The sequence below is a fragment of the Halanaerobium polyolivorans genome (assembly GCF_020711195.1).
In the GTDB taxonomy this organism is placed as follows: Bacteria; Bacillota; Halanaerobiia; order Halanaerobiales; family Halanaerobiaceae; genus Halanaerobium; species Halanaerobium polyolivorans.
This window is the reverse complement of record NZ_JAJFAT010000002.1, coordinates 115,344-173,014: the sequence shown is the minus strand read 5'-3', so window position 1 is coordinate 173,014 and position 57,671 is coordinate 115,344. Positions and strand designations below refer to the sequence as shown.

Annotated in this window: 58 protein-coding genes (2 of these 58 cut by a window edge); 5 read left to right on the top strand and 53 right to left on the bottom strand. The window is 32.1% G+C overall.

Annotated elements, in window-relative coordinates:
- Positions 1-1,257 carry the 3' portion of an alpha-amylase family glycosyl hydrolase gene (locus tag LJ207_RS02450; RefSeq protein ID WP_229343765.1) on the top strand. Its footprint begins 540 nt before the window's first position, so 1,257 of the gene's 1,797 nt are visible here — the last part of the coding sequence; its start codon lies beyond the left edge, outside the window; its stop codon occupies positions 1,255-1,257.
- A 123-nt stretch (positions 1,258-1,380) separates the two neighbouring features.
- On the opposite strand, the gene LJ207_RS02445 is transcribed toward LJ207_RS02450, so the two are convergent.
- From LJ207_RS02445 to LJ207_RS02370, 16 genes are all read right to left on the bottom strand, one after another.
- Positions 1,381-3,087 (bottom strand): glycoside hydrolase family 3 protein, encoded by a 1,707-nt coding sequence (locus tag LJ207_RS02445; RefSeq protein WP_229343764.1) that lies wholly within the window; start codon positions 3,085-3,087, stop codon positions 1,381-1,383.
- A 29-nt stretch (positions 3,088-3,116) separates the two neighbouring features.
- Positions 3,117-3,959, bottom strand: coding sequence for an HAD family hydrolase (locus tag LJ207_RS02440; RefSeq protein ID WP_229343762.1), 843 nt, complete (start codon positions 3,957-3,959; stop codon positions 3,117-3,119).
- Positions 3,960-4,015: 56 nt separating this feature from the next.
- Positions 4,016-5,827 carry a beta-glucuronidase gene (gene uidA / locus LJ207_RS02435; RefSeq protein ID WP_229343760.1) on the bottom strand — a complete coding sequence of 604 codons (1,812 nt, stop codon included), beginning with the start codon at positions 5,825-5,827 and terminating at the stop codon, positions 4,016-4,018.
- A 34-nt stretch (positions 5,828-5,861) separates the two neighbouring features.
- Positions 5,862-7,349 (bottom strand): MFS transporter, encoded by a 1,488-nt coding sequence (locus LJ207_RS02430; protein WP_229343759.1) that lies wholly within the window; start codon positions 7,347-7,349, stop codon positions 5,862-5,864.
- A gap of 284 nt (positions 7,350-7,633) precedes the next feature.
- Positions 7,634-10,114, bottom strand: a complete 2,481-nt coding sequence (locus tag LJ207_RS02425) for a GH39 family glycosyl hydrolase (protein WP_229343757.1) — start codon at positions 10,112-10,114, stop codon at positions 7,634-7,636.
- Positions 10,115-10,194: 80 nt separating this feature from the next.
- A complete protein-coding gene (locus LJ207_RS02420) occupies positions 10,195-11,259 on the bottom strand; it encodes a 1-aminocyclopropane-1-carboxylate deaminase/D-cysteine desulfhydrase (RefSeq protein ID WP_229343755.1) in 1,065 nt (354 codons plus the stop codon).
- A 28-nt stretch (positions 11,260-11,287) separates the two neighbouring features.
- A complete protein-coding gene (locus tag LJ207_RS02415) occupies positions 11,288-11,671 on the bottom strand; it encodes a hypothetical protein (RefSeq protein WP_229343753.1) in 384 nt (127 codons plus the stop codon).
- A 37-nt stretch (positions 11,672-11,708) separates the two neighbouring features.
- Complete coding sequence (locus LJ207_RS02410) at positions 11,709-12,233, bottom strand: permease (protein WP_229343751.1); 525 nt, start codon at positions 12,231-12,233, stop codon at positions 11,709-11,711.
- Positions 12,233-12,715 (bottom strand): hypothetical protein, encoded by a 483-nt coding sequence (locus LJ207_RS02405; RefSeq protein ID WP_229343749.1) that lies wholly within the window; start codon positions 12,713-12,715, stop codon positions 12,233-12,235. The genes LJ207_RS02410 and LJ207_RS02405 overlap by 1 nt, the downstream gene beginning before the upstream one ends.
- A gap of 66 nt (positions 12,716-12,781) precedes the next feature.
- Positions 12,782-14,575, bottom strand: coding sequence for an SLC13 family permease (locus LJ207_RS02400; RefSeq protein WP_229343748.1), 1,794 nt, complete (start codon positions 14,573-14,575; stop codon positions 12,782-12,784).
- 1 nt (position 14,576) lies between these two features.
- Positions 14,577-15,113, bottom strand: a complete 537-nt coding sequence (locus LJ207_RS02395) for a DUF6691 family protein (RefSeq protein ID WP_229343746.1) — start codon at positions 15,111-15,113, stop codon at positions 14,577-14,579.
- Positions 15,114-15,132: 19 nt separating this feature from the next.
- On the bottom strand, positions 15,133-15,645 hold the full coding sequence (locus LJ207_RS02390) for a YeeE/YedE thiosulfate transporter family protein (protein ID WP_229343744.1): 513 nt from the start codon (positions 15,643-15,645) through the stop codon (positions 15,133-15,135).
- A 183-nt stretch (positions 15,646-15,828) separates the two neighbouring features.
- Complete coding sequence (locus LJ207_RS02385) at positions 15,829-16,143, bottom strand: DUF2325 domain-containing protein (protein ID WP_229343743.1); 315 nt, start codon at positions 16,141-16,143, stop codon at positions 15,829-15,831.
- 98 nt (positions 16,144-16,241) lie between these two features.
- A complete protein-coding gene (locus tag LJ207_RS02380; protein ID WP_229343741.1) occupies positions 16,242-16,994 on the bottom strand; it encodes a hypothetical protein in 753 nt (250 codons plus the stop codon).
- A gap of 310 nt (positions 16,995-17,304) precedes the next feature.
- Positions 17,305-17,829, bottom strand: coding sequence for a hypothetical protein (locus LJ207_RS02375; RefSeq protein WP_229343740.1), 525 nt, complete (start codon positions 17,827-17,829; stop codon positions 17,305-17,307).
- Between the two features lie 213 nt (positions 17,830-18,042).
- Positions 18,043-18,612: a Spy/CpxP family protein refolding chaperone gene (locus LJ207_RS02370; RefSeq protein WP_229343738.1), complete on the bottom strand. Its 570-nt coding sequence runs from the start codon at positions 18,610-18,612 to the stop codon at positions 18,043-18,045.
- A gap of 150 nt (positions 18,613-18,762) precedes the next feature.
- Here LJ207_RS02370 and LJ207_RS02365 point away from each other — a divergent pair, with 150 nt between their 5' ends.
- Positions 18,763-19,518 (top strand): hypothetical protein, encoded by a 756-nt coding sequence (locus LJ207_RS02365; protein WP_229343736.1) that lies wholly within the window; start codon positions 18,763-18,765, stop codon positions 19,516-19,518.
- A 61-nt stretch (positions 19,519-19,579) separates the two neighbouring features.
- Here LJ207_RS02365 and LJ207_RS02360 read toward each other — a convergent pair whose 3' ends face one another.
- The 37 genes from LJ207_RS02360 to LJ207_RS02180 form a co-directional block, all read right to left on the bottom strand.
- Positions 19,580-19,981, bottom strand: a complete 402-nt coding sequence (locus LJ207_RS02360; protein WP_229343734.1) for a DUF2177 family protein — start codon at positions 19,979-19,981, stop codon at positions 19,580-19,582.
- Between the two features lie 161 nt (positions 19,982-20,142).
- Positions 20,143-20,790, bottom strand: a complete 648-nt coding sequence (gene pduL, locus LJ207_RS02355; protein WP_229343732.1) for a phosphate propanoyltransferase — start codon at positions 20,788-20,790, stop codon at positions 20,143-20,145.
- Between the two features lie 39 nt (positions 20,791-20,829).
- The gene (locus LJ207_RS02350; protein WP_229343730.1) at positions 20,830-22,098 is read right to left on the bottom strand and encodes a phosphotransferase; all 1,269 of its coding nucleotides are present in this window, start codon (positions 22,096-22,098) and stop codon (positions 20,830-20,832) included.
- A 27-nt stretch (positions 22,099-22,125) separates the two neighbouring features.
- Positions 22,126-22,560 carry a EutP/PduV family microcompartment system protein gene (locus LJ207_RS02345; protein WP_229343728.1) on the bottom strand — a complete coding sequence of 145 codons (435 nt, stop codon included), beginning with the start codon at positions 22,558-22,560 and terminating at the stop codon, positions 22,126-22,128.
- Position 22,561: 1 nt separating this feature from the next.
- Complete coding sequence (gene eutS, locus LJ207_RS02340; protein WP_229343726.1) at positions 22,562-22,906, bottom strand: ethanolamine utilization microcompartment protein EutS; 345 nt, start codon at positions 22,904-22,906, stop codon at positions 22,562-22,564.
- A 25-nt stretch (positions 22,907-22,931) separates the two neighbouring features.
- On the bottom strand, positions 22,932-24,161 hold the full coding sequence (locus LJ207_RS02335; protein WP_229343725.1) for an acetate/propionate family kinase: 1,230 nt from the start codon (positions 24,159-24,161) through the stop codon (positions 22,932-22,934).
- Positions 24,162-24,193: 32 nt separating this feature from the next.
- Positions 24,194-25,330: an iron-containing alcohol dehydrogenase gene (locus LJ207_RS02330; protein ID WP_229343723.1), complete on the bottom strand. Its 1,137-nt coding sequence runs from the start codon at positions 25,328-25,330 to the stop codon at positions 24,194-24,196.
- An 18-nt stretch (positions 25,331-25,348) separates the two neighbouring features.
- Positions 25,349-25,897: a BMC domain-containing protein gene (locus LJ207_RS02325; protein WP_229343721.1), complete on the bottom strand. Its 549-nt coding sequence runs from the start codon at positions 25,895-25,897 to the stop codon at positions 25,349-25,351.
- Entirely contained in the window at positions 25,894-27,243 is a 1,350-nt protein-coding gene (locus LJ207_RS02320) for a 4Fe-4S dicluster domain-containing protein (protein ID WP_229343719.1), read from the bottom strand. The genes LJ207_RS02325 and LJ207_RS02320 overlap by 4 nt, the downstream gene beginning before the upstream one ends.
- Positions 27,244-27,277: 34 nt before the next feature.
- Positions 27,278-28,681 (bottom strand): aldehyde dehydrogenase family protein, encoded by a 1,404-nt coding sequence (locus tag LJ207_RS02315; protein ID WP_229343717.1) that lies wholly within the window; start codon positions 28,679-28,681, stop codon positions 27,278-27,280.
- 22 nt (positions 28,682-28,703) lie between these two features.
- Positions 28,704-29,120, bottom strand: coding sequence for a GlcG/HbpS family heme-binding protein (locus LJ207_RS02310; RefSeq protein WP_229343714.1), 417 nt, complete (start codon positions 29,118-29,120; stop codon positions 28,704-28,706).
- A 1-nt stretch (position 29,121) separates the two neighbouring features.
- Positions 29,122-29,688 carry a cob(I)yrinic acid a,c-diamide adenosyltransferase gene (locus LJ207_RS02305; protein WP_229343712.1) on the bottom strand — a complete coding sequence of 189 codons (567 nt, stop codon included), beginning with the start codon at positions 29,686-29,688 and terminating at the stop codon, positions 29,122-29,124.
- A gap of 12 nt (positions 29,689-29,700) precedes the next feature.
- The gene (locus tag LJ207_RS02300) at positions 29,701-29,976 is read right to left on the bottom strand and encodes a EutN/CcmL family microcompartment protein (protein ID WP_229343710.1); all 276 of its coding nucleotides are present in this window, start codon (positions 29,974-29,976) and stop codon (positions 29,701-29,703) included.
- Positions 29,958-30,782 carry a flavoprotein gene (locus tag LJ207_RS02295; protein ID WP_229343708.1) on the bottom strand — a complete coding sequence of 275 codons (825 nt, stop codon included), beginning with the start codon at positions 30,780-30,782 and terminating at the stop codon, positions 29,958-29,960. Before LJ207_RS02295 ends, LJ207_RS02300 begins: the two co-directional genes overlap by 19 nt.
- Before the next feature lie 20 nt (positions 30,783-30,802).
- Positions 30,803-31,630, bottom strand: coding sequence for an ethanolamine utilization protein EutJ (gene eutJ, locus LJ207_RS02290; RefSeq protein WP_229343706.1), 828 nt, complete (start codon positions 31,628-31,630; stop codon positions 30,803-30,805).
- An 84-nt stretch (positions 31,631-31,714) separates the two neighbouring features.
- Positions 31,715-32,020, bottom strand: a complete 306-nt coding sequence (locus LJ207_RS02285) for a BMC domain-containing protein (RefSeq protein WP_229343704.1) — start codon at positions 32,018-32,020, stop codon at positions 31,715-31,717.
- Between the two features lie 19 nt (positions 32,021-32,039).
- Positions 32,040-32,597 carry a BMC domain-containing protein gene (locus LJ207_RS12440; protein WP_305038480.1) on the bottom strand — a complete coding sequence of 186 codons (558 nt, stop codon included), beginning with the start codon at positions 32,595-32,597 and terminating at the stop codon, positions 32,040-32,042.
- Positions 32,598-32,630: 33 nt separating this feature from the next.
- Positions 32,631-33,203: a glycerol dehydratase reactivase beta/small subunit family protein gene (locus LJ207_RS02275; protein ID WP_229343702.1), complete on the bottom strand. Its 573-nt coding sequence runs from the start codon at positions 33,201-33,203 to the stop codon at positions 32,631-32,633.
- Complete coding sequence (locus tag LJ207_RS02270) at positions 33,196-35,037, bottom strand: diol dehydratase reactivase subunit alpha (RefSeq protein ID WP_229343700.1); 1,842 nt, start codon at positions 35,035-35,037, stop codon at positions 33,196-33,198. The genes LJ207_RS02275 and LJ207_RS02270 overlap by 8 nt, the downstream gene beginning before the upstream one ends.
- Before the next feature lie 24 nt (positions 35,038-35,061).
- Complete coding sequence (locus LJ207_RS02265; RefSeq protein WP_229343698.1) at positions 35,062-35,580, bottom strand: diol dehydratase small subunit; 519 nt, start codon at positions 35,578-35,580, stop codon at positions 35,062-35,064.
- A gap of 25 nt (positions 35,581-35,605) precedes the next feature.
- Positions 35,606-36,265 (bottom strand): propanediol/glycerol family dehydratase medium subunit, encoded by a 660-nt coding sequence (locus tag LJ207_RS02260; RefSeq protein WP_229343696.1) that lies wholly within the window; start codon positions 36,263-36,265, stop codon positions 35,606-35,608.
- Positions 36,266-36,289: 24 nt separating this feature from the next.
- Entirely contained in the window at positions 36,290-37,960 is a 1,671-nt protein-coding gene (locus LJ207_RS02255) for a propanediol/glycerol family dehydratase large subunit (protein WP_229343694.1), read from the bottom strand.
- Positions 37,961-38,035: 75 nt separating this feature from the next.
- Positions 38,036-38,869: a propanediol utilization microcompartment protein PduB gene (gene pduB, locus LJ207_RS02250; RefSeq protein ID WP_229343692.1), complete on the bottom strand. Its 834-nt coding sequence runs from the start codon at positions 38,867-38,869 to the stop codon at positions 38,036-38,038.
- A 27-nt stretch (positions 38,870-38,896) separates the two neighbouring features.
- The gene (gene pduA / locus LJ207_RS02245) at positions 38,897-39,166 is read right to left on the bottom strand and encodes a propanediol utilization microcompartment protein PduA (protein ID WP_013405516.1); all 270 of its coding nucleotides are present in this window, start codon (positions 39,164-39,166) and stop codon (positions 38,897-38,899) included.
- Positions 39,167-39,402: 236 nt separating this feature from the next.
- Positions 39,403-41,016, bottom strand: a complete 1,614-nt coding sequence (locus LJ207_RS02240) for a response regulator (RefSeq protein WP_229343691.1) — start codon at positions 41,014-41,016, stop codon at positions 39,403-39,405.
- A gap of 59 nt (positions 41,017-41,075) precedes the next feature.
- A complete protein-coding gene (locus LJ207_RS02235; protein WP_229343689.1) occupies positions 41,076-42,299 on the bottom strand; it encodes a sensor histidine kinase in 1,224 nt (407 codons plus the stop codon).
- A gap of 38 nt (positions 42,300-42,337) precedes the next feature.
- A complete protein-coding gene (locus LJ207_RS02230; RefSeq protein ID WP_229343687.1) occupies positions 42,338-43,459 on the bottom strand; it encodes a CBS domain-containing protein in 1,122 nt (373 codons plus the stop codon).
- An 11-nt stretch (positions 43,460-43,470) separates the two neighbouring features.
- Entirely contained in the window at positions 43,471-44,247 is a 777-nt protein-coding gene (locus tag LJ207_RS02225) for an MBL fold metallo-hydrolase (RefSeq protein WP_229343686.1), read from the bottom strand.
- Positions 44,248-44,289: 42 nt separating this feature from the next.
- Entirely contained in the window at positions 44,290-44,553 is a 264-nt protein-coding gene (locus tag LJ207_RS02220) for a YkoF family thiamine/hydroxymethylpyrimidine-binding protein (protein WP_229343684.1), read from the bottom strand.
- A 56-nt stretch (positions 44,554-44,609) separates the two neighbouring features.
- On the bottom strand, positions 44,610-46,262 hold the full coding sequence (locus tag LJ207_RS02215) for a glycoside hydrolase family 10-like protein (protein WP_229343682.1): 1,653 nt from the start codon (positions 46,260-46,262) through the stop codon (positions 44,610-44,612).
- 56 nt (positions 46,263-46,318) lie between these two features.
- Positions 46,319-47,575, bottom strand: coding sequence for an ABC transporter substrate-binding protein (locus tag LJ207_RS02210; RefSeq protein WP_229343680.1), 1,257 nt, complete (start codon positions 47,573-47,575; stop codon positions 46,319-46,321).
- A 162-nt stretch (positions 47,576-47,737) separates the two neighbouring features.
- Positions 47,738-48,631 (bottom strand): YegS/Rv2252/BmrU family lipid kinase, encoded by an 894-nt coding sequence (locus tag LJ207_RS02205; RefSeq protein WP_229343678.1) that lies wholly within the window; start codon positions 48,629-48,631, stop codon positions 47,738-47,740.
- Positions 48,632-48,681: 50 nt separating this feature from the next.
- Positions 48,682-49,815, bottom strand: coding sequence for an aldo/keto reductase (locus LJ207_RS02200; RefSeq protein WP_229343676.1), 1,134 nt, complete (start codon positions 49,813-49,815; stop codon positions 48,682-48,684).
- Positions 49,816-49,968: 153 nt separating this feature from the next.
- Complete coding sequence (locus tag LJ207_RS02195; RefSeq protein WP_229343675.1) at positions 49,969-50,757, bottom strand: nitroreductase family protein; 789 nt, start codon at positions 50,755-50,757, stop codon at positions 49,969-49,971.
- A 42-nt stretch (positions 50,758-50,799) separates the two neighbouring features.
- Positions 50,800-52,140 (bottom strand): phosphomannomutase/phosphoglucomutase, encoded by a 1,341-nt coding sequence (locus LJ207_RS02190; RefSeq protein ID WP_229343673.1) that lies wholly within the window; start codon positions 52,138-52,140, stop codon positions 50,800-50,802.
- Between the two features lie 174 nt (positions 52,141-52,314).
- Positions 52,315-52,662 carry a phenylpyruvate tautomerase MIF-related protein gene (locus tag LJ207_RS02185; protein ID WP_229343672.1) on the bottom strand — a complete coding sequence of 116 codons (348 nt, stop codon included), beginning with the start codon at positions 52,660-52,662 and terminating at the stop codon, positions 52,315-52,317.
- A gap of 33 nt (positions 52,663-52,695) precedes the next feature.
- On the bottom strand, positions 52,696-53,670 hold the full coding sequence (locus tag LJ207_RS02180) for a helix-turn-helix transcriptional regulator (RefSeq protein WP_229343670.1): 975 nt from the start codon (positions 53,668-53,670) through the stop codon (positions 52,696-52,698).
- A 276-nt stretch (positions 53,671-53,946) separates the two neighbouring features.
- Between LJ207_RS02180 and LJ207_RS02175 the strand changes: the two genes are divergently transcribed.
- The 3 genes in view from LJ207_RS02175 to LJ207_RS02165 are tightly spaced (at most 53 nt apart) and all read left to right on the top strand, a layout consistent with a single transcriptional unit that may run on beyond the window.
- Positions 53,947-55,671, top strand: a complete 1,725-nt coding sequence (locus tag LJ207_RS02175) for an ABC transporter substrate-binding protein (RefSeq protein ID WP_229343668.1) — start codon at positions 53,947-53,949, stop codon at positions 55,669-55,671.
- 5 nt (positions 55,672-55,676) lie between these two features.
- Positions 55,677-56,645, top strand: coding sequence for an ABC transporter permease (locus tag LJ207_RS02170; protein WP_229343666.1), 969 nt, complete (start codon positions 55,677-55,679; stop codon positions 56,643-56,645).
- 53 nt (positions 56,646-56,698) lie between these two features.
- Positions 56,699-57,671 carry the 5' portion of an ABC transporter permease gene (locus tag LJ207_RS02165; RefSeq protein ID WP_229343664.1) on the top strand. 134 nt of this gene lie beyond the right edge of the window, so 973 of the gene's 1,107 nt are visible here — the first part of the coding sequence; the start codon lies at positions 56,699-56,701; the stop codon falls past the right edge of the window.

Sequence of the window (57,671 nt, the reverse complement as noted above, 5' to 3'; positions counted from 1 at the left end):
AATGGAGATGGTATAGCTGATATTGATCCTCAAAATCCTGATTATGAGAACAGCTGGCCTGAAGGTGGTGTTTGGCCAGAGGAATTGTTTAAACTATCAACATTTAGTCGTAAAGGCTATATTACCGATTGGGATAATGATCCTGAGTACAGAGAGGGAGACTTTTATTCTTTAAAAAATATAAATACTGGTGAGGGAGATATAAAAAATTATCAACCCTCTGAAGCATTAAAAATACTAACTGAATGCTATAAATACTGGATTGCATATGCAGATTTAGATGGATTTAGGCTTGATACAGTCAAACACATCAACCCTGGAGCGGTGCGTTATTTTGTTCAGGAATTAAAAGAATTTGCCCAGACAATTGGAAAAAAAGATTTTTTCATTGTAGGAGAAATAACAGGAGGTATGGAGTTTGCAAAGCATATTTGTGAAAAAACAGGTCTTAATGCTGCTTTAGGTATCAATAAAATACCTGAAAACTTAGAAAATGTAGCTAAAGGATATTATCCACCAGAAAACTATTTTTCAATCTTTACCAATATTGAAGAATTAAGTGAAGGCAAACATCAGTGGTATCACAAAAAAGTAATTACTATGTTTGATGATCATGATATGGTATATAAACAGCAACATAAAGAAAGATTTTGTGCTGATAAAAAAACTGCTCCATTAATAATAAATGCTGAATTCATAAATTTCTTTACAGCAGGTATGCCCTGTATTTATTATGGAACTGAACAGGCTTTTGATGGCAGTGGTGATAATGATAAATATATTAGAGAATCTATGTTTGGAGGAGCTTTTGGAGCATTTAGAACAAAAAATAGAAGTTTTTTTAATAAAGATAATCCAATTTATCAAGAAATCAAAAATTTTGCTGATATTAGAAATAAATATATTCATCTCAGAATTGGTCGCCAATATTTAAGAAAAATTTCAGACTCATATAATCCAGAATTCCATATTCCAACTGCAGATCAAAATAGATGTAATGAAATTATTGCCTGGTCTAGAGTTTTCAGTCAGGAAGAATTTCTATTGGCAGTAAATTGTAATCTAGAAAATGAACAAAGTGCTAGAATTTTGATCGATGGAACTTTACATGAACCTGGTGATAAATTTAAGTGTATCTATTCTGCCGACAGAGAAGAAATCGGAAAAGAAATTGAAGTTATAAAAACTGATCAATGGAATCAGCATCTTAAAATCAATATTCCTGCTCAGGGAAGAATAATTTATAAATCAATTTAGTTTCTAAGGACTTTCAAATATTTAGATTAATATAATGGTTATATATTGCAAAGACCTTACAGCAGCAAGTTGTAAGGTCTTTTGCATATCTATATTAATTTAATAAGGAGCTTATTCAAAAATTTATCTTTTTGCTTCCCAGGTATTACACCAGACATTTTCATTATAAATACCTTTAAATTCAGATTCTCCCATGATTTTTGCAATGCTCTGTTTTATAATTTCTCTTGTATTAGAATGAGCATTAATAAATGTTTTTATCATTGGTACATCGATGTAATGGTTAGTGAAATTTAAAGATACAAAAACAGTAGGTAATTCAGCAGCATACCAGGGAACTTCATTAGCCATTGGAGCTTTCCACTGTATACGATAATTATTTTGCTGAGCATATCCTCTTACATCTGCAAAAACAAAAGCTGCATCATAATTATCGCGATAATCAATTGTTTTACCTTTTTCTCTTCCATCTCCCTCATTTAAATCTACTTCAAAACCAACTTTTTCTAATTCCTCAATAATTCTATCTCTTGAAGAAATATCACTATTATAGATTCCACCTAATTCCCCATATAGATAATATAATTTAATTCTTGGATGGGTTTCAGGTCTTATTGGCAGTTGGTTTAAACTATCTTTAACTAAAGTAATAGCTTTGTCAGCAGCCTGAGCAGCCATTTCTAAGTGTTCTTCCTGCCCAATTATTTCTAAGCTTTCTTTTTTAGGTACAAGTTCATTTTTCTCTGCTTTTTTGTGAAGATTAATCGCTGCTTTAAGACCTAAAATTCTCTCTAAAGCATCATTTAATCTTTCTTCTGTAATTATGCCTTTTTTATATCCATTTAACATAAATTGAAAGTCTTCTTCAATATCATTAAAGAAAAGAAACATATCACAACCAGCGGCAATAGATTTAGGTACATAATCTTTTCTAGGCATTGCAGCAGTCATCCCCAACATATGAGAAGCATCAGTTAAAATTAATCCATTAAAATTTAATTTATCTCTTAATAGATCATTCAATAACTCTGGAGCTAAGGTAGCAGGCATGATATCTTGATCACTTAGTTCTGGGTTTAATTTTTTTTGGTACTCGGGCATTGCAATATGGCCAGCCATAATACTCATTAAGCCATTGTCAATATGATGTTTATATACTTTACCAAAGGTATTATCCCATTTTTCTGCTTCGAAATCATTTATTCCTAAAACCAAATGCTGATCTCTTTCCTCCACTCCATCACCAGGGAAATGTTTAACACAACTTGCAATATCACTGAGTTCACTGTCTTTTAAACCTTCTAAATAAGCAGAGGTGTATTTAATGACTTTTTCTGGAGTATTTCCATATGCTCTAGTATTAACTATGGTATTCCTCCAATTATATAAAATATCAACACAAGGATCATAGTTCCAATTTACACCAAGTGCTGCTGCTTCACGTCCACTAACCAAGCCAGCATTATAAGCTACTTCTTCAGCTTGAGAAGCTTCTGCCATTGCTCCACTAGCTATAAAAGTTCCATCAGTACAGGCTCCATCTCCTCCATTATCACAATTTGCAGCAGCTAATAATGGTATTTTAGAGTTTTCTTGCATTTCTTTAATAAAATTATATACTTCTTCAGAACTTTTGCTGGCATAACGAATACCACCAACATGATAATTTTTAATTCTTTCTATATTTTCTGGATCATCAAGCTCACCATGAAAACGTGTAATAAATAACTGCCCAATTTTTTCTTCTAAAGTCATTTCTTCAATTGTATCTTTTACCCACTTTATGTCATCATCATTTAAATAAAAAGGTTTTGCTTTTAAATCAACCATCTTTCTCCTCCATTTATGCTAAATTAATCTTAACTTAATACTGATTTAAACTTATCTATTAGTTTTGCTTCATAATCTCCCTTATATTCACCAGCAAAAAACTTATCTGAGGCTTCTTCAAATAACAACTGCCATGATTTCTCCTCTTTGCCAGCTAAAATAGGGTAAAACAAAACATTATTTTCTTCAGCTGCCCTTAAATCACCCAGAGCATCTCCAATCATTAATACTTTATCTTTATCATATCCTTTATCCATTAATTCTTTAATATTTTCAGCTTTTGCACCTGCTTCTTGACCTAAGATGATTTTGACATAATTATCAAGTTCATAACTATGCCATTCATCTAATAATGCCTCATTATTTGCTGAAGATACCACAGCTAAATCTGCTTTTTTATACATTTTTTCTAAAGAAGCTTTAACTCCCATAAACACTTTTGAAATATCCTTTTGCAGTATAGAAATTGCTTTGTTTAGTTCCTGACTCCATTTTAAAGCTAATTTAAGATCAGTATTATCTTCTCTTTTTTCTATTTCTTTTTCTAAAGCTGGATTAGATAATTCTTCACTATTTTTTACCCAGTTCTCAAGATTTTTAATCTCAGGCATCTCTATACCTTCAGCTTTAAGAACTTTAAAGCTTTCGACTAAACCTCTAAACCGATTTATCCCTCTTGTACTCGAATAAAGGTTTATTTTATTCCATTTATTTAAAAATTCTTTTTTGATTTCATTTAAACCCCAGACTTCTACAAGTACAGGACCAAAACACTTTAAATGTTTTTCAGTCATTGTATCTATTGCAGAGCCATCAGAATCTATGCAAACTAGATAATTAGCTTCTTTTTTAAAATTCTTTATCTTATTCATTTTTTCACCTATCTTTTATGATTAATATTTTTTTCAAGTTAATTTAAATTTACTGATTAACCTTTAAAATTATTAGGCAGATTTTCCCATCTTTCTTTTAAGAGGTGAGCTGCCATCTTAGGCTGTCTGTCTCTGGTAAAGGCACCTTTTTTGTTACCATTTACTCTTAAGATTCCTTCTACAGTCTGGAAGTCAGCAAAGTTCCACATCTGTTCTCCGACAATAGAGTCACAGTTATCAAATACTTGATGCTGTAATTCTAAATATTCCTTCTGATATTCTTCTGACCACTGGACTGAAGGTAATTTATGGATGCCAGCCTTGGTATCTGCACCATATTCGGTCATTACTATTGGCTTTCCTTCTTTTTCCCAGCCGACAAGTTCTTCTTCGAAGTCTTTCTGAGCATATTCCAGTTCAGAACCTCCGATTATATACCAGCCGTAGTAGCGGTTTAGAGAAATTACATCAGCAAATTGAGCCACATTACACTTGCCGTAAGGTGCTGTCATTATATTAGTAAAGGTAAGAGGTCTCTCCTGTGGATCATGGCTTCTAGCATAGGAGAAAATTTCTTCGAAGTATTCTTCAGCTCTTTCTTGGGCACTGTCCGGTTCATTGGCTAGACACCACATAACAACAGAAGCATGATTTTTATCTCTCTGCATTAAACGCTTAATTTCTCTTTTATGATTTTTTATTGTCTGCTCGTGGACAATTTCTTTATCAAAAAAATCCGATTCTTTACCTGTTCCTGCAGCTAGGAAATTAAGATTCATATCAAACAAACCTACTGCTGGAGTTTCATCTATTACTACAACTCCGCGGCGGTCACACATCCGGTAAAATTCTTCATCATAAGGGTAGTGAGAAGTACGAACTGAATTGGCTCCGATCCAGTCTAAAAGCTCAGCATCTCTAATCATTACTGCCGGATCAAAACCGCGGCCGTTGATTTCACTGTCCTGATGTTTACCAAAGCCTTTAAAGTAGAAAGGCTCACCATTGATTAAAAAGCGATTCCCTTTTACTTCCACTGTTCTAATTCCTACTGGCAGGCGATAATTATCAATCAGCTCACCTGCACTTAAAAGGCTTACTTCGAGATTATATAAATAACCTTCACCAGGCTGCCAGAGATTAACATTTTTAACTTCTAATTTGCCCTCAGCACCTGAATTTTGAGCGACTACTTTTCCTTCAATATCCTTTAATTCAACTTTTATTTCAGAATGGGAACTGCTTTCAATTTCGTAATCTACAAAGCCTGTATCCCCTTTAAAATCTGTAACTGTTGTTATATCATAAATATATTCTTTTGGTAGAATCTGAAGTTTTACAGCGGAATGAATTCCGGCGTAATTAAAGAAATCAAAGTATGGAAATAATCTTCTTTTACCGTCATCATATTCTTTTATCTGTCCTGTAGGAATAGTTGTTAAATCAAGTTCATTATTGACAACTACAACCAGAGTATTTTTAGCACCAAAATTAGCAGCTTCATTGATAATAGCCCCAAAAGGCATGTAGCCACCTTCGTGTTCAGCAATTTTTTCGCCATTCAGCCAGACTTCCGCCCGATGAGTTGCACTACCAAAACGAAGGTTAATATTTTTGTTCTCCCATTCTTCTGCTAAATAAAATTCAGTTTGATACCAAACATCTCCAACATGTTCGCGTATATCCTTATCTGTAAATAAATCATTAAAACTTGATGGAACAGGAACTTCACAATAATCTGCAAGTCCATTTTGCCAATCTTTTTCTTTACCTTCTGAATTATGATCTACTTTAAATTTCCAAATCCCTGATAAATCTATAACTTGTCTTGTTGGTGATTCAGCAGGATATAAATATTGCTCTTCCATTTTTTATCACTCCACATTTATTTGTATTTAAAGATTAAACAGCATCTGCTGCAGCTTGTTTTTTCTCATCAAGAGCATTTTGAATTTTAGCCATTTCTTTTGCATCTAACTTATAGAACTTCATTGCAATTAAAGAAGCAACATGACCAATTAGAGGTAAGCCTAAGATAATAAACATAATTGCTATCTCAAGACTTGTTGAAACCGCACTATTAGGAGGTATACGAACTCCACCATAACCTGCTAAAGCAATACTTGCACCAATAATTACTGTACCTAATGAAGAAATCATCTTATCTACAAAAGAGAAGATAGTTCCTATAAATCCTGCCATAAACTTTCCAGACCTTAAACTTTCATAGTCAGTACAATCTGCAATCATCGGAATTACAATATTACCAGCTAACTGACTTACTGAATATTGAGCTCCTAAGACAATTAATAAAATCCAAACTCCTGTTGTCATTTCTCCACCATCAATAACTGGAGTTAGAATTAAAAGAGCAATAATCAAAAATGTTCCCAGCCAGGTTAAAGTAACAAAAGCATTTTTCAAACCTACTTTTTCGGCAAATTTAACACCTATATAGGTTACAATAATTGCCGGAAGCATTACAGTCACTTCAAATCTTCCCTGTAAGGCAGTGTTATATAAAATATTTGAGAAAAAGTAAATAAATCCAGCTCTTCTAGCTGTTAAAGCAAGTTTATCAGTTGAAGCAGCAACAATTAACATTTGCAGTGGACGATTATTTTTTATAACATCCCAGGCATCACCAAATTTAACCTCAACATTATTTTTAACATCTGAAAGACCAAAAAACTTTGTCTGATCTTTTGACCAAATTCCAATTATAGCAAGAATAGTCATAACAAAAGAACCAGCCATAAACATTATCGAAACATGAGACCATAATTGGGGATCATTAACATTTTGAGCATAATTAGGCGCCATAACTGTCATAATTAGATATGTTGCTCCAGCAAATAAAACCGTATTATAAATAGAATCAAAGAATGTAAATAAAGGGCGCTGTTCTGGATCATTTGTTAAAGCTGCTTGTGCACCTCTTGTACAGGAAGTTTGAAAAGTGTATCCAATAATTGCTATACCATATAGAGCAGCTGTATAAATATATTTCATATTTGAAGCCCACTCTGGTGGTGTGTTGAAAAGTAGAATTATTGTAATCACTAATATAACATTGCCTGCAAACATAAAGGGTCTAAATTTACCAAACTTTGTATCTGTCTTATCAAGAATAAAACCAATAAATGGATCAGTAAAACCATCAAACATTCTCATTGCTGTTGCAATTCCACCAACAATAGCAGCTGAAAGCCCCAAAACATTTTGAGTAAAAAATGCATAATACATTATTAAAACAAAAGCTGTGTTTGTTGCAGTATTATTGAGAGCAAATAAAGCAATCTGCCATTTTTCTGCATTATGATATTTACCTTTCTCTTTTAACTTCTTTCTTTTCTTTTCAATCTCTTTTTTATCCATGTCTTTTAACATTAATAAGTCCTCCTGTTTTTTTGGGTTTATTAAATTCTCCCGGGGAATTTAATTAAGTAATTATGCTTATTGGACTTATGTTAGTAAAACTAACTCTTATTTTTATCACTATTAACAGTATAAAATAACTTTGATTATTTGTCGCTTCTATTTTTGTCTAAAATTTAATTTTTATTTTTGCTGAGAAAAAATAAATAAATAGAAAATAAAAATAACCCAAGAAAAAGCTAAAATTTTATAGCTTTTCTTTGGGTTGAGTAAATAAACTTTCAAAAAGAAAGGATTTACACCGAAAATTGCTTTCTTAAAATTATAAATTCAAGAGAATGAGCCTCTAAAACAGTATTTATTTCAAGTTCCCCTTTTAAATTCAAATATTTCACTTTTAAATCAGGAAATGATTTGTATTTTAGATATTTTATTTCATGTCTGCTCAGTTCATGGGGAGCTCCCATTTTAAGCCATTCATCAAAAGCAGAACCAGAGTCTCTATTTAAAAAATAACGGCTCTGTTTATATTTACCACTTAAATTAAATAATTTTAAATCAAACTCTAATGGATCTTTTTTTTGAAAAACCTGATATCTTTCAAATTCATCGATTAAACTATAATCTGCATTTTGATAGCTTTTACTTAAATAAGCATAATTATAAACAATAATTTGAATATCTTCTCCCTCTGCAGTTACAATATAATTATCCCCTTGCTCAATAATTTTACTACCAAGTTTAGATAAAATTAGATAAGCATAATAAGCTGATTTTTTAATACCTTCAGTATTTATTAAGCCTCTACCTCCAAAAAATGGGAGCTCATTTATCGGCCATTCAGAGATCAGATCAGACAAATTTAAATAACCTAGACCATCTAATTTATCTTGTAGTTTTAAAGCATTATCTACTATATAATTTGTCATAAAGGCTGTATCATGAATATATTCTTTTGGATTCCAGCTAACATTCCAACGAGTAGTTATTAATTCAGATTTTGGATAATAGTTATTTAAAATAGCTTTAATTTTTTCTGCCATTTTTATAGAATAATTTTTTTCTTTAAACTTAAATTTAATATTTTCTAAAGTACTTTCTTTATAAAAATCTTTTAAATCAAGTTCTTCTTCTATCAAAGGAATAGTATTATGATATAAATTAATACTATAAAAATCTAAAGGCAGATCATTATCTGCTGCATATTTTAAAAACTCTTCACTAATAATTTTTCCTTCTAGAAAACTTTCAGAAGCTGGTCCAACTTGTATTTCTGAAGAAATATTTTTTATTTTCTTTGCTGTAGCAGCATAAAATTCAAAATATTCTCTTTTAGTTCCAGCCCAATGAAAACCTCTATGGGGAAATTCAGTCCAAACTTGAAAATACCACTTTTTTATTTTCTTGATTCCATAACGATTAATAAGATGAATTATAAAAGCATCAATAAGATTAAGCCAATCATCAATGTTTTCTGGTGGAGAAAAATTAGCTTGATAATAAAAAATGGTTTTATCTTTGCTGGCCATTAATTTTGGCATAAAACTCAGCACAATAAAAGGTTTTAAATCATTTTCTAAAATAAAATCAAAAATATTATCTACCAATTTCCAATTATAATTAATACTTTTAGTATCATTACCCTTAATAATTTCTAAATCATCATTAAAAATACCCTCAAAGCGAAGATATTCAAATGAAATTTGCTGCTGTAAATCTCTAATTTGTTTTCTTAAATTGGAATCCATTATACTTTGAGCTGTTCCAGCATTAATTAATTTCTGCCAGATAAGGTTAATTGTTTGGTGTTTTTGCTCTAAATCAATTTTTACATTCTTTTGCAATTTCTCTTTTCTTTTTGACTCTTTTTTTTCATAAGATCTAATGATATGATTAAAATAAATTATAAAGAAGTCTATTTCTCCAAACTCCTCAATCAAAAAATCTTTTTTTAATCTTGGATAATTTTTCTTTACTTTAACAGGGCTAAAATCAAAGTGCTTATTAAAAACTCTATAAAAACTTTTTATATTACTAAAACCACTTTCTAAAGCTATTTGATTAATATTTTTATTTGTATAAAGTAATTCTTGGAGGCTCTTTTCTAAACGCAGTTTATCTAAATAATCGGTAAAATTTATTTGCAGTAAAGACTTAAACTTCTCTGATAAATATGAACTATTATAATGGAATTCATCTGCAATACTATTTAAAGTTAAATTGAGATTATAATCTTCTTCTATTCTTTTCATAACTTTAATTACAATATCATCCTGCTTTTTATTAAAGAAATCGTCCTGTCTTTGATTATAAATACAATATTTTTTATTGACTAAAGTTAAAAGCTCATCTAAAGAAGCTTTTATTTTTCCATAAAGTTGATAATCTTCCTTAAAGTAATTTTTGGCTAATAAAGCAGCTAAATACCTTAATTTGCCCAAATTTTTACTATCATTAATATGAAAAATTTTATCTTCAAATTCAAGTTCAAAATCTTTTAAATATTTATTTTTAAACTCAAAAACAAGGAATTTTGCATCTTCACTTTGATTTATTAATTTAAAGGGAGAGAATGAATTAATTATCTCTATACCTTCTTCACTTAAATTACTAACTTCTTCAGTATCAGAATAAAAATTATGGCTTTCGAAAGTGATTGTCCCTTTTAATACCCATATTAATTTAAAAGAACGATTAAAGTGTTTTTTCCCACTGATTGAATTGAGAGAAATTTTCACAGGAACTCCAAATTCAAAATTTATATTTTCACAGATCATAACTTAAACTCCTTAAAAACTTTTTTTATTAAAATAGTTCTATCCCTAATCTTATCTAGAAAGTTGATTAAAAAGATTATTTAATTATCTAAAAGACTACCTAAAAGCTTTTTCTCGGCAAATAAAGCATTAGTTCCTCCTGTGTGCCAAAACAAAACATCACTCCCTTTTTCAATCTCTCTTTTTTCTAAGTGATCAATCATTGCAGCTGCTGCTTTAGCTGTATAAACAGGATCCAAAAAAATACCTTCCTTTTCAGCAAATAATTTAAGGGTGTTATTTGCCTTTTCAGATGGAATCTCATATCCTGGCCCAACATAGTTGTTCTCAATAATTAACTGACTGCTTTTTACTTGATAATCAATATCAGCAGTTTTTAAAGCTTCTGTAGCGAGTTCTGCCACCTGCTTAATAAAATCATCTTTTCTGTGTGTAACATTAACACCATGTACTTTAGTATCTGCTTCTAGATATGCATTTGCTGCAGATAATCCTGCCAATGTACCTCCAGTACCTACTGCATGATATATATTTTTAAAATTAAGTTTTTGTTTAAATTCTTGTTCTTTTAATTCTAAATACGCATTAATAAAAGCGGCTGTTCCAACAGCAGAAGCTCCACCAGGAGGAATTAAATAATAATCATTTTTCTCTTCAGAAATCTTTTCTGCCTGCTTTTGAGCCATTTCTTTTGCCCTTTCCATAGCATCAAATTCATTTTCGCCTTTTTTTAGCTCAACAACTTTTATTTCAGCTCCTAATATCTGATCAAGTAAAATATTTGCTTTAGGATTTTCCATCCCCTCACCTATAATATCAACTAAATACAAAATCGGATTCAAATTATACTTTCTACAAGCTATTGCAGTTTGAAGAGCATGATTTGATTGCGTAGCACCAAAGGTAAAAATATTTTTTGCACCCTGATTGAAAATATCCCCAAATAAAAATTCTAATTTTCTGATTTTATTACCACCAAAAGTACTAAAACCGCTGAGATCATCTCGTTTTAGATAAAGATTTACTTGATACTTTTTCGATAAATTTTCTAACTTGTAAAGTTTAGTAGGAAAAAAGCCTAACTCTACTCTCTTTAAGGTCTTCAACTTCTTATTTAAGTTTTGATATCTATTTAAATTATACATTTGCATTCTCCTCATAGTTAAAACTCTTTTAAATATCTTCTCCACATTTTGGACAACCTTTATATTTCTTATAATCCCATGTCCAGTAGCTTGCAATTTCCATAGGATAGCCCCAACAGCCACAGTCACAATCTGGTTTTTCTTCAGCTTGACGATCACACCATTCTAAAGTAAAATTATATTCTATTTCAATATATGAGTTTAAGAGCTCTTTAATCTTTTCTTCTTTACTTTCAGGAAGCCAGGACTTTAACATGATTAACTTAGCTTCATTTTTTGCAGCTTCTAAACTTGAAAATTCAGCTTTAATTGTCCCACCTACTTCAAGTATATATTTATCTCTTTTCTTATAACTTACTTTAATAAGTTTGCCTGATTTAGTTCTGCCGATTTCTCCTGCCAATTTAATCAACCTCCTACTTGATAAATAAAGATAAAGTTTTTTTAATTTAAACATCTGAAGGAAGTACATAATCTAATTTAGCAAAGATCTTATTTAAAATAATTGAACTAATTACTACTAAAGGCAAAGAAAGACCAATTCTTAATACTGTAAACTCAATCCCTATTATTGAAGCTTCCATAATGCTCATTGGAATCATTACAAGTGATGCAGCAGTAATATAAGTGAAAATAGAACTATAATCAGCACCTTTATGATATAATGAGTTGGCAACTGGAAAAGCTACAAAAGTCCCTCCAACTGTAGTGGCCGCAAGTAAAATAGCATATATATATCGCTTTATTCCTGATGCTGATCCAAAATGGCTTTCGATTGTCTCGCGATCAACCCAAATCTCAAAAAGACCGATAATTACAAATGCTGGTGGTAAAATTAACACCATATCTCGAGCGAAAATATAAAAGTTTTCTCCCATGGCCATCCCTAAATCAAACTCTATTAAGCGAGAAATAAATAAAAATATCATAAAAGTGATGAAAATTCCATAATCAAGTCTATTATCTTTATTCATTATATGATCACCTCTCCATAATAAAGCCCGATTAATATAGTTAAGATAGCGGCAACAATTAAACTAGCTATATTTCGATAAATAGTTGCTTTAGACCCCATATATTCTTTTTCTAAAGGATAAGTTACTATACCTACCATCTTTAAGGGAATTATAAATGAAGCTACTACCATATAACTAACCCCACGACTAAGCAAAATCCCTGCTAATGGATAGGCTATAAAACCTGGCATCATTGTAATAGAACCAATAACTAAACCAACCCCACTACCTATTAAAATATTCTCGGTTCCTAAGTACTGTACTATTAGATCTTCCGAGAATAAAAGAATAATAGAAAGTATGACTAAGAGCTTTAGGTATCCCGGCAAAATCTTGATTAGTTTATTTTTTCCTCTTATAATTGATTTTTTAGTTTTCTCCCTATCAAATAAAAATGAAATAACAAGTAAAATTAACATAATTATATACAAATATTGCATAAAAACACCTCTTTATTATAATTTTCTTGTTAAATCTAGACATTCCTCCCGATTAATGTTTCAGGATTAAATATAAAAGAAATAAACCATCAGTGCTGCTGTAAAAATATAAATGATTGATAAAAAAGCACCTGATTTTAGATAGTCACTACTTTTATAGTCACCAGCTGACATAAAGAAAGCATTAACCTGATGGGTAGGTAAAATAAAGGAATTAGAAGCCGAAACAGCTGCCAAAAGGGCTAATCCTCTCGGGGCAACTCCAATTTCACCTGCAATTATCATAACAAGTGGAACAAGTACAACTGCAGCAGCAACATTTGACATAAATAATGTAAAAATACTAGCCAATAAAGCCACAGCTAAAAGAATTAAAAAAATAGGACCATCTCTTAACGGCATAATCAATAAATTAGCCAGATAATGAGCTGCACCAGTATTCTCCATAGCTATTCCCAGTGGTATTAAACCGGTTAAGAGAAAAACTGTTTTCCAATCAACTGCTTCATATATTTCATCAATTTTTACAATACCAGATAAAATAATAAATACTGCTCCAGTAAAAAAAGCAAGTCCTAAATTAAAACCTAAGATTATTAAAATAATTGATAGTAAAAATGAGCCTACTGCAAAAAATGGTTTATTACCTTCAATTTTTTTAGGTGGTAGAGCAGTTAAAAGTATAAGTCCTTTTTCAGACTCAAAAAACCTGATATTTTCATTAGGTCCATAAACCACTAGAGTATCTCCTGCTTGCAAAGTAACATCGGAAAAATCATAGCCGATTTCTTTTTCTCCCCTAATCAAATGAACAGGGTTAACATAATAATTTTTTCTAACTGCGATCTCTCTGATTGATTTTCCAGCAAGATCTGAACGAGGTGTTAACATTAGTTCTGCAAAAGCTGTATCTTCAAGTTCAGGATGTTCTAAATAATTACTGTATTCTTTTTCTAAAGTTAGGTTATAGTCTCTGCCAAAAGCTTTGAGATTTTCCTTTTCTCCCATAATGATTAATTCTTGCCCTGCAAAAAATTTGGTAAAGCGCCAGGGAGCATAGGAAATCTCTTCATCTTCTCTTAAAGCAAGTAGATAAAGATTATAATCTGACCAGAGCTTTGACTCTTCTAAAGTATTAATTAAAAGATCACAACCTTCAGGAACTCTATAACTATAGACAGTAGTTGAAATTTCCCAAGCTGAAATCAATTTTTGCTGCTTCTCTAAAAACCCTTCCTCCTCTTTTTCCTCTGTACTAAGCAGCTTGTCACCAAAAACATAAAAATATAAAATACCTAATAATAATACGGCTAGTCCAATCGGAAATACTGCAAAAAGATTATATGGTTCTGCTCCCTGCTGCTGCAAAAGATCATTAAGGATAATAAGATTACCTGCCCCAACCATAGTTAAATTGCCACCAAGAATAACTGCAAAACCAACCGGCATTAAAACTCTTTTTAAAGAAAATTTTAATTTTTTACTTATTTTTCTGACTATAGGTAAAAATAAAGCTATTACACCAATATTCTGCATCAAAGCAGAGACCGCACCTGCAGAAAGCGAGAGTATAGCTGTCAGTTTTTTCTCATTTTTACCTGCAGCTTCCATCAGCGGTCTGGTTATTTTCTGCATGACTCCAGACTGCTCTAAACCATAGCCAATGATCATAACTGCAATTACAGCTATAACAGCATTACTTGAAAGCCCTGAAAAAGCTTCTGAAGGAGTAATAAGTCCTGTCCAGGCTAAAGTTAACATCACCAATATAGCAATTACATCTACTCGAAAAGCTTCAGTGATAAATAATATAATCGTGACCAGCAAAATTATAAGTGTTAAGGCTATTTCAAAGCTCATCTTAAAAACCTATACTCTGCAGCCAAAATAAAAATAAAACGATTAAAACAGATAAAGGAATGATAATTTTCCAATGATTAATTTTAAATAGCTCAGGAAAAGTATTGACTTTAAATTTATTTTTATCTATAAAATCACTAAACTTTTCATAAAATGCTGCAAATAAGAATGAACCAGTAACTATACCTAAAAGACCTGGGATAAGAGCATCTATACTACCCTGGCCGATAGCTCCAGCGATAGTACCCGGACAATAACCCAGTAGTGCAAAACCAGCTCCAAATATTAATCCACCAGAAATCGTTCTCCTTAAAGATCCTGATTTAGGTTTTAACTCAATTATATTTCTGTCTTTTAAAAAATAAATCCCAATCATCCCAACAACAATGGCAGTTAAGATTATTTTAGCTACCGTAAAATCTTCTAAAAGAAGCTGACCAACCAGTACATTATAATCTGTAACTCCACCACGCTGAAGAAGAAAACCAAAAATAATACCTGTACTAAGACCTTTGAATAATCTAAGCTTACTTTCCATCTTTATTCACCTGCCCCAATTAAAGAATTAAAAGTGCAGTCAAAACTCCACCAACAAAAAAAGCAATTAAGCTTATCCAGCTAGCAATACTCAACTGAAATGTACCGCTTATTCCATGGCCACTAGTACAGCCCCCTGCCAGGCGTGAACCAAAGCCCAACAAAATACCACCAGCAAAAGCAGAAAATACCCTACCCAGAATATTTTGATTTAGAAAAGACTCAAAATCTGTCAGAGGTATAAAACTTAGACTGAACTGACCCGAAAGTACTGCTGAAATAAAACTTCCAATAACTATCCCTATTACCAACATGATCTGCCATTCGAGCACAGGCTTATACTGTTTATAATATTTCCATTCATAAACTTTATCTCCATAAAAGATAGCTCCTAACCTGGAAGAAATCCGAGCATATGAGGTAGAAGTTCCTAATGGTTTTTTAGATATTATAAAAGATAACCAACTTAAAATACCTATCAAAGAACCTACAAGATAAGGTGACCAGCGACCAGAAAAAATCAAGTTATTCATAAATATCCAGCTCCTCATTTACAGTAATATAAACTCATTTTATTCTATTTGCAAAAGCAAATAAAATTCACTAAGTTATAATTTATTCCTAAAAACAAAAAAGATATCATTATTTAATTATATTCAATAATAAATAATAATATCCTTTAAATTCTAGATGCTCATGAATTAAAGTTTTAAATTTTATAAAGCTAAACTTTTACTTGACTGATTAATTAATCCTTTTCGCTTCAGCTTTTTATAAATAGAAGCCCAACTTCTTTTAGCATAAACAACATTTAAGTCTTGAGATTTTACAGCCTTTTTTACTTTTTTCATGACAGCATGATTTATATAATCTGTCATTACTAAAACTAAATCTATTTCTTGAGAAAGATATAGATTTCTAAATTTCGATTTTTTCCTACCTGTTAAATGCTTAATATCATCAAAGCCGAGCTCTTTGACATTCTTTTCAATTGAACCTAAACTATCTCCACCGACTATCATTATACTCATTTTATAGCTCCTTTCTCTAATATAAAAGAATTCACGTCATTAATATCATTAACCCTCCAGATTGATGGAGGGTTAATGATATATGCTAAAATTGAAGCTTATTTGCTATTAGCTAAAAATAGGGTTGACCTAAATCTTACTTCACTAATGAAAAGCCCAGTATCCTCTACTTGTGCTGCATCAACATGATAATCAGTTTCTAAAACATAATTATATTCTGGATTAATAACAAATGTTGTTCTTCCATCTGCAGCTATTTCAACATCTGCAACTTCTTGATAAGACATTCCAGCTTCATTAATTGTACCTTTTTCAAGTGATTGAAAAAGCTCTATTTCACTATCAGTAATAACCTCTCCCTCATATAAAACTTCAACTACAATTTCTACTTGATCTTGATTAATAATATTACTTCCTACCAGCTGTATTTCTAAAGGTATGCCAACACTTTGATATGAATAACTCAAATTATTATCAACAAGAGTTACACTTTTAGCAAAATCTCTAATTTGTTGTAAACGATATCTATTAGGTTCGCGTTCAACAACAAAAGTATATTCGCCTGAATCAGAAAATTGTGTATAAGCATTATAATATGTAGCATATTCATTTAAATCTAAATTATGACGTTCTCCATTTTGATCAATAACATATAATTCTAGTTCAGTCTGATCTCTTTCTTCAATCGGACCATCAGGATAACCATAATACGAATAAATTTCAATTTCTTCATTCAGAGAAGTAGAAGCAGGACTCTCAACCCAAACGCAGTGAGCCAGGCTAATAGTTGAAAAAGAAATTACTAATAACAAAGTTAATGCTAAAGCCATAAAATATTTCTTTTTAATCATTAATTAAACACCCCTTATTTTGTTGAGACTAAAAATTAATATACTTTTAATAACAATTCTTGATATTTATGTAATCTAATCTAAAAAAAATATTATATTTGTTTTAAAGACCATCTCCTTTATATTTTATTTTTAATTGAAAATGATTCTCAATCTCAAATATAGTATATTATAAAAATTATTTTTTGTCAACACTTTTTTTAACTTCTTTTCTTTAAGATTACTGCTATAACAGTAATAATAACCATTATTGTTATTAAGGTAGGCTTTAAAAACCCAGCAGTATTTTCCTGCTGGGTAATTATATTTATTATTTCAATGCTACATCAGCTTGATACCATTTAATAAACTCTTCTATAAATTCTTCGGGTAATAGTTCTAAATAAATAACTAAATTATCATCTGCAGTATCTGAGTCATAATCTATTACGAACTTTCTGCCTGGCATTTCATAGATATCTTCATCTATATCCTCTAACTTTCTGTAATGAGGAATTTCTACATCTTCTCCTCTCAAAGTTCTGAAAACAATTTTATTGATATCACTTCGGTTAACTATTTTAGTTTCCATATGATTATCACCTTTAACTATCACAGTCCTATTTGTCAAAACTACTTCTTTATTCCAGGCTTTATAAGTGCTAATAATTATAGGAACTGCATCAAAAACAAATAATAAAACTGCTGATAAATAAATTAAATAAATTAATATCCTCTGATAAAAACCACTCACAGGATAGAAAAACTGCAGTAAAATTCCGGCCATAACAACACCAATTGGAGTATATATTTTTTCTAAAAATTTATAATTATTATATTTATAAATATCTTCCATATTCTCACCAACTTCTATATTTTTTGGAGTTATTTAATAAATAAAATAGCTTTAATCTAAAAAATTATTTTAGTCTTAATAATAAATTCAATATCTATGAGCATAATCCTGCCCTTAGTTTGAAATAATAGATTTAAATTAAGATAAAAAAACTCCCTCTTTGACAAGGGAGTATGGTTAATATGAGTTTTTTGTTTTCTAATTCAAGTTATTTTAGTGACACCAAGCAAAACCAGAATTTGTTCTGTTAGATCTCTGATGGAATCTATATGAATCTGAAAAATTATGACCTCGATTTGATCTAAACCCTTTTTCTCCAAACCTTCCCTGATAAGCATTTTCTCTTGCTTCTAATAATTCTAACTGCTCATCTGTTAAAAGATTTTGCATCTTTTCCTGCATTTCAAAACGCATCTCATTTAATTCAGAAAGAATTACTTCAATCTCATCCTGAACTGCACCAATTTCTGCATTAGAAGCATTCTTTAACCTTAAATCTCTAATTTCCCAGTTTAATGCTCTTAAATCTTCTCTCAATTGTGAAGAATCATTATAAAATTCTTCTCTTAATTCAGACATTCTGTCTATTTGTGATTCAGTGAAATTTATTTCTTCAAAATTCATTCCAAAGCCCATCATTCCAACAGCTCTCTGGCTATGATATAAACCATCATGTCGATGATTAAAATTTTCTCTATTCATTGGTCGTTGTGCATATGTCATTCCAACAAAAGCAGTAACTAAAAAGCTCAAAACTAAAACACCTATTAATATTTTTTTCATTATTCCCAACTCCTTATTAGTTGTATTTTTAAGTTCTGAGTTAATTATAGGAGTTAAATATGAAGAGATTATGAATTTTAAAAAATAATTTTTTGTTTTGCTTTTTTTATTAATTAGAAGTATAATAAAGATAATCAAGGAGGAGTAATTATGCCAAAAAAAATTCTCAGTTTTACGCTTATTTTAATATTTTTATTATCTACAGCAGCTTTTGCAGCTTCTCTGGATGATTTTGACAAGGAATTATTAATTAGAGTTTATAAAGATCTTGATTCAGATGATTTAGAATATATGGCTAGGTTGGGCCTCAATAGTAAAGATATCAGCTTAATATTATATTATTATAGCAATTCAGGTCAAAAGTTAGATGATCATCAATTAAGGAATATAGCTAGAAAAAAGGACAGCTTAGATGATTATCATCATAATTTTTGGCTGCCAAAAATTATCTTTGATGATTCATTGATTAGATTTAGGCATCCAAAACGTTCAAGGCTTTTACCTCCACTGAATACTAATAAATATGATAGAAGGCGAGAACATCTTGGTGGTATAGAAACAATTAAGGTCAGGGGTCCAAATTATGAGTACAAATATATTAACGATGCCCGGGGCATAGAGGAAAAAATCGAGATAAAAATGCAAAAATATGAGTACTACTATCGTGATAAAAATATGATTGAAAAATTAGATGTTAATTATGCAAACAAAAAATATAGTTATTATTATAAAAATTTAAGAACCGGCAGAACTATAGAAAAAGAAGGTAGGGGAAGGAAAATATCCAGAGAAACAGTATATAATGAGCTAAAAGATAGCTATCAAGAAGATAAAAGTGAAAATGGAGATAATGGTATAGATATTAGTTTTGATATAATTATTGATTTAAGTGATCTTTTAAATTAAACTCAAGAAATTGTTTTTATATCAAGCAGAGGCCCAGAATATTCTGGGCCTCTTTATAATTTCATAAATTAAAATGGCTAATAACTAAATAAGTGAATAATGAAGTTGCACCACACAAAATAGAGCCCCAGACTATATCAATTACAGTTATTATTAACGGCCAGTCTTTAATTGTAGCTAAATTAGTCATATCATAGGTTGCATAGGTAATAAAGCCAAAAAACATTCCTGCAAATAAAGCATACTGCCAGCTGGATAAAACTACAGCTCTATTGATCACGAAAAATACTAGGCCTGCAATAAAAAATAAATAAAATATAAAAGCAGCTGTCATATTAAAATTTTCTTTAAGCAAAAAACCAAGATGTTTTTGATATAAATCTTGAGCAATGGTTCCCAACCAGATTATATCTATGCCAAAAAATATAACAAGAGCTATTAAATAACTTTTTATATATAACAATTAAAATACCTCCTTCTTTAAATCATTAATCTTTGAATAATAATTATTATTTCTATTAAATAATTCTAAATAATTCTTTAAAATCCTCTTTTTTAAAATCATTTTTTAAAAGTATAAAAAAAAGACTGGATCTAATCCAGTCTGAATGAACTCTATTTAATTTAATCTAATTTAATTATCTTTCCTTTGTCACCAGGTCTGTGCATACAAGCATTGGCTTCATCATAATCTATATGCATACTTAATCTATATGCTTCATTAACCCTAATTAATACTTTTTTAAAGATAATCGATCTTTCGGTCATGGCTTCAACATTAACCTTTTCTCCGTCTTCTACTCCAAGTCTTTGTGCATCCTGAGGCTGCATATGTATATGATTTTTAGCTATTATAACTCCTTCTTCCAACTTGACAATATCTTTTGCAGAACCTATAAAAATAGAAGCACTTCCCTCTACATTACCAGAAAACCTTAAAGGTGGGTCTATACCTAATTTTACAGCATCTGTTTTTGAGAGCTCTACCTGAGTATCTGAACGTGGAGGCCCTAAAATAGCTGCTCTTTCAATAATTCCTTTTGGCCCAATTAATCTTACTTTTTCTTCAGCTAGATACTGGCCTGGCTGCGAAAGTTCTCTACATGGGCTAAGCTCATAATCTTCACCAAATAGGCGGTCAACATCTTTACGACTCAAGTGAACATGTCTTCCAGATGCTTCAATTGGTATAATTTTTTCTGCTTTATTTTCTCCTAAATCCATTTCTGCAATTATCTCTTTTATTTTTTGTCTAAGTTCTGAATTAGACATCAAACCACCTCTTTTTAATAATTTTAAATAATTATCATTTTAATTAATTTCAGCTAAGGTATTTTTTATCACCTTGCTTAACTGAAATTCAACTGCATAATTTGAAACAAATTCAGTAAATTCTTCAATACTTCTAAAATCTTTATTTTTTTCTAAAAGTTTGTGGGCAAGCTCAATTATGAATTCCTGACCAAGAGCTCTCTTTTTTAAATCTTTGATCAGCATAAAATCTAAACAAAGCCCTCCATCATAGATTCTTGTAATTATAGTGCAGGCAATAAATGAAATTAATTCAAACAAATAATTTGCAAAATAATCAGCTAAATAATCTTGCTCATAATCACAATGTTTTTTTAACAGCTTAGTATACTCTTTTTGATAGTTGTTATAAATATCTTCTATTAAGCTCAGAAGATAATTTTGATAATTTTTGCTATCTAGACTATAATCTTTGCTGATCAAAGAGGCATAATTTAAAATCACATTTGCCAAAAGTCTTCCTAAATCAAAAGCCGAAGGAGTATAATTTGAATATTCTGTATCAAAAATCATTATTTTATCTTTATTTATAAAAATATTTGAAGTATGAAAATCACCATGGGTTAAAGATTCTCTTTTATTCATAAAAATATCTCTAATTTCTTTAGTTTTTTTTCTGACCAAGTTATCATTTCTAAACTCACTAATTTTTGCATCAAGGTAAGGATTCATTTTTTTATCTTCTGCCTCAAGTATAGAACCTGTAAAAATAAATTTATCCCAAGATTTAATTGAGTCTGATTTTGCAAAAAAATCTTGAAGAGCTTTTACAATATCCCTGTCTAAAAAAAGATCTGAAGTGAAAAAATGAATTCTAGCCAAAAATACAGCAATTTGTTGGGCAAGATGTTCATGTCTCTTTTGCCTAATAAATTCACTTCTTAAAAGCTCCATATCTTCTATATATTCAAAAATTATAATATTATTTTCCGCATCTAAAAAGTAGGCATCTGCAACATAATCAGGACAGATACCTTTAAAAAGTTTCAATGAGCAATATTCAGAATAAATTCTTCCTTCAGGTAAAGAAATTTTTAAATCACTCTCTTGAATAGCTGCCCTTACATATGGCAGCATTTGTTTGAGTATAAAGCGTTTTGGTGAATTTTCATCTCCTATAACAAGGAGATTATTGGCTAAACCATCAAAGCTGAGGCTGTTGGAGTCCATGATTTCAACCCGGATTTTTTCTGAATCAGATAATATATCTGTTTCCTCTTTAATATATTTTAAAGCTGTTTTTTCATTTAAAAAGCCATCTATCTCCATTAAATCGCCTCCAAATCAACAAAAAAATTATAATTCTGCTAAATAATCAGAAAGTTCGTCTAAACCTTCTCTGGTAACTGCACTTGTCAAAAAAATTCTACTTACCCCTGCCATTTCTAAAATTTCTTTGGCATACTCTACATCAGCTTCATCAGAATCTATTTTTGTTACAATCCCAATTACAGGTCTAGAAAAGATCGAAGCAAATGTAGGTGGTAAAAAATATTGCTCTGCAGTGGCATCTGCAACTAGGGCAATTACCTTAGCATCTTGCGCAGCAGATATTAAAGCTGTGTAATAATGTCTATTTTCTATATATTCACCTGGTGTATCAATAGCTTTATCTTCAAACTCCAAACTCTGTGTTCTGGTATCTATTTCTCTAAATTCTTTACCAGCTAGGACTTCAAGCAGGGTAGTTTTGCCTGCCTTTGTTCCCCCCATGAGAATAATTTTTTGCATGCTATGACCTCGTTATCTTGGTTACATCAAAACCAAGAACATGTTCTAATAAGTTTAAAATATTTTTTAAAGCTGATTCTACACTTGATACTTTTCCACTAATAACTAGTGAACCACTAAAACGATCTATAAAGCCAATTTTAACATCTGCGTTTTTACTGGCTGCATCAGCTGCAATAATTGCAGCTTCACTGGGGGTTATAGTTAAAATTCCAAGTGCTTCATGTTCTTCATTTAAACCAATTTTTTTATAAAGACCCTTAGTAGGATGAGCAATTAAATGAACCATTGTTACCTGTTTACCAGGTACATATTCCTGGATTACTCGTTCCTTTTCTTTTACCATAATATCTCCTCCGGACTGAAAAAAATCACTTAATCAAATCTTTAACAATATCTTCTATATATTTTTCCATAACTTTCTTTGCTTCTCTAGCAATAACCAGTTCTTCATTAGTTGGAATAACATAAACATCAACTATAGATCTTTTCGAGCTAATTTTTGCTTCTTTTGCTTTAATATTATTTTTCTCTTCATCAATTAATATCCCAAAATATTCAAGCTCAGATAATATTTTCGATCTGATTTGAACTGCATTTTCTCCAATGCCAGCAGTAAAGACAAGCAAATCAAGTCCACCCATTAAAGCAGCATATGATCCTATATATTTTTTTACCCTGCGGCAAAAAATATCTATGGCTAATTTAGCCCGTTTATTTCCTTTTTCTGCAGCCTCTAAAATCTCTCGAAAATCATTGCTAATTGAAGAAAGAGCAAGCACTCCACTCTGATTATTAAGCTTTTTATCGACTTCCTCAATACTTAAATTTCTCTCCTGCATAATATAAGGAATAATACCAGGATCAATATCACCAGGTCTGGTACCCATTACAAGGCCTTCAAGTGGTGTAAACCCCATACTGGTATCAATAACTTTACCCTCTTTGATTGCAGTAATACTTGAACCATTACCCAGGTGACAGCTAATAATTTTTAATTTATTATAATCTTTATTTAATATTTCTGCTCCCCGTTCACTGACATATTTATGTGATGTTCCATGAAAACCATATCTACGAACTCCATTTTCTTGATACCAATCATAGGGAAGTGCATATAAATATGCTTCTTCCGGCATCGACTGATGAAAAGCTGTATCAAAAACTCCAACATCTGGAGTTTTGGGCATTAATTTTTTGCTTGCTTCTATACCAACAATATTAGCAGGGTTATGCAGAGGAGCTAATTTAATATTTTCCTTAAGAGCAGCAATTACCTCTTTAGTAATTAAGACAGAACCAGAAAACTTTTCTCCTGCATGAACAACTCGATGCCCCACAACATCAATCTCAGAAAAATTCTCAATTACTCCATGCTCTTCACTAATCAGTCTTTCAAGCACGAGTTGGATTGCATTTTTATGATCAGTAATTTCAAGTTCAAATTCAAGTTCTAAATTATTTTTTCTATAATATTTGAAGTCCGAGATGCTCTCCGTTATTTTCTCTACTAAGCCATTTGCAATAACTTCTTCATTTTCAATATTAATTAATTGATATTTTAATGAAGAACTTCCGCAATTAAGAACAAAAATATTCATAATATCTTTCCCTTCTCTTTCAGCTTAGTTTATTAATAGGCATCTTTTAAAATAGCTATTATATCAGATTTATGAACCGGCCGAGGATTGCTTTTCAACATTGCTTTTTCTTCTAAAGCCAGCTCAGCAATATATTCAAATTTGTCTACTTTAAAATCTCTTAAACTTTCTGAAATTCCAATATCCTTGATTAATTTCTGTACTTCTTCAACTGCTTTATATGCGGCTTCCATTTCGGTATATTGCTCAATATTAATCCCAAAAATTCTAGCAATATTTGCATATTTTTTAGGATTAGCTATCAAATTAAATTTCATAACATAAGGTAATAAGATAGTATTGCTTAAACCATGTGGAATATTAAAATTACCTCCTAATGGATGTGAAATTGCATGAACTAAACCTAAACCACAATTCGTTAAAGCAATTCCACCAAAAAGTGAGGCTAAGGCCATACCTTCCCGAGCAGCCATATTACTCCCATTACCTACAGCAGGTCTAAGATAATCTTTAACCATCTCAATACCTTTAGTTGCAATCATTTCAAAGGGAAGAACTGCATCTTGTGATACATAAGCTTCAATATTATGACTTAAAGCATCCATACCTCCAACAGCTGTTAAAAAAGCTGGTAAGCTCTTAGTTAACTCTGGATCAACAATTGCAACATCAGGAGCTAAATTTTCATCAATTAAAGCAAATTTTTTCTTGTTTTCCTGATCTGTTATTACAACTGCAGTAGTAACTTCACTGCCTGATCCTGAGGTTGTTGGTATAGTTAATAATTTTAATCTATCTACACTTATTTCTTTTTTTAAATCAGCATCAAAAAAAGATGCAGCTACAGCTTTAGCAGTATCAATTGGACTTCCTCCACCAACAGCTAAGAGGGTATCAATATTATTTTCCAAGACACACTCTACACCAGAATTAACAATTTTAATGGTTGGATCAGGTTTAACTTTATCAAAAACAAGATAATTAATATTAGCATTTTTCAGCTCTTTTTCAATCTCAGCAAATATTCCTGCCTCAATTATGCCATTATCAACCACAACCATCAGGTTTTTAGCTCTTAATGAATTCAAAGTAGAATTTATTTCTTTAATTTTGCTTCTACCAAATTTTATTTTAGTTTTAATTTGAAATTCAAAATCAAAGCTATTCATAATATTTTCCCCTTAAAATTACAATAATGTTTTAAATACTTCTTCACTAGGTGAAGAAATAAATACTTTATTATAGAGCATTCCATTTTTACTGCTTGCAGCTACCGCAGCATCCAGAGAATTTTTCACTGCACTTACATCACCAGTAAAAGTAACATAACCTTTACCTCCAAGTCCGGTGCCTAATCTAACCTGAATTAAATTTACATCAGATGCTTTTGCTGCTGCATCTCCACCAATTATAGCACTTGGCATAGAAAAATACTCTAATACTCCAACTGCATTAACCTTTTCAATCTGTGTTGTACCATTAATAGCACTAATTAAAGAGTGATGAATACGAGAAATAATCATATCATCTACTAAAAATGGCCCACTCTGTTCTTTACCAGCTCTTAAAGAAGATTTTACAGCACTCACATCTCCTGCAATCAATACAGTATATTTTCCAGGACAATTTGGTTGAGCTAAAATAATCTCAACATCAGCAGCTTTTTTCATAACATCTGCTACTTTAATACCCTGACTTATTGAGTTAAACTCAAGCATTCCAATTGTATTAATCATGATACCACCTCTGCACTTCCACTTATAATGACTTCATTATCATTGGCTTTGATAACTTTACCACTGATACTTGAATGTATATTTGCCCCTAAAGAATCCTCTCTAATTTTCGCTATTTTTTCTCCTCTTTCCACTCTTTGGCCTTCACTAACAATCAATTCTGCTGGAGCACCAATATGTTGATTAAGAGGTATTTTAACTTTGTCAACCTCAATCTCTACTGGATCATATAATTCCTGATGGTTATATTTGCTTAAATTTAATCTAGCTATTTGTCTATCAGTAGGAATTTTTCTATATTCCTGCATAATATGAGGCTTATATTCTTCTATATCACTTTCATATTTTTCAGCAATTTTTTGCTTATAATAAACATTAACCAGTCTTGGAGATAATCCCATAGGACAGGCATATAATTCACAAATACCACACTCACAGCAAAGTTGTGCTGTTTTAAATATCTCAGTATTATCTTCTTTTTCATAAGCTAAAGCTCTCATAATACGATGAGGTTCTAGATTTTCATGACCAATTAAATAGCGAGGACAATATTCAGTACAAAATGTACACTGTATACAAGCAGCTTCTGCTTTGTTTTTTATATGTTCCATACTTTGTTGATTCATCTCAATTACAAACTGCTTTTTGGGTAAAATAATAATTGAACCTGCAGTTTTAGTAATAACTGCTTGATTTATTGCTTCTTCCTCAACTAAATTTTCTCCCATCATTGGTCCACCAATTATAACAGCATATTCATCTAGAGTACTTCCACCAGCAGCTTCAATACACTCATTGACAGAAGTTCCAATTGGAACTTTAACAACTCTGGGTTCATTTACTTCAGCTAATACTGAAACATATTTATCTGTTACTGCTTTATCTTCTCTTATTGCCCTATAAACATTATATAATGTTCCAACATTTGAAACTACTGCACCAACTTGAAGTGGTATTCCTCCTTCAGGAACAGTTCTGCCGGTAATTTCATAAACCATTACCTGTTCATCACCAGCTGGATAATAACTTTCCATTAGAAAAAAATCGATATCATAATTGTTTTCATCTCGAATCCTTTTTAAACAGGCCAGTTCTTCAGTATACTTCTTTTTAAGAGCAAAAACTACTTTATCTGCTCCAACAATTTTAGCAACTTCATTTACAGCTTCTAATATTTCAGCTGCAAAACTACGCATTAAAAATTTATCTGTCATTAATAAAGGTTCACATTCTGCTCCATTTATTATAAAATACTCTGCTTCAGCACCATATTTAACATGAGTAGGAAAACCGGCACCGCCGGCTCCTACCACTCCTGCTTCAGCAATTTTATCAATAAGGCTCATATTACTACCCCTCTCCGTCTAAACTTTTGCTGAATTATATTATGGAGAATCCATCTACTAAAATACATCTTCTTTTTCTGGTAAATGTTCTAGCAGAAGTAATTCCCTCACCAGTTGGTCCGGCGATAGTAAAGGAAGAGAATCCTTCTCCACCTGCTCCAAGACCAGCATAAGAAGGAGCATTTTTAACATAGATAGTAGTTCCAATTTTTTTAGCAAAAGCTGTTAAGTGATCTACATTCTTAGAATGAATTATCGCTGAATGACGATTTTTATTTTCAATTTTTACACCCATCTCCATTGCTTCTTCGAAATCCTTAGCTCTCACCAAAGGCATAACAGGCATAAGCTGTTCTTGGCGAACAAGAGGATGATCGATGTCTACATCAATTATAGCTAAGCGTACATCTTTGTTTTTTGGTTTTATTCCTGCACTTTCTAAAATATATGCAGCATCTTTACCAATATATTCTTTATTTACGGTTCCATCTTCATTAATCACTATGTTTACAATCGCTTCAGGATTATCCACTAATTGAGCATTTTCGGCTACCATACAGTCAATTAGTTGATCTGCAATTGAATCTAAAGCTACAACAACTTTTTCTGAAGTACATAACACATTATTATCTATACTAGCACCCTTAACTATATCGCTAGCTGCTTTAGCAAAATCTACTGTATCATCTACTAAACAAGGTGGATTTCCTGCCCCTGCACCAATTGCTTTTTTACCTGAACGTAAGGCAGCATTTACAACACCATGACCACCAGTAACAACCAACATAGATACTCTTTCATCCTTCATACAACTTTCTACAGTTTGTAATGTTGGTTCTTCTACTGCTGTCATTAAATTAGCGGGTCCACCTGCATTAATTATTGCCTTGTTTAATTGTTTCATCACATAAAGTGAAACTTTTTTTGCACTAGGATGAGGATTAAAGACAACACTATTACAGGATGCAATCATGCTTATTCCATTATTAATAACCGTTGGTCCGGGGTTAGTTGATGGAGTAATAGAACAGATAACTCCAAAAGGAGCTTCTTCTAAAATACTTAATCCATCTCTACCACTATAAGCTTCGGTTCTTAAATTTTCTGTACCTGGTGTTTTGTCAATTGCTAAATTATTTTTTATCACTTTATCTTCAGGACGTCCCATTCCTGTTTCTTCAACAGTCATTTTAGCGATTTTATCAACATGTTTTCTAATTTCTTCTCGCATAGCTTTAATTAGCTCTTCTCTTTCTTGAACTGAGAAATTAGCCTGTAGTTCTGTCTGAGCTTTTTCAGCAGCGGCTATTGCTTGGTTCATAGACTGAAAAACTCCATAATCACCTTCAGACTGAGACTTTCTTTCACAAACATTATCATCTAAAGCTTTAACAACTTCATCTATTATTTTAGCCAGTTCTTCTTTATTTATGTCCATTATCGAACCTCCTCATTAAATACTAATTGCTGGTATATCTATTATTAAAGAAATCTTCTCCGGCTTCAGCAACTGTGATATCTTCTTCTACTGATCCACCACTTACACCAATTGATCCAACAAGTTCTCCTTTAACATTAAGAGGAATGCCGCCTCCAAACAGAACTATATCATCACAAACTGTATCAATACCATAGAGCATTTCACCTGGTTGAGAAAGTTTGCCCAATTCATCAGACCTCATTTTTAAAGCATAAGCTGTATAAGCTTTAGCTTGAGAAATTTTTATACTTACTGGAAGGGCATTGTTCATCTTTTTAAAAACTATCAATCTACCATCATCACCCATTATTGAGATTATCATAGGAACATTAATCTCTTCTGCCTTATCAACACATTTTTGAGCAATTTTTTCTGCAATATCAAGAGTAATTTTCATATTAATTCTCCTCACTTTCTATAGCCTTTAAGACTTCCTTGGTAACTGCAGATACTAATTCCCTTTTATCTGCAGTCCGGCTTAAAATATAGATTAAATCAGATAACCTATTAACATATTTGTGAACTAACTCAGAGAAAGTAATATTGTTTTCTTCTTCAGCAGCTGCAATTCTTCTTTCAGCTCTGCGGCAAATAGTTCTTGATATATCTAAGTAGCTCCCCAGCTCACTTTGTCCTGGCACTGTGAAACCCTTAAAATTAAACTCAGCTTGATAGCAGTCAAGATTACTTTCTAAATAATCTAGATGACTTTGTTCTATTTTATTTTTAGCTTCTTTTTGCCTGGAAGCTAGCTCTCCAGCAAGAATAAATAAATCTTTTTGAACCTTATATATTATTTCTTTTATATCAGAATAGTCACATCTTACTCGAGCAAGACCTAGCCAGGAATTAAGTTCATCAATTACACCATATGCTTCTACCTGTGGGTCTGCTTTGGAAACTCTTTCACCACTATAAAGACTTGTTTTGCCTTTGTCACCTCTTTTGGTGGCAATAGATGACATATTAACCACCTCCTAAAAACTAGATTCATCTAGCTCTATTTCGTCAATTATACCAACAATTGCAAGGTCAATAGGACTACCTTCAAAATGGTTAGTTTTTCGGGCTCCACTACCACTGGCAACTAAAACTAGCTCACCAATACCGGCCCCAACACTATCTACTGCTATTAAACATTTTTCTTTTTTAAATTCCTCATAAAGAGGACATACTATCAGTAATTTAGTACCTACAAGACCCTGGTCTTTTTGGGTAGCAACAACATTACCAACTACTTTGGCTGAGAACATATTATCATTCCTTTGTTTTTTGCCACATCACGGGCATAGGGAGTAATTATTGCATCCTCTTTTACATATACTATTTCTATATCTTCAGCAAGGGGATTGATATCCCTATAAGTTAAAACCTTACTGTTGAGATAGATAGAATTACTATTATTAGTATCATTTCTATCTTTGCTTTCTACTTTATTTTCTGAACTTTTTTCAGCAGAAATTAGTTTTTCCTGTCTCAATATTTTTTTAACTTCTTGAGAAATAGATTCTGCATCAATTAACTGAATACCATAACTTTTAATTTTTTTAAGCTGTTTTTGATTTTCTTCTAATAAAGCTGGTGGGATTTTATCCATTCCTAATTCTGCCCAAACATCACTGCTCAAATCAGCAGCATTCTGAGCAGCTACAACAGGAATTCCAGCCATCAGAGCATGAAAAATCAAATCTATTAAAGTGGTATCAGCAAAATGAGCAGAAATCTTTGCTGCAGTATTCCTGGTTAAAACAGGCACAATAATTAGATCAGCATCTTCAAGACAGTCAAAAGAATTATCTTCTAAAAAATTGTCAACCCTTAGTTCTGAGGCGATATATTCATAATCAAGTACACTTTTAGCGCTCTGAGAAAACTTAAGCTGCCAATCAACAGAAAATTCCTTGTCAATTTTCTTCAACTCTGCTAAAGATTTCTCACAAGCAACCTTGCCACCAGTAAAAAGAGCGATTATATTCTTTTTTTGAGATATTTCATTATTAAGAGATTCTAAAACCTCTTTAACTAATCTAGTGATTAATTCTTCTGTTACTTCTACCATCTTCTTACCTCCATCCTCAACTATTCGCAATTCATGGCAATACCGAGGGGAGTTACCAATAAAGTTTGAGAAGGTTTTACAATTTTGAGACCAGTTCTATTTTTGAGTACATCTTCAATCCCATCAATAGCACTAGTTCCTCCAACAAGATAAACAGTTTCCGCTTTATAGCGACCTATATGGTTATTAATAATCGAGGCAATTTTTTCAATTACAGGTATAACCATCGGGAAAATCTCATCAGTGCGCTGAGGATCTCTTTTTATTTCTTCGGCTTTTTCTACACTAACACCAAGCCCACCAGCAATTACAAGATTTAAATGGATTCCACCTGTTGCTTCATCAGCAGTATAAACAACCTCTTTATTTTGCATAATTGAAATTCCGGTAGTTCCTCCACCGATATCTACAACTACACCTCTTTCTATTCCAAGTACAGCAGCAGCAGCTGAAGGCTCATCAACTACATTTTTAACCTTAAAACCTGCTCCCTGAACAACATTTTTGAAAGTATCAATATCCCTATCACCAGTTCCAGGTGGAACAGCTGTAGCAGCATATTCAATTTCTCTATTCAAGATTGATTCGAGCTCTGCTTTCATTTTTTTTACCATTCTAAGAGCTCCTATATAGTCTACAACAAGTCCATCTCTGACAACAGTGCCAGTTTGACTTGCAGCTAAAATAGGGTTATTGTCTTCATCCAAAAGTGTTAAAACTAGGTTTGCTGTACCAAGATCAACCCCAGCCTTTAATTTACCTTGATAGTCTAAACTTTCAGGTTTATCATCTATTAAACCTGCCAGATGATCTAGTGTCTTATTAGCCTTCTCAACATATTTATCCATACATACATTTCTCCTCCATCAGACAATATAAATAATTAATATTATCCCCCCTCCCGAAAGAAGGGGGATATTATATTTAATTTATTATAATTGTGATTCGTCTAGTTCTTCTTTAGCCATTTGTGGTAAAATCGCATCAACATCGGTATGAGGTCTTGGAATTACATGAACGGAGATTAATTCTCCTACTCTACCTGCAGCAGCTGCACCAGCATCTGTAGCAGCTTTTGTAGCTCCAACATCACCTTTTACCATAACGGTAATAAGACCTGAACCTATTTTTTCGTATCCTACTAAACTAACATTTGCTGCTTTAACCATTGCATCGGCAGCTTCAATTGCTCCAACAAAACCTTTTGTTTCAATTAAACCTAAAGCTTCACCACTCATTTGTCATTCCCCCTTATATTTATTCGTCATCACCTATGATCTCATCATAGTGTATACAATCTGTTCTTAAATCACCTTTTGTTCGAGGACAATTAGGATCTTCACAGATATTGCAAATTTCTTCATCTGCAGATTCTAATTCTTCCTCATCTTCACTTTCAGCTGTCTCATCCTCTTCATCAGAAGAAGGTTCGCCAGCTTCAGTTTCATCATCTGCTTCATCTTCTTTTTCAGAGATTTCTTCATTTATTTCTTCAACCGCGGATTCATCAGCTTCCTCTTTTTGATATCCAACTGTATCATCTGTGTATACCAATTTAGCATATATATCTTTAGCTGGTCTTGGTATTACATGGGCAGAATAAACCTTGCCCAGTTTTGAGGCAGCAGTTTTGGCAGCGTCAATAGCCGACTTTACTGCTCCTATATCACCAGATATTTTGATAACAATCATACCTCCACGGCTTATTTCATAACCAATAAGCTCAACATTGGCTGATTTTGCAGCTACATCTACTGCTTCATATGCAGGTAATAAACCACGGGTTTCAACCAAACCAATTGCAGTTCTGGACATATTCCCTCCTTCCTTTCAATCTCTATTCCATTTTTAATTGTTTTTTAGAGCTTCTATTACTAATTGAGTTATTTTTTCAACTTCTTCTGCATTAATTTTTTCTTCTTTCGCTTGATTAGATGCTTCATTACTTTCAATGGCTTTAGTTTTCTCAGTTGTTTTATTTTTTGCTGTATTTTTTGCTGTATTAGTTGTTTTATTTGTATTTGCTCTTTTTTGATCAGGAATAGAGTTTCTGCTGTATTCATCTTCTAAAGGAATATCTTTAATTGGAATACCTTTTACCAGACGAGCTGCATTAGAGCCCATAATCTTAGCCTGAAAGTCCTCATCAATTCTTTTTTCTATAAATGGTTGATCAATATCCAGTTTTTTATGCTGTATTATTATATTGTTTTGATCACCTATAGATATACCAACATTTAAGCGAGATTCATTTGCCGCATCATTGGCAAGTTTGTGAATATCACTATCCTCACTTATAAAGTATTGAAAAGGAATACCTTCTTCTTCCAAACCATAACATAGATTTCTGAAAAGGCTGTTTTTTTCATACTCTTTCTGTACTCCTATATTCACAGAAGGCTTTTGAGATTGATTACTCATCTATTACACTTCCCTCCGTTTCCAAATAGGAAAGAACCAAACCAGTTGCTACAGCATTTCGAGGTCCCATAACACCTCTTATATTACCACGACCTGCAACCACTCCATATTCTGAAAGACGGTTAGAAATCATAGTAGGTATTTCAAAATCAATTGCTGAGCCACCGACCATAACTACAAAATCAATATCTCTGATATTCCCAGTTGGAATAATTCGTTTTAATGCTCTAATTGAATTCCGAACAAAAACATCATTTTTAGCATCTCTTCTCACCTGGCGTATCTTATCAAGAGAATGATCTGTAGGTATTGGAATTTTATCGTTATCACTAAGGATTATAACTCTTCCGAAAAGCTTAGGTGCAAGAGGCTCATCAAAAAAGTTAACACTCCCATCCTCATGCCTGATATGAAATACGCTTTCAACCTTTGCTAGAGGGTTTTTCTTAATTAATTCTGCAAGTTTAATATCTCCCAAACCTAGCTCAGTATTTATTAATAATGATGTCATATCACCGGCACCAGCAAGATGAGTAGTATAAATAGTATCTTTAGTGGTAACCATTGCTGCATCAGTTGAGCCACCACCCATATCCAGGATAACGAATGGTTTATCTGTACCTGGTGTTGTTAAAGCTCCTAAGATTGCCATATTAGCTTCAACACCAGCTATTTCTACCTTAACATTTGTTTCTTCTTCAAGTTTATCTGCTATTTTACGCATTGGGAGCTGACTTGTTTTAACCATTGCAGCCAGTCCAACAGCATTTTCCATAGCATATTCTTCAGCCAATCCACCCTTGACTTCTTTGGGAACAAAGGTATTAACAGCTAATATATCCTTTATTCTAATATCTTGAAGTGGTTGATCAGTAACTTTGCTCATGGTAGCTTTAACTCTATCCAACATACCACCAACATTAGTTCCTGGTTGACCTTGAACATCTTCTATGGGATGTATTTTTTCTAGAGAATCCATGATCTCATCGGCACCTGAATCTATACCAATTTCTGATTTTCCTCGATCACCAATTATTACTATTTCTCCAGCTGGAATTTTCCGTTCTTCAATATCCCCTTCTGGGGTCCTAATAACCACTGCAGATCTGTTACCAATCAGAGATCTTGCTACTGGAAAAATATGTTTGGTGTCTTCAGAATCAAGCTCAAAGATCGTAGCTATACCATAGGGATTCGAAAGTTTATCAATTGTTCCTCCCGGTCTTGCAACCTCTACAGCAGCTTTTTTAGCAAGTGGAATCCGATCAATATATTTAACCTCATCAATCACAGGGATTGTCTCATCAAGACGATTAACAATTAAAACTGCATCATCTTTTTGAGCAACTGCACCATTTACATTAACCCCTCTTTCCTTTGCCTGGTTAATGATATTTGCAGCATCAGCAAAATCAACTGATCCTGGAATGATAAGTATAACATCTTCACCTGCCTTGCAGTCATCAATATCATTGATAAGTGTTGTTACCCCAACACCCAAGCCAATTCCACCTGGTGTCCAGGGGTCATGACCAATCATAGTTGATTCTGTAATTACAGTTTCAGTTATAGTTTCCATTGCTAGATCTCCAATAACTGGTGTAGCTTCATTTAACCTAATTAGGGCAAGATCATCATATCCCAGATCAACCTTATTTAAAGCAGAGTTTAAAGAATTAAGAATACCTTCTATGTTATCAATGGTGCCCTTTAAACCAGTTGTTTTATATATCCCATCTGAAATAAAGTCAATATTCTCTTTTTCTTTATCCACTTTTCCGATAGCAACTTCTGTAGTAGAGTTGCCAATATCGACCCCTACAATATATTCCATACTCCCACCTACCTATTAGACTCTTTATCTATCACCTTTTAGTCTGTTTCTCTTCTCATAAACATCTGCTGCTTCACGAATCAATTCAGCATTAATTACTGCATCATATTTATTTTCTAATTCATTAGCAATATCTAAAAGTTCCTGCTTGGTTGAACGATAAGGACGAAGTTGATTATAGATTTCAAGAATTCTATCATCATCAACCCTAGTTAATTCAGCAGCTCTTTCTAGATTTTTTGCAAACTGTTCTCTATCAACAGATCTTGCGATTTCAGCTTGATGGTTTAATGTTTCAGCTGTGATTTTAAGTTCTGAACCATCAGTTTTTCCAGAAATAATATCTTCAAACTTAATATCATCAAGTGATTTTCCTGAAGGAGTTTTTACTAAGTCTTTTCTTTTTTCTCCGAGAGGATAATCTTTATCTGTTAAACCATTACCTCCAGTATTTTTCTTTGGGCTTTTTGAGGATCCACTTTGACCTTCATCAAGATTGCTAAGCACATTGCGTACAATAGATTCAACTAACTCTTTATCCATTACATACACCTCCTGGTATTTTAGATTATTTACCGAATGTTACCTCAACATCTACAATTTTTTTGTTCTGGTCAAGGTATTGAACTTCTTTGTTATATAGTACTGCAGCTATTGCCTGATATTTAGGTCTAGCCATCTGATCATTACGAGTAGGTACTGGATCAGGGTTTTCACCTTTTGCATATCTAGCAGCATTTTTACCAATTTGTCTGAATGTTTCTAAATCAATAAGTGGAGCTTGAGGGAATAACTCTAAGTTAGAGAGTGGGTTTAAATCTTTCTGGTGAATTAAAATAGTACCTTTAGATTGTAAACCGATTCCTATACCTGAACCACTTAGTTGGGCAGCTTTATGTCCCATAAAACCAACATCTGCAGTTACATAATTTTTAACGACCCGAGCTTTAATACCTTCTTCTTCTATACCAGCCATAACTTCCCTTAAAACATCTGCATGATCTTGTTCGGTCATGGTTTTAGATAATTCTTTGCCAAAAGCTGGTGGTAATCCAATAACTACTTCATCACTACTTTTACCTTCTTCAGCCAATCCTAATTCTTTCATAGTCATATTCCCAGATCCAGCAGTGGAAGTACTAGTTGAAGCAGAGTTTCCACCTTCCTTTGTCATACCTGATACAACATCAACAACGATCTGGCGAATAGCATCTTCATTTAATTGCATTGTTACACCTCCCGATTAATTTATTTATTCTCCAATATTTGCAGGGTCTTTAGCAAGTCTAGTATTTTTAAGTTTTTCCCAGAGCTCATCAGAAATTCTGTAACCAGTTCCAGGACCAGCATAATCGTTTTTATCATTAACAGCACTAATACAATGGAAGTTCTCATCAAAGATTGCTGATGTATGGAGATAATCTCCAGCAATTCTCTGTTTTAAGAGATTAAAGAAGTTTTCTGCTACATCTTCGAAACCATGTTTAGCAAGTGCCTGTACGATCTGAACACCGGTGGTTCCTCTATTGAGCATATCTTCTATACCTCTGAAATCTCCTCTTACATCACGATCAGGCATATCTTTACTACCGTGAGCATAAGTAGCAGCTTCTACTTCTTCATCGGTAATATCTGGCATACTAAGCTCTTTAAATACAGCTTGTAATGCTCTTACACCTTTGTTTCTAACCTTAATAACTTCTTCTTCATCTACAGGAACTAATCCACCATTAACTTTTAAGTCACGCTGTAGGGTTAAGAAGTCATCATAGTCATCAACATCATGAGTGGAGCCAGCAAACATGTTATCATAGTTAGGCACAGCACTGTAACCAGAGAAGATAAAGTCAGTACCTGGTAAAAACTGCATTAACATTCTAGCAGTTCTTCTAGTTCTTGAATGAGTAAATGTCTGGTCATTACCTGATGCACACTCTAGATCAAGTAACATAGCAATTAAGTTTTCAGCTAAGATTGCTCTAACACCAGATGGAACTGCTCCAGGAACACCTATACAACTAATTGAACCATTCTGTATACCCTGAACTCCTGCACCTTTGGTCATATATAAGCAGCGAGCTTCTAGATAAAGCATTGATTTACCATCGGCAAAACCCATCTCTGCTTCAGAACCGGTACCAGAAGTATATCTCATTTTTAAACCACGGGAAGCATAAGCTGAAGCTAAGAAACTCTTAGACCATGGAGTATCATCACCATCAACAAATACCTGTTCTGTACCATATACAGATACAGTTTCAGCATAAGCTGTAAATCCGCGCATACCCATTTCTAATTCCATAGCTTCCTCAACAGCACACTGAGTTAAAACTCCACCACGGCCGGTTTGTGAACCTACCATGATTGAAATAGCATTTGAAGGTGCATATCTTACTATACCTACTGTAGTTTCCATTTCATCAAAACCACGTAGAGCAGCTTCTGCTGCATCTGCAGCTAATAATGCTGGGTGATCTTTAACATTAGTAACATGACACTGGTTAGAAGGAGTTTTTCTAGCTCTCATCTTCTGAACAGCCATCATCATTTCTACAACATTCATATGACCAACCACTTCAACAACTTTAGCAGGGGTCATACCTAAACCAAATCTCTTAACCTCATCTCTACAAACATTTAAATCTACTATTTTTTTAGCAAGTTCTTTTGAATCATGAGCCATAACTTCTTCAACAATATTTAAATCAAGAGTATGATCAGCAATAAAAGAGTCTAACATATCAAAATCTTCTCTTCTCTTACCATCTAACTCAACTATTTTACCATTTTCTACTGTAACACTTGGTTTTGGATCATCTGGACCTTCCATAGCCACAAGACCAGCTTCGGGCCATTCTCTAATAAATCCGTCATTACTAATTGGCCTTTTTTCTAGTTCTAAAAATCGCTTGGACCTTTTCACATTTTTCCCTCCTTAGTTCGTTTTGCAATATTTCTATTGACAAGACAACTACCTTTATTGTATTTTTTGTTAGATTTAAATATATGGAGTTGTAACTGATTCAGGTTTGTCACCTAGGCTACCAAGAAGTTTTAATCCTACTTCACGAGCAGCAACTACTGCCTGACGTACAGCACCAGAGTCTCCACTGAAGAATAAAATAGACTCATTAGTTAAGCTAGTACCATCAGCAGGGCTTGCATAACCAACTACATCTATTGTAGCAGCTTTTACAGCAACATCAGCCATAATTACCCCAATACCAGCAGGTGCACCAACAGAAATACCAAATGCTTTACCTTCAGGAGCGCCAAAAGCTTCATTTAAAGCTTTGCTTGCTCTTGCTGAATACTGGAATTCAAGGTGACCAGCATCATTAGCATAAACATCACCAAAGGTACGTTCTAGATCATCTAAAGCAACCTGTACTGCTCTTCTTGCATCAGAAACTTCTTCAGCACCAAAGATAATTAAAGAACCATGACCGGCTCCACCTTTAGTATCTCTAGGAAGCTCAATTTTTACTATTTCTGTATTTGAAGCTTTAACTGCTTCATCTGCAGCATATATTTGTGGACCTGCTCCAGTCCTTGCGCTAAATATACCAATTGAACGATATTTCTTATCAATACCCATCATTTCTCTTAATTTTGGATCTACATTTGCGATTACAAGACCAATTGTATCACCAATAGTTGTTCCTATAAATTCAGTTACTTCATTAGCCAGATTCAATTTAGCTTCACCACCTTTTTTGTTTTCGCTTTTTTCTACAACATTTTCAGTGTTTTCAGTTTCGTTTGAAGATTCTGCCTCTTTAATCCTGTTCATAACTTCATTAACTAAATCATTAATTTTCTGCTCTTCCATATCGATTAACCCTCCTCTCCATTAGAATTACGGAAGAAGTTTATTAACATCTTCGTGTGGTCTTGGTATTACATGTACTGAAACAACCTCTCCCACTTTTCTTCCGGCAGCTGCTCCGGCATCAGTAGCAGCTTTTGTAGCTCCTACATCCCCCCTTACCATAACTGTGACCAAACCTGAACCGATTTTTTCATAACCAACCAGTTCAACATTTGCAGACTTAACCATAGCATCAGCAGCTTCTATAGCACCAACAAGTCCAATCGTTTCCACCAGGCCTAATGCTTCTCTAGCCATTTATTCCCCTCCTTTCAAAACATAGTTAAATAAATTTTCGGTGCCCCTATCTATTATTATTAACAAAAAAGTTCTGATTTCCTTGTCAAAAAACAGTTATCTTATAAGAATTATTTGCTCTATTCCTTATTTTTTTTATTTTCTAAATATTAGATAATAATATATCGTCAATATTAGCAATTTATTGTTTTTTGCTATTAAAAATTTGTTTTTTTGAGCCATCTCAGTGAATAATGTCAATTTCTGTATTCTGATGGTGAAACTCCTTCATACTTTTTAAAAACTTTGGAAAAATAACTGGGATCATTATAACCAATTTCTTTTGCTATTATAGCAATATTTACATTTTTATTATCCAACCTCCTTTTTGCCTCTTCTATTCTTAATTTGGTTAAATAGCTTTTAAAAGTACAGCCCATTTCTTTTTTGAAAATCCTGCTAAAATAATGGGTGCTTAAGCTGGCAGCTTCTGCAGCTTCACTTAATGTAATATCTTCAGTATAATTAGATTGTACATATTTAACACCATTGTAAATAATTTTTTCTTTAAAGTCGGCTCCAAAATCATCAATTTTTTCCGAAAGTTTGATTAATACAGTATTAAGCCAATTTTTCATCTGCTCTTGATTATTTATTTTAAATAATTCTTGAGTAAATTTATAATTTAAAGGAGATATATCTTTAAAATTAGCCCCAGTTTCAACTGCTGATCTAGAAAGTACTCCTAATAATTCTGTCATTCTTGATTTTACAAGTATTGAATTAAAACTTTCATCTATCTGCCAACTATCAAAAAGTGTATCAACTAATTCTTTAAAATGATTAACTTTCCTTGATTTAAATTTTTCTACCAAACGACTCTCTATATCATAAGGATAAGCTATTTCATGAAAATCTCTATTTTTAATATCTTCCCAGTGCACAGCAGAACCTTCAGAATGCAATAAAGAGTTTCTAATCGCACCAAGTGCCTCGTGATAAGATCTATCAACCAGACGGGGATCATCATAATAACTACCGATACCTATAGTTATAGTAAATTCAGTCTTGTTTTTGACTTCCTGACTAATTTCTTCAGCAACTTTTTTTAACCACTTTTTGATCTTTTTATTTTTATACATTTCCTCACCAAAATAAAGGATTATTATTTTATCACTTGACATTGGTACTACCATTAAAGAATTATATTTATTTTCGAAATTTTTAATTACACTAAAAACTTCTTTTTTATGAATCTGCCTTTTTAATTCATCTTCATTAATTGTTGAGCTAGCAAATTGGTCAATATCTGCAATCATAACCGCAGAAGGCAATTCTTCTATATCAAAAAATTCAGTCCTACTTTTTATTTCTTCAATTGTATCAATATTTAAAAAGACAAGATCAAAAACAAATGACATTTTTATATAGGGCATAACCATATTTAATTTTTCTCTCATTTCTTTTCTTATTTTCTCATCTTTTTTAGAACTTTGAATTTTATCGATTAATTTATTAACTAATTCTCGAACTTTTTGTGGTTTAACCGGCTTTAATAGATATTCTTCTATCCCTAAAGATAGAGCCTCCTGCACATATTCAAATTCATCATAGGCAGTTAAAATTACAAATCTGGTATGTTCTAAATCTTTTTTAATTGCTTTAATTGCTTTTAAACCATTCATTCCAGGCATTCTAACGTCCATGAAAATAATATCCGGTTTTTTCTCTTTAGCTAATCTCACAACTTCTTTGCCATCAGCAGCTTCTCCAACTATCTCTATATCATCAATACCACTTTTTTCGCCAAGAATTATAGAAAGGGCCTTCCTTTCTAAGTATTCATCATCTGCAACAATTATCTTATACAATTGCTACCCTCCAATCTCTTCTCTATATATTTAAATAACATTTATTTATTATATTTATATCAATCTCTTGGTAGATTAATTTTAACCTCGGTTCCATTATTTATTTCACTATTGATTTCTAAACCATATTCTTCACCAAAATAATGTTTTAATCTTTGATGAACATTGTTGATGCCAATTCCAGTTATATGACTTGTAATTTTATCTTTGTTTTTAGTTCTGGAATCTAAAAGGTCTTCAGAAAAATTCTTTTTCATTCCTAAACCATTATCAATTACAGAAATACTGATCATCTTTTCATTTTTTTCAGCTTTAATTTCAACTCGTCCAGTTGCCTTTTCTTTAAATCCATGGATAATTGAATTTTCCAGTAAAGGCTGAATGGTTAACAAAGGAATATTGATATCCATAAACTCTTCTTCAATATCAATTACAAAGTCAAATTTATCCTTGTATCTTTTCTGTTGAATTGTTATATAGTCTTTAACACAGTTTAATTCCTCTTCTAATTTAACAACTTCTTCTACATTCCTTAAACTATATCTAAGTAAATCTGATAAGGCATAAACCATATCCTCTGTTTCAGAAGCTCCCTCTATCAGAGAAAGTCGGGCAATAGAGTTTAGAACATTGAAAAGAAAATGCGGATTAACCTGTGACTGTAAAATTTGTAACTTTTTTGTTCTCAAATGTTCTTCTAACTGTCTTCTAGATCTAGATTCTTCTAATAATTCCTGCTGATAAATATTTGCTAAGCCCATCTCAGCAATATAGTTAGCTGTTATTGAAAGAAACTCTGTGGCAGCTACTATCCTGCTTTTAGGCAGCACTTCAATATCATTGAATTTCCTTTTAATTGTATCAAAGTCGATATCAATATCTTTGGTTCTCTCTTTAACCCGTGCTAAAGTTTTTTCACGCCCATCTTCTTCTAGAATTATCTGCCCACATAAAATAGTCCCAATAAAACGATTTTCTAAAATTATTGGAGCAGCCATATCTATTAAGCCAGATTCACAAACATATGGAGCAGACTTACCCTCTTCTTTTGCTCTAATCCCTCCCTGTGAATCAGAAAGAGTACATTTTTGAAAACCTTTTTCACAATAACGAATTGTTTTGCAAAAAGAAGTAAACCTACTGCAGTTAGTAACTGGGATTCCATCCCTATCAACTATTACAGCTGCTAAACCGGTAGCTTCTGCAAATTTATCCTGAATACTCTGTAATACATCTATATTTATTACTTCACTTAAATCATAATCGTATCTTATTTTAATCATCCTCCTAAAATCCATTTACAATTGGCAATATCTATGATTCAATCATCATTGTTCCTTTTAATATTTTCTAACTGCTGAACTCTAATCCCTGTCATAACATCAGAGCGAGTTATTATACCTTTAAGTTCTTCACCTTCCATTACTAAAAGTCTACCTATATCTTCCTGAAAAAGAAGTTTAAAAGCTTCATATAATTCATCCTCTGCCTTTACACTGTGGATCTCTTTTGTCATTATGGCCTGCACAGGAGTATTACTGTATTCTTCTTTAGGAATTTTTCTGGCATCCTCCATTGTGACCATTCCAATGATTTTACCATCTCTTTCAACTGGAAAACCAGAATGTTTATAATCAAACATTTTTTCTATCAGCTGATGAACACTAATTTTTCCTTCTACAGTTTTGACATCTTTGGTCATTAAATCTTTAACCCTCAGATTGGAAAGAGCCGATTTAATATTGCTGTATTTATGTTCCTGCATAGCACCAAAATAAATAAACAAAGCAATTAGAACTAATAATAGGTTACCGCTCATTAAACCAAAAATACCAAAAGCTACCGCAAAAATTTTCCCAACCCTAGATGCAATTTCAGTAGCTTCTGCAAGAGAATGTTTTTTAGCTATAACAGCTCTTAATATTCTGCCTCCATCGGTTGGAAAAGCAGGCAGTAAATTAAATAAAGCTAATATTATATTTAACTGTCCTGTATAAAGAATAATTAAGCGAATATCTTCTAGTAAAAAATCTGGAGCTAAATTTGCAGCTGGTACCAAAATCAAACCAATTACCAAACTCAATAGTGGCCCACTGGCAGAAATTACAATTTCATCATTTGGGTTATCAGAAAAATCCTCTATATTAGCCATCCCACCAAATAAAACCAGGGTAATATCGTTTGTTTTAACTCCTTTACTTCTTGCAGTAAGAGAATGAGCCAGCTCATGGGCTAAAACACTCATAAAAAGTAAGGTAGCCATTATTGCTCCAAGTATATAGGGATTTAAAAGTAATTCTCCTCTTGCTATATCTGTCTGCTCTGTTAAATAGATAAAATTACTGCCAAAAGCCCAGACAAAAAAGGGAAGAATGATTAATAAACTTAAATGTAATTTGATAGGTATACCAAATAATTCACCTAAATCAAAAGTTATATTCATAAAATCTCCTCCTATATACTGTCACCAACCCCGGCAAATTTAATTTTATCTCCTAATCTTTCTTTTAAAAAATAGGAAGCTTTTTTACCACTGCAGTGAAGAGGATAAATTGAATTGATATTTATAGTTTGAAAATAATTTGCAATATTTTGTAATTTTTCATCATCAGCATTTTTTAGATGCATGCCTCCAATTATTTTGTCTATTTTATTTTCTCCACTCTTCTTTATTATTTCTTCAACAATATTAATAATTCCTTTATGACTACAGCCTAAAATAATTACTAATCCTTGTTCACTTTGAACAAAGAGGCTGATATCATCATTAAATTTATCTACTCCTAGTTTACCTTTAACTTTTTGCTGATATTTATTGTTTAAATAATCTTTTGCAGCTTTGATCTCACCAGTAAGAAAAAGGTTTTTTGCTATTTCTCTATCACTTTTAATTTTATGCAGATTTTTTATTTCTGGACCTTGATATGATACAGGTACTAATCTTTGCCTTTTTTTAGAAAATCTCTCTATTTTAAAGTCTGGATGAGCATAAACATCTAAATCTTCATTTAATTCTAAGAGTCTCTGAACTCCTCCTGTGTGATCATAATGGCCATGACTCAAGATCAAAGCATCAAGTTCAGTTAAATCAATATCTAATTGTTCAGCATTATGCTCTAAAACAAGTCCCTGTCCACTATCAAAAAGATAATTTTCACTATTAAATTCAATGTATAATGAAAGACCATGTTCGGCCAATAGATCTTTTTCATAAACAGTATTTTCTACCAAAATAGTAATTTTAGGATAAGCAGAGATAATAATAGCCCCCCTTTAAATTTCACACCCACAGCTGTTTGAAATATTACAGCTCATGGCAAATTTAAAATTTTTAGCTGTCATAAAATCTGTTATTTGGGCCAGCAGAGCATAAATCTGCTCACTTTCTCCAAATATAGTAGTCGAAATCGCATCACTTTTACTCTGCAGTTCTGAATTTTCAATTAAATTAATAACCTCTTTTACTTCCTCATTAACATTTTCTGTATAAAGAGGATAAAAAGATATCTGACAAGATATTATTACTACTTTACTCATATTATAACACCTTCCTCTAATATTCCAAAGCTCTAATGACAAAAAACTACAAAAAATTAATAAAAAGTTAAAATATCATTGAGATAATTAAAGTCATTAATTAAAATATCTCTAATTTGAGCATTTAGTTCTATAGAATTTTCATCTAAAAAATATGACAAATTTGTTTTATTATTATCATTATTTTTAAATTCTAAACTTTCATTTAGATAATTCTCTATAACTTTTTTGTCAGCTTCTTTTAATAAAGCTGTCTCTTCCATCATTTCTAATCTAGTAATTATATTATTATAAATAGTTTTTAAAGCTTTATTTTTATCATTGTCTGCAAGCAGGGCTCTATTTCTAAATAAGCCTTGAGCTAAGATCTCAAAATCATTTTCCTTAAGATGAGCTGCTGCAAAAAGTGACAAACCATTTGGGTTTAAGCTATTAATTTCCTCTATTTGTCTTAAGAGCTGTCTTTCAGTTAACATAAATACAGCTATCCCTGGATAAATAGGCTCAGTCAATCTTTTTCTATCATTTTTAATCCATCTTTCTAATTCAGAGAACATATTTTCTGTATAAGTCATCGGCAGCACAAAATCTAAATATCCTTTTTCCAGCCACAAACCCCAATTTTGCATTGAGCGGTATCTAGCTTCTTCAAGCCCTGGCAACACATCTGCCGACAATTTCAAATCTGGATCTTTTTCTCTTAAAAGTTGTGCTGTTTCTTTAACCATTTCTGTGATCAAATTTTCTCGAAATCTATTCCATTTAGATTCTGCTTCACTATCATCTTCAATAGCAAAAGGATTGATCCCTGTTTCTCGAATAAATAATTCTACATTTTTTTGATCATAACCAAAGCTGCCGTGAAATTCATCGGGATAACGAATATAATCTAAATTAATACCATCTAGATCATAGTGCTCAACCAAATAAAGATATCTCTGCTGAAGATATTGCTTTACATCTTCTCTTGCAGGACTAAGCCAGCTTGTATTGTGATAAGTTATGAAATCTCCTGCTTTATTTTTATTTGCCCACTCTGGATTTTTCTGGAGTATAGGCCCTGCTTCTCCCGCAGTATTTTCATTAAAAACCCAAACCCAACCGTGAACTTCAAGCTCTCTTAGTTGAGCTTCTTCAATCAGAACTTTTAGAGGATCTTCATCCCAATCCTTAAATCTTTCATCCTGCTCTATAAGCTCATTATCAGGAACAATAGACTGGCCCTTAAAATAAATTTCAGGGAAAATTACATTAAAATTAGCCATAGCGGCTAAATCAAGTAATTCTTGAACACCTTCTCTGTTTGCTGCCTGAGCTAGTGTTCTGCTGTCAAGCCAAAAAGCTCTTAACTGTACCTCTTTTGATTCAACTGCTGATAAAGCCAATTGATCTGCCTGAGCAACAACTTTATCTTTAAATTTTCTTAAATCTGTATCATTTTTTTGCTGATAAGCTTTTATCATTAATTGATAGTTTTCTTCAAGCTCAGCCTGGATATCTGCAGTTAACTCTTTATCAATTAAAATAAAATTCTTTTCTGCCTGTTCAAGCCTATTTTCTGCTTCTCTGATTGCTCTTTCAGCTCTTCTAACTTCTAACAAAATTGGCCTATAATCATCAGTTTTAAAATAAGCAGCAGTTGTTAAAGTGAAAGATATAATTATTGTAATTAAAAATAAAATACTAAGCTTAAAATTAAAATTTTTCATCATAATCTCCTTTATAATAAATATAGAATCCAAAAATAATCTATATTTAAATTAGCTTAATCTAAGATTTCATTAAAACGCTGCTCCATAATATCTACAGCTTCTTGAGCAGTTATTTTATCAGCAAAAGCTCTTGCAAACTGTTCATTCATAGCTCTTGTTAAAGCAGAAGAATTTTCAATCAGCAGGGTCATATCAGCCATATTCTCCAGTTCTTTTGCTAAGAGATATCTAGCCTGATCAGTTAAAGAAATCTCTTCAGCTTCTGAATTATTCTCAAGAAAAAAATCAGTATTAACTGCATTTTTTGCCGATGGAAGCAGACCAGTTATTTTAGAAAATTCCCTCTGTGCTTCTGCCCCGGTTATAAAAGCTGCAAATTCAGCTGCTTCTGCTTTATTTTCAGCTGTTTTAGGAATGACTAAATTCATCAAAGAAGCATTGATTAATTCTCCCTCACCAGAAGGTATAGCAGCTAAAGCAGTCATATCTTTTAAGTAATTTGATTCTGCTTCTATCTCTTTTAAAAACTGGGGAGCTGTAATTAAAACTGCTAGTTCATTTTTTAAATATCTATCTAAGGCAATATTAAAAGAAGAATTAAGGCTATCTGCTGGTACTACTCTCTCTTTAGCAAGATTTTGATATTCTGCAACTATTGCAACTGCCTTATCATTATTAAAAGCGGCTCTAGGCTTATCATTATTTAATTCAAATATATTTAGCCCGGCTTTTTTAAATTCTTCATGTATCTGCAGCTGAGGCATAAAAGCATAAACTCCACTTCCTACTTTTAGCTTGCGAGCAGTCTCAAAAAAATCACTTTGATTTTGCGGAAAATCTTCTGGATTTAAGCCCGCAATTTTAAAAATTTCCTTATTATAAGCCATAATCCTTGTGCTCACATACCAGGGAAAAGCATATATTTCACCATCATAATTATTAGATTCCCATAAATTTATAAAATATTCCGCACCATAGTTCTGCTCGAAATTAGAAATTGCATATAACAAATCTTCATAAACTAAAGCAGACATCAACTGAGGAGAAAGATTAACTACTTGAGGTGCTTTGCCTTCAGAAATCTTTTGTCTTAATTTCTGCTGAATTGAAGAGAAACTTATGTCTTCCCACTTAATTTTAAGCTCTGGGTTTTGAGCTTCAAATTCAGCGATTTTATTCAAAAAATATTGATCATATTGAGGACTTAAATTTATAGTCCAAAATTCTATTTGAGTTTCTGCTTTTGTATTAAAACTTAAAAATACAATAAAAACTAAAATTAAAAAAAATATTTTTTTAATCAACTTCAAGATTTTTCCTCCACCCATAATTATTTTAATTTTTTTAGATGATAAAAGCCCCTCATCTTTGAGAGGCTCTTACCTGGCAGCAGGGTAAAATTATATGCAAAAGTTATATACATATAATATATAATTAGACAAAATTGGCTTTATTCCTGCAAAATTACCCCATCAACCACTAATTATTTTGTGAGCCTTTGGTAGTAATTGTATTTCCAGGGGGAATCTCGGCCCCTTTTCTCCATCTATATCACAATGTTCTATAGCTCTATCATCACCTATTTTTTCTATTTTAAAATACTCATCTTGAATATAAATTATATTATCATTATTAATATTTTTACCCTGTAAAAGATCTGCAATAACAGAACTAATCTTTATAATATTAGCAGATTTAATAGCAATTAAATCAAAAAGACCATCATCAATCGATGCAAATTGAGCAATATTTTTAAAACCACCAGCATCTTTACTATTAAAGATAAAAAAAGCTAAAAATTCGCCACTGATCTCCCTTTGTGAGCTTGTTATTTTCAAGGCCATAGGTTTGATATTTGTTAATTCTTTTAAACCATAAAGATAATATGCAACCTTACCTAATCGGTTTTTCATTTCAGTTTCTGTGCGATGAGCAATATTAGATATAACACCACCTGCACATACATTAAGAAAAAATCTATCATTTACTCTTCCAATATCAACTTCTTTAATCTTCCATTTCAAAATAGTATCAATACTTCTTTCAATATTTTCACTCATACCTATATATGATGCAAAATCATTGGCTGTACCTGTTGGAATAATTCCCAAAGGTAGCTCGATATTTTTCTGCTGCATGATATTAATTACATTACTGGCAGAACCATCACCTCCAGCAATGATAATAGCTTTATGATCTTCACTTAGGTCATCAAGCCCATTCCGAAAATCTCCTTCTTCCATACTTCTATATACATCTAATTTAAAACCTGCTGACTGAAATTTCTCAAAAAAATTATCCAGATATCTAATTACACTTCTATCACCTGCAGCAGGATTATAAATAAACTTAACTTTCTTAGTCAAATCTGATCAACTCCTAAAACAAATAAAATTAAAACAAGAATTTAATAATTTCACTTATACTCGCTAAAAAAATCTTCTGCTTGCTTTAACAGCTCAATAATTTCTATATTTTGGGGACAAACAGCCTCACATTGCTGACATTCTATACAATTATCTGCCCTAGTTTTATCATCAAGTTCATAATATTTGTCTGCCATTTTTTCTTCTTCACCCATTAATTTTGCTTTATTATATAAATGAAAAATCTCAGGAATATTAACTTCTTCTGGACAGGGCAGACAGTATTCACATCTTGTACAGCTAATAGGACCTCTCATTTTTTCAGCTGCTTTTTCCATCATATTATAATCATTTTCACTTAAAAGACCTAGCTCGGATTCTTCAGCAATTTTAATATTTTCTTTTACCTGCTCAAGATTACTCATACCACTTAAAACAAGTGAAACTTCTTTTTGACTCCAAAGCCAATGTAATGCCCATTCGACAGCATTCCAATCTTTATTTGTCTTTGCAAAAATTTCTTTGACATTTCGAGGTGGTTCTTGAGCAAGCCAGCCTCCTCTAAGTGGTTCCATAACTATCACAGCAATATCTTTTTCAAAGGCTTTTTTAAGTCCTTTTTGGCCTGCCTGATATTCCGTGTCTAAATAATTATATTGTATCTGACAGAAATCCCACTGATAAGAGTTTAGTATTTCTGAAAAAATATCATAACTATCATGAAAAGAAAAACCAATGTACTTAATCTTTCCTTGCTCAGCTTTTTCTTCAAGCCAAGCAAGTATTTCAAGTCTTTTTACCTTAGCCCATCTTTTTTTATTTAAAGCATGAAGTAAATAAAAATCAATACTCTCAACTTCTAACTTTTCAAGCTGTTTATTTAAATATTGATCCAGTTCTTCCTTTTTTTCAATTTCCCAAATAGGTAATTTGCTTGCTAGATAAATCTTCTCTCTATAACCATCTTTGAGAACTTCAGCCAGAAATCTCTCACTTTCTCCCTGGTGATATGGCCAGGCGGTATCAATATAATTAACCCCTTTGTCAATTGAATAACGGATCATTTTAAGTGCTTTTTCTTTATCTATATTTGCTGAATTATTATCTATTACTGGTAAACGCATTGCCCCAAACCCTAAAACTGATACCTTTAAATCTAGACTACCCATATCTCTATACTGCATTTTTTGACCCCCAAAAATTATTAATTTCTTATTTTATATATTTCAAGAGAAAGACTTTAAATCCTCTTTATTTATCTTGAGTATTTTAATTAAATTTAAAAAACCGCAGCTTATTTCATCTGCGGTCTAATAAGTTTAATTTTAGTCTAATCTTTAATAATGTTTCTTTACAAAAGAAGCAAGTCCTACATCACCAAATACTATATTCCCTTCTGCTCCTCCATCCATAGCTCCAATCTGCAGGTGGAGAAGTGCTATCCCACACTCAAGACTTTTATACTCAGAGGGTTCACCGGCATAATCAACAACTATTCTATCATCACCATAATAAAAGCGCCAAGGCTGCCTATTTAACCTTGATGGTGCAGCTCTAGCTGTTTGAATAGCGTTTTTTACCCAGCCAGGCCATTCATCATTATAGCCATTTGGACAAAGAACATCTAAATCTTTTCGGTCTCTATTGGGGAATAGTTTTGAAATAAAGTGCCTAGTAAAACTATAACCTTCAGATGAATAACCTAAAGGACTTACAGCAATTAACTGTTCTCCAGGATGGAGATTAATATCAATTAAAGATTTTTCTGTAACATAATTTGCTCCAATCCAACAGGTTCCTAAACCATCAGCTGTTGCCTCAAGTATTGCAGCCTCACCAATATAACCAGCTTTTGTCCAGCGGTGTTCACCCTCATCTTTGATAATTACCGCCAAAAAAGCAGGACTATCAGTAAAGTTACCATACTTACCATTTAAAGCAGGTAAAATATCTTGAATCGAACTACTGTAAAGCTCTAACCTTACCTCAGGATATACCTGATTAAGTGAATAAATAGTATTCTCCAGCGTTTTTTGAGTATAGGCTTTAATATTTTTTGTGGAAAATTTTTGATGAGAATATCTTGTCTGAACAGCATTATACCATTCTTTAACTGGGATATGCATAAAACCCGCTCCTTTCTATAGAAGTCTCTTTATTAATAAAATTTAAAGATTCATAATACTTTTGATCTCAGCTAGTTTTTCTTCTAATAGTTCCTGGCTTTTAGCTTCAACTACCAGCCTCAAATATGGTTCAGTATTTGAAGGTCTGACATTAAACCACCAGTTTTCATACTCAATTCTATAACCATCAAAGTCAAAAAACCTTTTTGGCTCTTTTGTGCTTAAATAATGATCTTTTAATTTTTCCATTAGCTCTTTTTTGGCTTCAATTTTGAAATTAACCTCACCAGAATTAGCATATTTATCAAGATCATTTATTAGCTCAGAAATGCTTTTCCCTTCTTTTTTCAGCCTTGCAGCTACATTTAAGACAATTAAAGCAGTCAGCATACCTGAATCACAATAAAAGAAATCCTTGTAGTAATAATGGCCAGCTAATTCTCCACCACATATTCCATCAATTTCTCGCAATTTTAGTTTTGCATAAGCATGACCTACTTTCCACATATGAGTACTGCCACCTAAATCTTCAATATGCTCTTTAACTGACCAGGAAGTCCTAATATCATATAGAATATTTTTCCCTTTATCCTGATTGATAAAATATTCTGCGAGCAGAGCAATAATTAAATCAGGGGCGATGAATTCTCCCTTCTCATCTAAGAACATTACCCTGTCTCCATCACCATCAAAGATCAAGCCAAGATCAGATTTTTTTGCTAAAAGTAATTTTCTTAATTCTTCTCTGTTTTCTGCATTTAAAGGATTTGCTTCATGATTTGGAAATGTCCCATCTACTTCGTTATATAGATAATGTGGTTTTTGACCAAAAATTTGCTTGGTCAATATTGCTGCCATTCCATTTGAAACATCAATAGCTAAATTTAATTCTGAAAGATCTGGTAAATAAGCTTGTAAAAACTCTATATATTCATTTTTGATGTCATGTTCTAAAATATTACCTTTTTTCTTTTTGCCAACTGCATTTATCTCTTCCTGCTCTATCATCTCTTCCAACTCTTTTAAGCCAGAATCATAACCTACCGGCAAAGCATTTTCTCGTGAAATTTTTAGCCCATTATACTCGGGAGGATTATGTGATGCAGTAATCATAACTGACGCTTTATAGTTGTGTTTTGCTGTACCAAAATAGACCATAGGTGTGGTAGCATAGCCGATTTTATATACATCAGCTCCCTGATCTGTAATACCTTCTGCAAGAGCTTCAAAAACCTCTGGAGTAGATTCTCTATCATCATAGCCAACTAAAACCTTATCAGCTGCTAATAATTTTGGCAGAAAGTAACCTATTTTATATACATCTTCTTTAGCAAAATCTTTATTATAAACTCCTCTTATATCATAAGCTTTAAATGCTTTCAAATTACCGCCTCCTCTAATCAAAACTTTAGTATTTATAATCGAAAATCACTTTATAAAAGCTATCTCTATATTACTAATATTCGATAAATATAGAAATATTCCTTGTTAATAAAGAAAAAAGCAGCACCTTAAAGTACTGCTGTAGTGCAAAAAATTGTTTTAACTAAAGTCACGTTAAAAAGTACTACCATTCCAACCCCACATTTTACCTGGAGCATCATTAAATTCTATATAGATTCTGTTTTGTTTAACATTTAGCTCTTTTTCCATAAAATTACATAAAAACTCTGACAAAGCTGCTGTCATTGACTCTTCTAAACCAATACTTTTAACTTCCATAAACACACAAGGCTCTAATGTTCCAGCAAAAAACATTTCTTTTTCTGCTTCTAAATTAAGCATAATATAATTTTCTGCTTTGGAAAGAGCTTCTGCACTTTCTTTAGATAATTTTTTGAGAAAAGCTTCTTTTGATGCTACCTCTTGATTTGTCTGTACTTTTAAATAAGGCACTATGATCATCCTCCTAAAATTTTAATAGATTATAAATAAATTTTAATTAGTCTGATATTTTTTTAAGATATCTTTAACTTCAGTCTTCAATTCCTTTCTTAATTTTTTGGGCTCTAAAATTTCCGCATTAGAGCCAAAACCTAATATCCAACTTTTAATTTCTTCTTTACTGCTTGTTTTTATGGAAAATATAATTTCATTATTATTTATTCTTTCAATCGTTTGCTTATCACTCCAGTGATATTCTGGAACAAATCTAGCTGCTCTACCACTAAACTTAATCTTTAAATCAAATTCCTCTTCTCCCTGTTCAACTCCCCAGGCAGCAGACAATTCATCATCTAAAGAATAGTTTTCAGGTATCTGATATTGCTCTTTTAATATCTTTATTTCTTTAATCCTATCGATTCTAAAAAATCTGGTTTCTCCTCTAAGATGGCAGTAAGCAGAAAGATAGGGGGCACCACTATTAAAAAACAAATTATAGCAATTTAATTTTCTCTCTCTTATTTCATCACTGCTCATTGAATAATATTTCACCCTGATTTTCAAATTGCTGCTCATCGCCTCTTTAATTTTTTTAAATTTTTGCTGATGTTTTTCTAATTTAACAAAGGGATCAGAAATTATCTCATAATTTTTTATATAAGTACCAATACTGCCTTTTAAGTATTCTGGTAGTGAATTAAATATTTTAGCCAGGGCAGATTCTAGTTCAACTTTCATCGGGAAATTCCTATTTTGATATTCTTTAGCTGCTAAAAAAACGGCTTCTGTTTCTTCTGCATCTAAATCAGGACTTTTTAATCTAAAATTATCTAAAATTCTATAAGCTTTTAAATTATGGTCATAGTAAATAGGAATTCCTAATTCTTCCATCAAGCTTTTATCTCTATGAAAGGTTCTAATTGAAATATCAAAATAATCTGCTATTTTTTTGGCATTCCATTTATTGTATGGTTCATTTAATAGCATCATAATTTTTATAATTCTAAATATCCTGTTTTTATCTGCCATTATTAAAACTCTCCTTTATAATTATTTGCTAAAAATATAGCAGTCTAATTATTATATTCATTAAAAAAGTTAATTTCCCTTCATAATTTAACATTACTTGCTTATTTTAAAAAACTTATGCAGTTAATTAGCTCAATTTGCTTCATTTTGATTATATAAGCTATTTTAACTCGAATTATCTAAATTAAAGAGTAATTTTGCAGGAAATCATCTTAATAACTAGAATATACATTATTAAGAAGTATTTCTCAATCAAATTATAAGGGAGAGTCGAAAATGAAAAAGATGGTATTCATTCTAACAATAATATTATTTTTTAACTTTGCAATATCAACTGCAGCAGAAGATATTGAACTAAAAGACCCCTGGATATCTCAAAGAGAACAGGGTAATCATGGTGGTACATTAATAACTACATTATTAGGTGACCCAAAAACTTTTAATACTTTAATTGCTAAAGAAACCTCTTCTTCAGAAGTTATTGATGGCTATATTTTCGAAGGTCTAGTAGGAAGAAATGGAATAACTACAGAAATTGAAAGTCGTTTAGCAAAAGATTGGGAAATTAGTGAGGATGGAAAAACATACAGATTTTATTTAAGAGAAGGTGTCAAATGGAATGATGGTCAGGAATTTACTGCTGATGATGTTATTTTTACTTTTGATTTGATAAGTGATAAAGATATCCCTACCAGCGCTAGGGATGGCTTAATTATTGACGGAGAGTTCCCAGAATATAGGAAAATCGATAAATATACTGTTGAATTTGAACTGGCAGAGACTTTTGCACCTTTTTTAAATTCTATGACTTTAATGATTCTACCAAAACACAAATTATATGAACCTTGGCAAAAAGGTAATTTTAATTCTACCTGGGGAATCAATACTGATCCTTCAGAAATTGTTGGTACTGGACCCTATAAACTTGCCGATTACAGAAATGGTGAAAGAATTGTAATGGAAAAAAATGAACATTACTGGCGTCAGGATTCCGAAGGTAAAACATTACCTTATATTGATAGATGGGTAAGAATTATAGTTGGCAGCCAGGAAACCGATACTCTTCTTTTTGAAAGAGGTGAAACACATACCCTTGGGGTCAGAGGTATCGATTATAATAGACTTAAACAACAATCAGCAAGAAGTGATTACTCGATTATTGATGGTGGACCCTCATTTAGTACAAATTTTTTAGTTTTTAATATGAATCCTCGCAATCCAAATCTAGAAAAACAGCCCTGGAAATATGAATGGTTTACTAATCTTAATTTTAGAAGAGCAGTTGCTTATTCAATGGATAAAGAAACAATGATAAATCAAGCTTTGGCAGGTCAGGGTAGTAAGCAGTGGAGTCCAATTAGTGCGCCTAACCAGGTCTTTTTAAATGAAGCTGTTAAAAAATACCCTTATAATTTAGAAAAAGCAAGAGAAGAATTAAAAAAAGGTGGTTTTAGCTGGGATGATAATGGTCGATTAATTGATCAAGATGGTAGAAAGGTAGAATTTAATATACTGACAAATGCAGGTAATGAAACAAGAGAAACTTTATTAAATATTATTGCAACAGAATTAAGAGAGCTTGGCATGAAGATTAATTCTAACCCAATTGACTTTAATAGATTGATCAGTCATATGGAAAGTGATTGGGATTATGACAGTGTATTAATTGGTTTAACAGGTGGGGTTGAACCTCATGCAGGTGCAAATGTATGGCCTTCTCACGGGCATCTCCATATGTGGAACCCAGTTCAAGAAGAAGCAGCAACAGAATGGGAAGCAAGAATTGATGAATTATTTAAAAAGGGAGTTTCAACAGTAGAAACTGAAGAAAGAGTTAAATACTATAATGAATTCCAGGAAATAGTTGCTGAACAACTTCCTGTTATCTATACAGTAACTCCAAATAATATCTATGCTGTTCGAGATCAACTAAAAAATACTGAAACAACAGCTTATGGTGGAGTTCTTTGGAATATTTATGAATTATATCTGGAGAATTAACTAATATGAAAACTTATATATTGAGAAGGATTTTAATTGTAATTCCTCTTTTGCTGGTGATTTCAATGCTTTCCTTTTTTATTATGCAGCTTTCTCCAGGTAATTATTTAGATCAAATGCGAATGAATCCAGATATTTCTAGGGAATTAATTGAAAGTATGGAAGAAGATTTCGGTTTAAATGAAGGAATAATGACCCAGTATTTTGCCTGGCTGGGTCAAACTCTTCAGGGTAATTTAGGTGAATCATTTAGTTATAGGGTGCCGGTAACTCAAATTATTGGCAGCAGACTTTTTAATACCTTAATTTTATCATTATCCGCAATGGTATTTGCCTGGGTAATTGCAATCCCAATTGCAATTTATTCTGCTACTCACCGCTATAATATTCTAGACAATTTATTTAGTGTTTTAGCATTTATCGGGCTTTCCATTCCTAATTTCTTTTTTGCCCTATTATTACTATTTTTAATTGTAAGGTATAATATACCATTACCTGTAAGTGGAATGACAAGTGTTATGCATGATTTTATGACTCCCAGAGAACAGATTTTAGATATTTTACGTCATCTAATTGTCCCAACTATTGTCCTTGGTTCTGCTGGTACTGCCACAATTATGAGACAAATGAGAGGACAAATGCTAGATGTTATTAATAGTGATTATATAAGGACGGCCAGAGCTAAAGGTCTTAAAGAAAGTACTGTGATTAATAAACATGCTTTTCGTAATGCTATTAATCCCATGATAACTATGTTTGGACTTCAACTTAGCTCTCTATTTAGTGGAGCTGCTTTAACCGAAATAGTAACAGGTTGGCCTGGTCTAGGTAACTTGATGTTAACTGCAGTCAGGTCAAAAGACCTTTATTTAGCCATGGCAGGTTTAATGATGGGTAGTTTAATGCTTGTTATAGGTAATTTAATAGCAGATTTATTATTAGCAGTTAATGATCCTCGTATTCATTATAATTAAAGCTCTCAAAATTTTAATAGAAACACACTCATATCAAAGTTTGAGGTGTTTAAATGAAGCAAATAAAATCAATTACAAAACAGACAAAAGAAAATATTTTAAAATCAAATAATCTTCTCTGGAAAAGGAAATGGAAAATATTTAAAAAAAATAAATTTGCTCTTAGTGCAGCTCTTTTAATTATATTATTATATATATTAGCCATTTTTGCTCCGTTTTTTGCCCCATATTCTCCTAATCGAAATTTTCGAAACAAATTTTTCCACCCTCCAACAAGAATTCAAATCAGAGATGAGGCTGGTTTTAGATCACCCTATATTTACAAAACTGAGGTCAAAGGCTGGGCGGATTATGAAATAAATCGCGAAAAAAAATATCCACTTAGATTTTTTACTAGGGGTGATGAGTATCAACTATTTGGTCTCATTAATACTGATCTCCATTTATTTCAGGTAGAAGGTGATATTCCAATCTTTTTACTTGGAAGTGATAATTATGGTAGAGACCTTTTTACTCGAATTCTTTATGGAGCTAGGGTTTCACTTTTTATAGGTTTTGGAGCTATTATAATCACAACTTTTTTTGGTTTAATTATTGGAGGTATTTCAGGGTATTATGGAGGCTGGATTGATAATTTAGTAATGAGAATCGTAGAAGTAATTATGTCAATTCCGAGTTTTTATCTGCTTTTAGCCTTAGCAGCTGTACTTCCTGTTGAAATTTCTTCTGGTTTTCGCTTCTTTTTAATTATTTCCATCTTAGCCTTTCAGGGTTGGGCAGGAATGGCCAGAGTTATTAGAGGGATGGTTTTATCTGTTAAAGAAAAAGAATATGTTGCTGCAGCAAAAGCAATGGGAGCTAGAGACAAGAGAATTATCGCCAAACATATTTTGCCGGCTACCACTACCTATGTGATTATTAGAGCAACAATTGCTATTCCTGGCTATATAATTATGGAAAGCGGATTGAGCTTTATAGGCTTAGGAATTCAAGAACCTTCGGCAAGCTGGGGTAATATGTTAACAG

Coding starts and splice junctions, on each gene's coding strand:
- LJ207_RS02430 (WP_229343759.1), bottom strand. CDS start 7,349: ATGTTAAAAGACATGGATAAAAAAGAGATTGAAAAGAAAAGAAAGAAG.
- LJ207_RS02410 (WP_229343751.1), bottom strand. CDS start 12,233: ATGAATAAAGATAATAGACTTGATTATGGAATTTTCATCACTTTTATG.
- pduL (WP_229343732.1), bottom strand. CDS start 20,790: ATGTCTAATTCAGAACTTAGACAAAAAATAAAAGAGATAATTGCAGAA.
- LJ207_RS02285 (WP_229343704.1), bottom strand. CDS start 32,020: ATGAGTGGTGAAGCTTTAGGTTTAATTGAAACAAAAGGTTTTGTTGGA.
- LJ207_RS02215 (WP_229343682.1), bottom strand. CDS start 46,262: ATGAAAAATTTTAATTTTAAGCTTAGTATTTTATTTTTAATTACAATA.
- LJ207_RS02315 (WP_229343717.1), bottom strand. CDS start 28,681: ATGGACATAAATAAAGAAGAACTGGCTAAAATAATAGATGAAGTTGTT.
- LJ207_RS02200 (WP_229343676.1), bottom strand. CDS start 49,815: ATGCAGTATAGAGATATGGGTAGTCTAGATTTAAAGGTATCAGTTTTA.
- LJ207_RS12440 (WP_305038480.1), bottom strand. CDS start 32,597: ATGTCCAGAACTGCAATTGGTTTGGTTGAAACCCGTGGTTTATTACCT.
- LJ207_RS02380 (WP_229343741.1), bottom strand. CDS start 16,994: ATGATTAAAAAGAAATATTTTATGGCTTTAGCATTAACTTTGTTATTA.
- LJ207_RS02310 (WP_229343714.1), bottom strand. CDS start 29,120: ATGAAAATTACTCTTGATATTGCAGAAAAAATTGCTCAAAAATGTGTT.
- LJ207_RS02390 (WP_229343744.1), bottom strand. CDS start 15,645: ATGAATAACTTGATTTTTTCTGGTCGCTGGTCACCTTATCTTGTAGGT.
- pduB (WP_229343692.1), bottom strand. CDS start 38,869: ATGGAAGAGCAGAAAATTAATGATTTAGTTAATGAAGTTATGAACAGG.
- pduA (WP_013405516.1), bottom strand. CDS start 39,166: ATGGCTAGAGAAGCATTAGGCCTGGTGGAAACGATTGGACTTGTTGGT.
- LJ207_RS02265 (WP_229343698.1), bottom strand. CDS start 35,580: ATGGATAAAGAGTTAGTTGAATCTATTGTACGCAATGTGCTTAGCAAT.
- LJ207_RS02420 (WP_229343755.1), bottom strand. CDS start 11,259: ATGTATAATTTAAATAGATATCAAAACTTAAATAAGAAGTTGAAGACC.
- LJ207_RS02230 (WP_229343687.1), bottom strand. CDS start 43,459: ATGAATATAACTTTTGATTTAGGTGAATTATTTGGTATACCTATCAAA.
- LJ207_RS02220 (WP_229343684.1), bottom strand. CDS start 44,553: ATGAGTAAAGTAGTAATAATATCTTGTCAGATATCTTTTTATCCTCTT.
- LJ207_RS02260 (WP_229343696.1), bottom strand. CDS start 36,265: ATGCAATTAAATGAAGATGCTATTCGCCAGATCGTTGTTGATGTTGTA.
- LJ207_RS02320 (WP_229343719.1), bottom strand. CDS start 27,243: ATGAGCCTTATTGATAAAATTGCTGAAGCAGGAGTGGTAGGAGCCGGC.
- uidA (WP_229343760.1), bottom strand. CDS start 5,827: ATGGAAGAGCAATATTTATATCCTGCTGAATCACCAACAAGACAAGTT.
- LJ207_RS02405 (WP_229343749.1), bottom strand. CDS start 12,715: ATGCAATATTTGTATATAATTATGTTAATTTTACTTGTTATTTCATTT.
- LJ207_RS02270 (WP_229343700.1), bottom strand. CDS start 35,037: ATGGAATATATTGTAGGGGTCGATATTGGCAACTCTACTACAGAAGTT.
- LJ207_RS02325 (WP_229343721.1), bottom strand. CDS start 25,897: ATGATTAATACAATTGGAATGCTTGAGTTTAACTCAATAAGTCAGGGT.
- LJ207_RS02350 (WP_229343730.1), bottom strand. CDS start 22,098: ATGGAGATAGATGGCTTTTTAAATGAAAAAACAGCTTTAAAATATATT.
- LJ207_RS02185 (WP_229343672.1), bottom strand. CDS start 52,662: ATGATCATAGTGCCTTATTTAAAAGTACAGACAAATCAAGAGGTAGCA.
- LJ207_RS02175 (WP_229343668.1), top strand. CDS start 53,947: ATGAAAAAGATGGTATTCATTCTAACAATAATATTATTTTTTAACTTT.
- LJ207_RS02365 (WP_229343736.1), top strand. CDS start 18,763: ATGCCAAAAAAAATTCTCAGTTTTACGCTTATTTTAATATTTTTATTA.
- LJ207_RS02445 (WP_229343764.1), bottom strand. CDS start 3,087: ATGGTTGATTTAAAAGCAAAACCTTTTTATTTAAATGATGATGACATA.
- LJ207_RS02275 (WP_229343702.1), bottom strand. CDS start 33,203: ATGAGTAATCAATCTCAAAAGCCTTCTGTGAATATAGGAGTACAGAAA.
- LJ207_RS02195 (WP_229343675.1), bottom strand. CDS start 50,757: ATGCATATCCCAGTTAAAGAATGGTATAATGCTGTTCAGACAAGATAT.
- eutJ (WP_229343706.1), bottom strand. CDS start 31,630: ATGGATAAATATGTTGAGAAGGCTAATAAGACACTAGATCATCTGGCA.
- LJ207_RS02440 (WP_229343762.1), bottom strand. CDS start 3,959: ATGAATAAGATAAAGAATTTTAAAAAAGAAGCTAATTATCTAGTTTGC.
- LJ207_RS02235 (WP_229343689.1), bottom strand. CDS start 42,299: ATGATTAAAATAAGATACGATTATGATTTAAGTGAAGTAATAAATATA.
- LJ207_RS02370 (WP_229343738.1), bottom strand. CDS start 18,612: ATGAAAAAAATATTAATAGGTGTTTTAGTTTTGAGCTTTTTAGTTACT.
- LJ207_RS02395 (WP_229343746.1), bottom strand. CDS start 15,113: ATGGAAAGTAAGCTTAGATTATTCAAAGGTCTTAGTACAGGTATTATT.
- LJ207_RS02335 (WP_229343725.1), bottom strand. CDS start 24,161: ATGAATATTTTTGTTCTTAATTGCGGAAGTTCTTCATTAAAATATCAA.
- LJ207_RS02295 (WP_229343708.1), bottom strand. CDS start 30,782: ATGGTAGAAGTAACAGAAGAATTAATCACTAGATTAGTTAAAGAGGTT.
- LJ207_RS02330 (WP_229343723.1), bottom strand. CDS start 25,330: ATGAATAGCTTTGATTTTGAATTTCAAATTAAAACTAAAATAAAATTT.
- LJ207_RS02375 (WP_229343740.1), bottom strand. CDS start 17,829: ATGGAAGATATTTATAAATATAATAATTATAAATTTTTAGAAAAAATA.
- LJ207_RS02345 (WP_229343728.1), bottom strand. CDS start 22,560: ATGCAAAAAATTATTCTCATGGGGGGAACAAAGGCAGGCAAAACTACC.
- eutS (WP_229343726.1), bottom strand. CDS start 22,906: ATGGTAAAAGAAAAGGAACGAGTAATCCAGGAATATGTACCTGGTAAA.
- LJ207_RS02400 (WP_229343748.1), bottom strand. CDS start 14,575: ATGAGCTTTGAAATAGCCTTAACACTTATAATTTTGCTGGTCACGATT.
- LJ207_RS02305 (WP_229343712.1), bottom strand. CDS start 29,688: ATGTCATCTATTGCCACCAAAAGAGGTGACAAAGGCAAAACAAGTCTT.
- LJ207_RS02300 (WP_229343710.1), bottom strand. CDS start 29,976: ATGTTCTCAGCCAAAGTAGTTGGTAATGTTGTTGCTACCCAAAAAGAC.
- LJ207_RS02170 (WP_229343666.1), top strand. CDS start 55,677: ATGAAAACTTATATATTGAGAAGGATTTTAATTGTAATTCCTCTTTTG.
- LJ207_RS02180 (WP_229343670.1), bottom strand. CDS start 53,670: ATGGCAGATAAAAACAGGATATTTAGAATTATAAAAATTATGATGCTA.
- LJ207_RS02385 (WP_229343743.1), bottom strand. CDS start 16,143: ATGAGTATAATGATAGTCGGTGGAGATAGTTTAGGTTCAATTGAAAAG.
- LJ207_RS02425 (WP_229343757.1), bottom strand. CDS start 10,114: ATGATCTGTGAAAATATAAATTTTGAATTTGGAGTTCCTGTGAAAATT.